Origin of the sequence: Streptomyces sp. DH10 (genome assembly GCF_029813805.1) — a bacterium.
Lineage (GTDB): Bacteria > Actinomycetota > Actinomycetes > Streptomycetales > Streptomycetaceae > Streptomyces > Streptomyces coeruleofuscus.
In genome coordinates this window covers 55,839-113,509 of record NZ_JARVKU010000004.1, presented here as the reverse complement: position 1 = coordinate 113,509, position 57,671 = coordinate 55,839, and the positions used below count along the sequence as shown (strand labels likewise).

35 protein-coding genes and 1 pseudogene (2 of these 36 cut by a window edge) are annotated in these 57,671 nt (G+C 72.4%); 26 read left to right on the top strand and 10 right to left on the bottom strand.

Annotated features, from left to right (window positions below; translation table 11 throughout):
- From QC385_RS09985 to QC385_RS09950, 8 genes are all read left to right on the top strand, one after another.
- Positions 1-1,142, top strand: partial view of a lysine N(6)-hydroxylase/L-ornithine N(5)-oxygenase family protein gene (locus tag QC385_RS09985; protein ID WP_279540901.1) — the 3' portion only. 214 nt of this gene lie to the left of the window's left edge; 1,142 of the gene's 1,356 nt are visible here — the last part of the coding sequence; its start codon lies beyond the left edge, outside the window; its stop codon occupies positions 1,140-1,142.
- 139 nt (positions 1,143-1,281) lie between these two features.
- On the top strand, positions 1,282-2,340 hold the full coding sequence (locus QC385_RS09980; protein WP_279540900.1) for a FecCD family ABC transporter permease: 1,059 nt from the start codon (positions 1,282-1,284) through the stop codon (positions 2,338-2,340).
- A 23-nt stretch (positions 2,341-2,363) separates the two neighbouring features.
- Positions 2,364-3,425: a FecCD family ABC transporter permease gene (locus QC385_RS09975; protein ID WP_279540899.1), complete on the top strand. Its 1,062-nt coding sequence runs from the start codon at positions 2,364-2,366 to the stop codon at positions 3,423-3,425.
- A 38-nt stretch (positions 3,426-3,463) separates the two neighbouring features.
- Positions 3,464-4,303: an ABC transporter ATP-binding protein gene (locus QC385_RS09970; RefSeq protein WP_279540898.1), complete on the top strand. Its 840-nt coding sequence runs from the start codon at positions 3,464-3,466 to the stop codon at positions 4,301-4,303.
- 114 nt (positions 4,304-4,417) lie between these two features.
- The gene (locus tag QC385_RS09965) at positions 4,418-5,476 is read left to right on the top strand and encodes an iron-siderophore ABC transporter substrate-binding protein (protein WP_279540897.1); all 1,059 of its coding nucleotides are present in this window, start codon (positions 4,418-4,420) and stop codon (positions 5,474-5,476) included.
- Between the two features lie 46 nt (positions 5,477-5,522).
- Positions 5,523-7,310 (top strand): ABC transporter ATP-binding protein, encoded by a 1,788-nt coding sequence (locus QC385_RS09960; RefSeq protein ID WP_279540896.1) that lies wholly within the window; start codon positions 5,523-5,525, stop codon positions 7,308-7,310.
- A 58-nt stretch (positions 7,311-7,368) separates the two neighbouring features.
- Entirely contained in the window at positions 7,369-18,288 is a 10,920-nt protein-coding gene (locus QC385_RS09955; protein ID WP_279540895.1) for a non-ribosomal peptide synthetase, read from the top strand.
- On the top strand, positions 18,275-19,975 hold the full coding sequence (locus QC385_RS09950; RefSeq protein ID WP_279540894.1) for an ABC transporter ATP-binding protein: 1,701 nt from the start codon (positions 18,275-18,277) through the stop codon (positions 19,973-19,975). The genes QC385_RS09955 and QC385_RS09950 overlap by 14 nt, the downstream gene beginning before the upstream one ends.
- A gap of 60 nt (positions 19,976-20,035) precedes the next feature.
- Here the strand turns inward: QC385_RS09950 and QC385_RS09945 are convergent, their stop codons facing one another.
- Entirely contained in the window at positions 20,036-21,133 is a 1,098-nt protein-coding gene (locus tag QC385_RS09945) for an alpha/beta hydrolase-fold protein (RefSeq protein ID WP_279540893.1), read from the bottom strand.
- A 91-nt stretch (positions 21,134-21,224) separates the two neighbouring features.
- Between QC385_RS09945 and QC385_RS09940 the strand changes: the two genes are divergently transcribed.
- Genes QC385_RS09940 through QC385_RS09930 form a run of 3 tightly spaced genes read left to right on the top strand, consistent with a single transcriptional unit; the run spans position 21,225 to position 23,563 of the window.
- On the top strand, positions 21,225-21,437 hold the full coding sequence (locus QC385_RS09940) for an MbtH family protein (protein WP_279540892.1): 213 nt from the start codon (positions 21,225-21,227) through the stop codon (positions 21,435-21,437).
- A 6-nt stretch (positions 21,438-21,443) separates the two neighbouring features.
- Entirely contained in the window at positions 21,444-23,042 is a 1,599-nt protein-coding gene (locus QC385_RS09935) for an amidohydrolase (protein ID WP_279540891.1), read from the top strand.
- Positions 23,039-23,563, top strand: coding sequence for a GNAT family N-acetyltransferase (locus tag QC385_RS09930; RefSeq protein ID WP_443032872.1), 525 nt, complete (start codon positions 23,039-23,041; stop codon positions 23,561-23,563). Before QC385_RS09935 ends, QC385_RS09930 begins: the two co-directional genes overlap by 4 nt.
- A 13-nt stretch (positions 23,564-23,576) precedes the next feature.
- Here QC385_RS09930 and argB read toward each other — a convergent pair whose 3' ends face one another.
- Together argB and QC385_RS09920 are read right to left on the bottom strand one after the other, a co-directional pair.
- Positions 23,577-24,485, bottom strand: coding sequence for an acetylglutamate kinase (gene argB, locus QC385_RS09925; RefSeq protein ID WP_443032879.1), 909 nt, complete (start codon positions 24,483-24,485; stop codon positions 23,577-23,579).
- Positions 24,486-24,548: 63 nt separating this feature from the next.
- Positions 24,549-25,205 (bottom strand): isochorismatase family protein, encoded by a 657-nt coding sequence (locus QC385_RS09920; RefSeq protein WP_336621281.1) that lies wholly within the window; start codon positions 25,203-25,205, stop codon positions 24,549-24,551.
- A gap of 163 nt (positions 25,206-25,368) precedes the next feature.
- On the opposite strand from QC385_RS09920, the gene QC385_RS09915 reads away from it, so the two are divergent.
- From QC385_RS09915 to QC385_RS09905, 3 genes are read left to right on the top strand one after another with little or no spacing between them, the layout of a single operon-like run.
- Positions 25,369-29,112: a CHAT domain-containing protein gene (locus tag QC385_RS09915; protein ID WP_279540890.1), complete on the top strand. Its 3,744-nt coding sequence runs from the start codon at positions 25,369-25,371 to the stop codon at positions 29,110-29,112.
- A gap of 33 nt (positions 29,113-29,145) precedes the next feature.
- Positions 29,146-29,523 carry a CATRA system-associated protein gene (locus tag QC385_RS09910; protein ID WP_279540889.1) on the top strand — a complete coding sequence of 126 codons (378 nt, stop codon included), beginning with the start codon at positions 29,146-29,148 and terminating at the stop codon, positions 29,521-29,523.
- Positions 29,524-29,528: 5 nt separating this feature from the next.
- Positions 29,529-30,245 (top strand): hypothetical protein, encoded by a 717-nt coding sequence (locus tag QC385_RS09905; RefSeq protein WP_279540888.1) that lies wholly within the window; start codon positions 29,529-29,531, stop codon positions 30,243-30,245.
- Positions 30,246-30,347: 102 nt separating this feature from the next.
- Here the strand turns inward: QC385_RS09905 and QC385_RS09900 are convergent, their stop codons facing one another.
- Genes QC385_RS09900 through QC385_RS09890 form a run of 3 tightly spaced genes read right to left on the bottom strand, consistent with a single transcriptional unit; the run spans position 30,348 to position 31,686 of the window.
- Positions 30,348-30,734, bottom strand: a complete 387-nt coding sequence (locus tag QC385_RS09900; RefSeq protein WP_279540887.1) for a hypothetical protein — start codon at positions 30,732-30,734, stop codon at positions 30,348-30,350.
- Positions 30,735-30,764: 30 nt separating this feature from the next.
- Entirely contained in the window at positions 30,765-30,938 is a 174-nt protein-coding gene (locus QC385_RS09895) for a hypothetical protein (protein WP_279540886.1), read from the bottom strand.
- 28 nt (positions 30,939-30,966) lie between these two features.
- Entirely contained in the window at positions 30,967-31,686 is a 720-nt protein-coding gene (locus tag QC385_RS09890) for a hypothetical protein (RefSeq protein WP_279540885.1), read from the bottom strand.
- A gap of 240 nt (positions 31,687-31,926) precedes the next feature.
- On the opposite strand from QC385_RS09890, the gene QC385_RS09885 reads away from it, so the two are divergent.
- Positions 31,927-32,880: a helix-turn-helix domain-containing protein gene (locus QC385_RS09885; protein ID WP_279540884.1), complete on the top strand. Its 954-nt coding sequence runs from the start codon at positions 31,927-31,929 to the stop codon at positions 32,878-32,880.
- On the opposite strand, the gene QC385_RS09880 is transcribed toward QC385_RS09885, so the two are convergent.
- Together QC385_RS09880 and QC385_RS09875 are read right to left on the bottom strand one after the other, a co-directional pair.
- Positions 32,841-35,234 (bottom strand): ATP-binding protein, encoded by a 2,394-nt coding sequence (locus QC385_RS09880; RefSeq protein ID WP_279540883.1) that lies wholly within the window; start codon positions 35,232-35,234, stop codon positions 32,841-32,843. The two genes, QC385_RS09885 and QC385_RS09880, sit on opposite strands and share 40 nt — an antisense overlap.
- Before the next feature lie 339 nt (positions 35,235-35,573).
- Positions 35,574-37,736, bottom strand: coding sequence for a CATRA conflict system CASPASE/TPR repeat-associated protein (locus QC385_RS09875; RefSeq protein WP_279540882.1), 2,163 nt, complete (start codon positions 37,734-37,736; stop codon positions 35,574-35,576).
- 59 nt (positions 37,737-37,795) lie between these two features.
- Between QC385_RS09875 and QC385_RS09870 the strand changes: the two genes are divergently transcribed.
- The 4 genes from QC385_RS09870 to QC385_RS09855 all read left to right on the top strand — a co-directional run bounded on the left by QC385_RS09870 (position 37,796) and on the right by QC385_RS09855 (position 43,072).
- Complete coding sequence (locus tag QC385_RS09870) at positions 37,796-38,152, top strand: CATRA system-associated protein (RefSeq protein ID WP_279540881.1); 357 nt, start codon at positions 37,796-37,798, stop codon at positions 38,150-38,152.
- Complete coding sequence (locus QC385_RS09865; RefSeq protein ID WP_279540880.1) at positions 38,133-42,131, top strand: CHAT domain-containing protein; 3,999 nt, start codon at positions 38,133-38,135, stop codon at positions 42,129-42,131. The genes QC385_RS09870 and QC385_RS09865 overlap by 20 nt, the downstream gene beginning before the upstream one ends.
- Before the next feature lie 148 nt (positions 42,132-42,279).
- Positions 42,280-42,699: an aspartate 1-decarboxylase gene (panD, locus tag QC385_RS09860; protein WP_279540879.1), complete on the top strand. Its 420-nt coding sequence runs from the start codon at positions 42,280-42,282 to the stop codon at positions 42,697-42,699.
- 28 nt (positions 42,700-42,727) lie between these two features.
- A complete protein-coding gene (locus QC385_RS09855) occupies positions 42,728-43,072 on the top strand; it encodes a GNAT family N-acetyltransferase (RefSeq protein ID WP_279540878.1) in 345 nt (114 codons plus the stop codon).
- Between the two features lie 627 nt (positions 43,073-43,699).
- On the opposite strand, the gene gndA is transcribed toward QC385_RS09855, so the two are convergent.
- A complete protein-coding gene (gndA, locus tag QC385_RS09850; RefSeq protein WP_279540877.1) occupies positions 43,700-45,139 on the bottom strand; it encodes an NADP-dependent phosphogluconate dehydrogenase in 1,440 nt (479 codons plus the stop codon).
- A gap of 361 nt (positions 45,140-45,500) precedes the next feature.
- On the opposite strand from gndA, the gene QC385_RS09845 reads away from it, so the two are divergent.
- Positions 45,501-46,757, top strand: a complete 1,257-nt coding sequence (locus QC385_RS09845) for a peptidoglycan DD-metalloendopeptidase family protein (protein WP_279540876.1) — start codon at positions 45,501-45,503, stop codon at positions 46,755-46,757.
- An 886-nt stretch (positions 46,758-47,643) separates the two neighbouring features.
- On the opposite strand, the pseudogene QC385_RS43985 reads toward QC385_RS09845, so the two are convergent.
- A pseudogene (locus tag QC385_RS43985) lies at positions 47,644-48,468 on the bottom strand (DMT family transporter); the annotation flags it as partial.
- A 225-nt stretch (positions 48,469-48,693) separates the two neighbouring features.
- Here QC385_RS43985 and QC385_RS09835 point away from each other — a divergent pair.
- The 6 genes from QC385_RS09835 to QC385_RS09810 form a co-directional block, all read left to right on the top strand.
- Positions 48,694-49,431: a (2Fe-2S)-binding protein gene (locus tag QC385_RS09835; RefSeq protein ID WP_279540874.1), complete on the top strand. Its 738-nt coding sequence runs from the start codon at positions 48,694-48,696 to the stop codon at positions 49,429-49,431.
- 39 nt (positions 49,432-49,470) lie between these two features.
- A complete protein-coding gene (gene glgA / locus QC385_RS09830; RefSeq protein ID WP_279540873.1) occupies positions 49,471-50,622 on the top strand; it encodes a glycogen synthase in 1,152 nt (383 codons plus the stop codon).
- A gap of 51 nt (positions 50,623-50,673) precedes the next feature.
- A complete protein-coding gene (gene glgC / locus QC385_RS09825; RefSeq protein ID WP_279540872.1) occupies positions 50,674-51,894 on the top strand; it encodes a glucose-1-phosphate adenylyltransferase in 1,221 nt (406 codons plus the stop codon).
- A 103-nt stretch (positions 51,895-51,997) separates the two neighbouring features.
- Complete coding sequence (locus QC385_RS09820) at positions 51,998-54,616, top strand: PA14 domain-containing protein (RefSeq protein ID WP_279540871.1); 2,619 nt, start codon at positions 51,998-52,000, stop codon at positions 54,614-54,616.
- Between the two features lie 144 nt (positions 54,617-54,760).
- Positions 54,761-56,104, top strand: coding sequence for a wax ester/triacylglycerol synthase family O-acyltransferase (locus QC385_RS09815; RefSeq protein WP_279540870.1), 1,344 nt, complete (start codon positions 54,761-54,763; stop codon positions 56,102-56,104).
- 105 nt (positions 56,105-56,209) lie between these two features.
- A protein-coding gene (locus QC385_RS09810; protein WP_150484383.1) for an SDR family NAD(P)-dependent oxidoreductase crosses the window boundary here: on the top strand, positions 56,210-57,671 show its 5' portion. The gene runs 41 nt beyond the window's last position; only the first 1,462 of its 1,503 coding nucleotides appear in the window; the start codon lies at positions 56,210-56,212; the stop codon falls past the right edge of the window.

Here is a 57,671-nt window from a genome sequence, read left to right as displayed (position 1 = left end):
TCCTCAAGGACCTGGTGACGCTCCGGAACCCCGCCAGCGAGTACAGCTTCCTGTGCTACCTCAAGAGCAAGGGACGGCTGATCGACTTCATCAACCACAAGAACCTCTTCCCGCTGCGGGTGGAGTTCCACGACTACTTCGAGTGGGCCGCGGGGCAGGTCGACGACATGGTCTCCTACGGCCACGAGGTCGTCGGCGTCATGCCCGTCGTGCGCGACGGCGCCGTGGAGTACCTGGACGTGACGGTCCGTTCGGGGGAAGGCCTCGAAGTGCACCGGGCGCGCAACCTCGTCCTCGGCACCGGCCTGCGCCCCCTCATGCCGGAGGGCGTGGAGCGCAGCGACCGCGTCTGGCACAACTCCGAACTGCTGGGCCGGGTCGACGCGTTGGAGGGCACCTCGCCCTCCCGGTTCGTCGTCGTGGGCGCCGGGCAGAGCGCCGCCGAGAACGTCGCCTACCTGCACCGCCGCTTCCCCGGGGCCGAGGTCTGCGCCGTCTTCTCCCGCTACGGCTACAGCCCCGCCGACGACAGCGCCTTCGCCAACCGCATCTTCGACCCCGAGGCCGTCGACGAGTTCTTCGCGGCGCCGAAGGACGTCAAACGCCGGCTGATGGACTACCACGGCAACACCAACTACTCCGTGGTGGACATCGACCTGATCGACGACCTGTACCGGCAGATGTACCAGGAGAAGGTCCTCGGCGCCGAGCGCCTGCGTTTCCTCAACGTCTCCCGGCTCACCGGTGTCACGGAGACGCCGGACAAGGTCACGGCCGCCGTCACGTCCCTCGTCACCGGCGAGGAGACCCTCCTGGACGCCGACGTCGTGGTGTTCGCCACCGGCTACAGCCCCGCGGACCCCGTCGGTCTGCTCGGCGAGGTGGCCGACCACTGCCTCCGCGACGACGAGGGCCGCGTCCGTGTCGAACGGGACTACCGCATCGCGACGGAGCCCGAGTTGCACTGCGGCATCTACCTCCAGGGCGGCACCGAGCACACGCACGGCATCACCTCGTCCCTGCTGTCCAACACCGCCATCAGGGTCGGCGAGATCCTCGACTCGCTCCTCGACCGGGGCCGCAAGTCCGCCTCGGACGAGGCCCGGACGGTCGCCGACGGAACCGGCAGCCCCGCGCGTTAGCTCCGCTGGTGAGGCCGTATTCCGGCCGCGGGCCGAGTGCGGCTGGTCGCGCCCGCGCGGCGGAGCCGCATATCGAGACGGCCCGCGCTCCTTTGGGGCGCTGCCGTCCCCGTAGATCAAAGGGATAACGTACGTCGTCATGGGCACGATCGCAGTGGAGCGCCCCGCGTCCAAGGTCACAACTCAGGCCCGTCGGCGCCGAGTTGTCGGACTTGGCGTGCTGGTGCTGATCCTCGTCGCAGCGGGGGCCGTGTCGTTGGCCGTCGGGGCGCGCGCGTTGAGCCCCGGCGAGGTGTGGCACGGGCTGTTCGCGGCACCGGAGTCCGACCAGCGGCTCACCGAGATCAGGCTCATCGTCGAGACCGTGCGGGTGCCCCGGACGGTGCTCGCGATCGTGGCGGGCGTCGCCCTCGGGGTCGGCGGGGCGCTGATCCAGGGGTACACGCGCAACCCGATCGCCGACACCGGCCTGCTCGGCGTGAACACCGGCGCCTCGTTCGCCGTGGTGACGGTGATCGCCGTGTTCGGGCTCTCCGACCCGTTCCAGTACATCTGGTTCGCCTTCCTGGGGGCGGCGGTCGCCGGTGTCGTGGTGTTCGGCCTTGCGAGCATCGGCCGGGGCGCCGGGAACCCGCTGACGCTCGCCCTGGCCGGGCAGGGAGTCACGGTGTTCCTCGCGGCGATGACCACGGCGATCGCGCTGTCGGACCAGAAGTCGCTGAACGCGCTGCGGTTCTGGAACGCGGGCTCCGTGGCCGGTGTCGGATTCGGCGTCATCTGGCCGGTGACCGCGTTCATCGCGGCCGGACTTGTACTGGCCCTGATCACGCTGCCGGCCCTCAACCTGCTCAACCTGGGGGACGACGTGGCGCGCGGGCTCGGGGTGAACATCGCACTGAGCCGGACCATCGGCATCACTGCCATCACCCTGCTGGCGGGCGCCGCGACGGCCGCCTGCGGACCCATCGCGTTCCTCGGGCTCATGGTGGCCCACGTGGCCCGGTACCTGACCGGACCCGACTACCGCTGGCTGGTGCCGTACGCGGGACTGCTCGGCGCCATCGTGCTCCTGGTCTGCGACATCGCGGGCCGCCTGGTGGTGCGGCCGAGCGAGCTGGACGCGGGTGTCGTCGTCGCACTGCTGGGCGCCCCGTTCTTCGCGGCTCTGGTGTGGCGCGGAAAGTTCAAGAGCGCATGAACAGGACAGGCGTGAAGCCGCGCATGAACAGGACAGACGTGAAGCCGTCGGTGACGCCGGGCGTACGGCTCGGCCGGGTGTCGTTCGTGTGGCGGCCGTGGATCGTGTGCGTCTCGCTGCTGCTCGCGGCGGCGACGTTCCTGGTGTTCTGCCTGTCCATCGGCGTCGGGGACTTCCCGATCGGGCTGCCCCAGGTGATCGCCACGATCTTCGGCCGGGGTGAGCAGGTCGACGAGTTCGTGATCATGGATCTGCGGATGCCGCGCGCCCTGGCCGGGGTGGTCGTCGGCATCGCGCTGGGGGTGTCCGGGGCGCTCACGCAGTCCATCGCCCGCAATCCGCTGGCCAGTCCGGACGTCCTGGGGATCACGCACGGCGCCGGCGCGGTCGCGGTGTTCCTGGTGACGGTGTCGGGCGGGACGGCGACGGCGATCGTCAGCTCCGTTGGCCTGTCGGCGGCGGCCCTCATGGGCGGTCTCGGCACGGGCCTGCTGGTGTACTTCCTCGCCTGGCGGCGCGGCATCGACGGCCTGCGGCTCATCCTCATCGGCATCTCGGTGAGCGCCGTGATGGAGGCCCTCACGACCTGGCTGCTGGTCACGGCCGACATCAGGGACGTCGCCCAGGCCCAGGCATGGCTGGTGGGCTCGCTGGACGACCGGTCGTGGGACGAGGTCCAAGTGGCCGTCTGGGGCACGCTCGTCCTGCTGGTCGTCGTGGCGGGCGCCGCCTTCCAGTTCAAGCCGATGCACCTCGGTGACGACGTCGCCGCGGGCCTGGGCGTCCGGTACTCGGTTGTGCGGGCGGTCCTCCTGCTGTGCGCGGTGCTGCTGGCCGGCGTGGCGGTGAGCGCGGCGGGCCCGGTCCCGTTCGTGGCGCTGGTGGCCCCGCAGGTGGCGATGCGCCTGGCGCGGTGCCCGACGCCGCCCGTGGTGGCCTCCGCGCTCGTCGGCGCGCTGCTGCTGACCGGCTCGGACCTGATCGCCCGTACGGCACTGCCCGTCAGTCTCCCGGTCGGCGTGGTCACCGCGGCGATCGGCGGCCCCTTCCTCGTCTATCTGCTGGTACGGGCGAACCGCAGATAGCTGGTACAAAGTCAGGCGAGCCTAAGTAAGGGGGCCTTGTGGTCACTCAGTCCGTCACCGGGGTCGAGCCGAAGTCCGATCACGCCTCACGGCTGGCAGCCAGGGGCGTCACGGTCGGCTACGGCGCCCGGACCGTCATCGACGATCTCGACGTGGCGATACCCCCCGGGGTGATCACCACCATCATCGGCCCCAACGGCTGCGGTAAATCGACCCTGTTGCGGACCCTGTCCCGGCTGCTCAAGCCGTCCAAGGGGACGGTCGTGCTGGACGGTGACGACATCGCCCGGCTCAGGACCAGGGACGTGGCGCGGAAACTCGGCCTGCTGCCGCAGGCGCCGGTCGCGCCCGAAGGGCTGACGGTGGCCGACCTGGTCGCCAGGGGCCGCCATCCGCACCAGAGCTGGCTGCGGCAGTGGTCCTCGGACGACGCCGACGTGGTGGAACGCGCGCTGGCCATGACCGGGGTGTCCGACCTGGCCGACCGCCCGGTCGACGCGCTGTCCGGCGGACAGCGCCAGCGCGTCTGGATCTCGATGACCCTGGCCCAGGGCACCGATCTGCTGCTGCTGGACGAGCCGACCACCTACCTCGACCTGGCGCACGCGATGGACGTGCTCGATCTGGTCGACGATCTGCACGAGTCGGGATGCACCGTGGTGATGGTGCTGCACGACCTCAATCTGGCCGCGCGCTACAGCGACAACCTCATCGTGATGCGGGAGGGGTCGATCCTGGCGCAGGGTCATCCCCGTGACGTGCTGACCGCCGAGCTGCTGCACGAGGCGTTCGGACTGCGTGCCAAGGTCATCGACGACCCGGTGGGCGACCGGCCGCTCATCGTCCCGATCGGTCGCACGCATGTCCAACTCGACTAGTTCGCCATAAAGTTACATAAGTAAGGCTAGGCTTACCTTACTGCCTTGCGATACGGTTTGCCTGCCCTTACCCGGGGGCGCAGTGGACAGTGCGAACAGCAAGGGGATTGACGGATGCTCCTCCACAGAACGACGCGCAGGACGCCATGGCGGCGGGCCGCGGCACTCCTCTCCGCCGCGGCGCTCGGCGTCGGCCTCCTCGCGGGGTGCGGTTCCGAATCGGACTCGGCGGACAAGGGCAGCGACAACACCTCGACCGCCGCGGCCGGCGCCTTCCCGGTCACCGTGGAGCACGCGTTCGGCACCACGAAGGTCACCGAGGCCCCGAAGCGGGTCGTCACGGTCGGCTACACCGACGACCAGAGCGTCCTGGCGTTCGGCATCAAGCCGGTCGGCATGACCGACCAGTACCCGAACCCGGCGGGCAAGAGCCCCGACATCAACACCCAGTGGCCCTGGGTGAAGGACAAGTGGGGCGACAGCAAGCCCGAGGTCATCATGAAGAACGGTGACACCGGCCCCAACTACGAGAAGATCGCCGCCCTGCGCCCCGACCTGATCATCGCGGTCTACTCCGAGATCGACCAGGCCGGCTACGACAAGCTCTCCAAGATCGCGCCGACGGTGGCCCGCACCAAGGCCGAGAAGGAGCCGTTCAGCGCCCCCTGGCAGGACAACGCCCTGCACATCGCCAAGGCGCTCGGCAAGGCCGAGGAGGGCGAGAAGATGGTGCAGGACATCCAGGGCAAGCTCGACGCGGCCAAGAAGGCGAACCCCGAGCTCGCGAAGCAGAAGGCCGTCGTACTGTCCTGGTACGAGAACTCGGTGGCGCCCTTCACCTCCACCGACGTGCGCGGCCGGCTCGTGACGGGCATCGGCTTCGAGTACCAGACCGAGATCGACAAGGTCGCGGACGGCAGCTTCTACACCAAGCTCTCGCCCGAGCGCGTCGACCTGGTCGACGTCGACCGCATCTTCGTCATCAACGACAAGGCCGACACTGCGGCCCTGAAGAAGTTCAAGCTGTTCGCCAACCTGGACGCCGTGAAGAAGGGCAACGTGTCCTACCTGCTGGACAGCGAGGGCCCGGCGGTCGGCGCGGCCATCTCCCAGGGCACCCTGCTGTCCATGCCGTACGCCATCGACGAACTCGTGAAGTCGGTGGCCGAGTAGCGATGCCGGTCACCGACTCCTGTCCCCCTCCCACCCGGGTCGCGGTGTGAGCGCGACCGTCACCCGCCCCGCCCCGGCGACGCTGCACACGGCGACCGGGCGCGAGGCCACCCGATGGGTCGCGGCGCACTGCCGTGAGGTGCCCTGGCTGTCGGCGGCCACCGTGCTCACCACGGTGGCCGGCGCCGCGCTCCAAGTGCTCCCGGTCCTGCTGCTCGGCCGGGTGGTCGACGGCGTGGTCGAGGGCGAGTCGCGCTCGGTCCTGGTCACCATCGGGGTGCTGATCGGGGCCGCCGCGCTGCTCGGCGCGGCGGCCACCGCGGTGTCGACCTACCTGATCGGCCGGCTGGGCGCCGACCTGCTCGCGCGGCTGCGGGAAGGAGCCGTCCGGGCGGTGCTGGGGATGCCGAGCGCCCGCATCGAACAGGTCGGCCGGGGAGACGTGCTCTCCAGGGTCGGCGACGACGTGGCCGTCATCTCCAAGGGCATCCGTACGGCCATCCCCACGGTGTTCTCGGCCGGGGTGCTGGTCACCATCGCCACGTTCGGCATGTTCGGGCTGGACTGGCGGCTCGGACTGGCGGGCGCCGGCGCGCTGCCCGCCTACGCGCTCGCCCTGCGTTGGTACCTCCCCCGCTCGGCGCCGCTCTACCGGAAGCAGCGGGTGGCCCAGGCCGACCGCGCGCAGGCGTTGATCAGCGGTCTGAACGGGATCGACACGGTCCGCGCGTACCGGCTGGAGGGCGCCTTCCGCGAGAAGGTCACCAGCGAGTCCTGGCGGGTGCGCGATCTCGGTATCGAGGTGTTCCGGTTCTTCGGCCGGTTCGTCGGCCGGGAGAACCGCGCCGAGTTCATCGGGCTGGTCCTGATCATCGTGGTGGGATACGCCCTGCTGGAGGCCGACGCCGCCAGCCTGGGCGAGGTGTCGGCGGCCCCGCTGCTGTTCCACCGGCTGTTCGGTCCGCTGGGCCTCATCATGTTCACCTTCGACGAGGCGCAGAAGTCGGGCGCGAGCCTGACCCGGCTGGTCGGCGTGCTGGGGGAGGCGGGGGAGGGCCGGCTGGTGGGTGACCCGGCCGTCGCGCCGGCGGACCCCGAACCATTGCCGGTGACGGTGCGGGGGCTGACGTTCCGTTACCCCGGCGCCGAGGAACCGGTGCTGAGGGACGTCGATCTGACGATCCCGGCCGGGGGTTCGCTCGCCCTGGTGGGTGCGACGGGTGCGGGCAAGACGACCCTGGCCGCGCTGATCGCGGGCATCGGGACTCCCGAGGCCGGGACGGTGCGCATCGGCGCGACCGACCTGGCAGGTCTGGACGAGGCCGGGGCGCGGGCCCTGGTGAGCATCCTGACGCAGGAGACGCACGTGTTCTCCGGCCCGCTCGCCGACGACCTGCGGCTGTCCGCGCCGGGAGCGACCGACGTCGAACTGACGGACGCACTGCGCACGGTCGGTGCCGACGCCTGGGTCCAGGCGCTGCCCGACGGGCTGAACACCACGGTCGGCGAGGGCGGCGAGCGCCTGGACGTCACCAAGGTCGCCCAGATCGCCCTGGCCCGGCTGGTGCTGGCCCGCTCGCCCGTGGTGGTGCTCGACGAGTCCACCGCCGAGGCCGGCAGCGAGGGCGCCGCCGGGCTGGAACGCGCGGTCGTGGCCGCCTGCGCGGGCCGGACCACCCTGTTCGTGGCGCACCGGCTGACCCAGGCGATGGCGGCGGACCGGATCGCCGTACTGGACGCGGGCCGCGTCGTCGAGCAGGGCACGCACGACGAGTTGGTGGCGCTGGGCGGCCGGTACGCGCGACTGTGGCAGGCATGGCGCGAGGGTAGTTAGGCAAGCCTAAGTTAGGCTGGGCTTACTTTGGTTTCCTTGAAAGGGTGCTGAGTCTTCGATGATGGAACCGAGCGCTCGTCTCGTACGGCTTTCTCCCGCACGCCTGGCCGACGTACGCCGGCGGACCGGCGACTACTCCGACAGGACCATCACCGAAGCGTGCGCCATCGGGCTGTCGTACTGGACGACGGGCCGGAGCCCCGACGGCATCGATCTCACCCCCGCCACCCTGTTCGCCGACGTCCTCGGATGGGTCGACAACGGCGGGGCCGGGCCCGGTGACTGGGAGGTCGGCGCGGACGGCCGCAGCATCACCGTCCCCGACGGTGTCGCGCCGGCCGACGCGCAACTCGCGCTGGACGACCTGGCCGACTTCCCGGACCGGCCCCTCGGCACCATCGGCCCGTCCGGCGTGGCAGCGAGACTCGACGTCCTGGCCCGCTGGAACGACACCGAAGCCGACCGGATCCGCCCGACCATCGTCGAGATGTTCCGCGAGCAGGCACGGACCAGGCCGGACGCCGTCGCCATCGTCGACGAGCACCGGTCACTGACCTACCGTCAGGCGGCCGAGCGCTCCAGCCAGTTGGCCCACCACCTGATCGAACGCGGCCTCGGCCGCGAACAGGTCGTCGGCATCTCGCTGGGCCGCTCCGCGGACATGGTCATCGGACTGCTCGCCGTGCTCCAGGCGGGGTGCGCGTTCGTGCCGCTCGATCCGCAGTGGCCCGCCGCGCGCCGGGCCGTCGTCATCGAGGACGCCCGGGTCGTCGTACAGCTCAACGCCTCGGGTGAGCACGACCCGGCCGAACCTCCGGCCGTGGCCGTCGACCTCGACGACTGGCGCTACGGTTCCCACCCCACCGACGGGACCGGTGTCACCGTCCAGGGCGACGCCCTCGCCTACGTGATCTTCACGTCCGGCTCCACCGGACGGCCCAAGGGCGCCATGATCCGGCACGAGGCCATCAGCGAGCGCCTGCTGTGGCAGGTGAACGAGATCCTGGGCTTCGGCCACGACGACGCCTCGCTGTTCAAGGCGCCGTTGTCCTTCGACATCTCCATCAACGAGATATTCCTGCCGCTGGTGTCCGGCGCCCGTCTGGTGGTGCTGCGGCCCGGCGGCGAACGCGACCCGCACCACCTGCTGAGTGTCATCGCCGAACAGCGCGTCACCTTCACGTATCTGGTGTCGTCGATGCTGGACGTGCTGCTGGAGATCGCCGGCGACTCCGGGCGGCTGGACAGCCTCAGGCACGTGTGGTGCGGCGGCGAGGTGCTGACCCCGGAGCTGTACGAGCGGTTCCGCACCAAGCTCGACATCCCCATGTACCACGGCTACGGCCCGGCCGAGACGACCATCGGCGTCTCGCACGTCATCTACCGGGGAGCGGCGGAACGCCTGTCGACCTCCATCGGCAAGGCCAACCCCAACACCCAGCTCTACGTCCTGGACGAGGAACTGCGCCCGGTCCCCGTCGGCGTCGGCGGCGAACTGTACGTGGGCGGGTTCCTTCTGGGGCGCGGCTACGTCAACGCGCCCGGTCTGACGGCCTCCCGGTTCGTCGCCAACCCCTTCGCGAACGACGGCTCCCGCCTCTACCGCACCGGTGACCTCGCCCGGTTCGCCCCGGACGGATCGCTGGACTTCCTCGGCCGCGCCGACAACCAGATCAAGATCCGCGGCATGCGGCTGGAGATCGAGGACGTCGAGGTCGGCCTCGCCGAGCACCCCGGTGTGCGGCACACCTGCGTCGTCGCGCGGAAGAACGCGGCGGGCGGCACCTACCTGGTGGGCTACGTCATCCCGGCCGCCGGCAGCGAGGACCTGCGGGCGGACGAGGTCAAGGCGTGGGCCACCGAGCACATGGTCGAGTACATGGTGCCCGCCCACATCGTCGTCATGACGGAGTTCCCGCTCACCGCCAACGGCAAGCTCGACCGCAACGCCCTGCCGGAGCCCACGATCGGCACGGGCACGCTTCTGCGGCCCACCACCGACGACGAGCGCGCGGTCTGCGCGGCGGTCGCGGCGGTGCTGCGGCTCGAAGAGGTCAGCGTCGACCAGGACTTCTTCCAGCTCGGCGGCGACAGCATCCTGGCGATCTCGCTGCTGACCGCCCTGCGCGACGCGGGCCTCTACGTCACGGCACGGCAGATCTTCACCCACAGCACCGTGGGGGCCCTGGCCGCGGTCGCGAGCCGGGAGGACGTCTCCACCGTCGACCACCGAGACGTCGCGACCGGGTCCGTCGTGGGATCGCCCATCGTGCAGTGGCTCGGCGAGACCACCGACGCGATCGACGGCTTCGTGCAGTCCGTCGTGCTGAACACCCCGCCGGACCTGACCGCCGACGCCCTCGACGAGATCCTCACCGCAGTGGTCCGCCGGCACGACATGCTGCGCGCCAGGCTGGTGCGCGCGGACCGCTGGAGCTTCGACATCCCGGAACCGGACCAGGCCGTCGCCGGGTGGCAGGAGAGCGACCGGCCGCTCGACGCGTGCGTCGCACTCGCCACCGGCGCCCTGGACCCCGGCAACGGGGTGATGCTGCGAGCCGTCTGGCGCCGCGCGGCGAGGCAGCTCGTCCTGGTCGCCCATCACGTGGTGATCGACGGCGTGTCCTGGCGGATCCTGATGGACGACCTGGCCACGGCCTGGCGGCAGTTCACCGCGGGTACCCCCGTCGAGCTGCCCCCGGTGGGCACGTCCTTCCGGCGCTGGACGCAGCTGCTGGAGCGCGCGGCCTTCGACGCGGACAGTTCCTACTACTGGCGCCCCCTGCCGGGAGAGGACCGGCCCGTGGGCAGGCGGGCACTGTCCGACGCCGACACCGTCGCCACGGAGCGACTGCGGACCGTCTCGGCCGGCCCGGAGATCACCTCCGCGCTGCTGGGCGACATCCCCGCGAAGTTCCACGCGGGCGTCAACGACGTCCTGCTGACCGGGCTCGCCGTCGCGCTCGCCCGATGGCGCCGCGACTTGGGGCAGGACCAGACCTTCGCGCACATCGAACTGGAAGGCCACGGCCGCGAAGGACAGTTCGTGGCGCTCTCCGCCGGCTTCGAGCCCGAACTGTCGCGGACCGTCGGCTGGTTCACCACCCTCTTCCCGGTCACCGTCGACCCCGGCACGACGGCCGACTTCACCGCACCCGCATACCTGACCGCCGCCCTCAAGGCGGTCAAGGAAGACCTCGCCCGGGTGCCCGGCAACGGCGTCTCCTACGGTGCCCTGCGGTACCTGACCGACACCGAGTTCGACGCGCCCGCACCGCAGGTGCTCTTCAACTACCTGGGCCGCTTCGCCGCCGGTGAGCCCGGCGACTGGCAACTCGCCAAGACGACCGGACAGTTGGGCGAGAAGCGCGATCCGCGGATGCGGCTGCCGCGCGCCCTGGAGTTCAACGCGATCGCCGAACCGGCCCCGACCGGCGACTACGACCTGGTCACCACCATCTCCTGGCCCGACGGCATGTTCACCGACGAGGACATCACCACCATCGGCGGCTACTTCCGGGACGCCCTGGCCGGACTGGCCGCACTCGACCCGCGAGGCGGCCACTCGCCCAGCGACTTCGGCCTGGTGACGCTGACGCAGGCCGACGTCGACGCCCTGGACGGCCCGGCGCTGCGGGACATCCTGCCGCTGACGCCCTTGCAGGAGGGCCTGTACTTCCACTCCGTCTTCGACGACGACTCGGCCGGCGCCTACGTCGAACAGCAACTGCTCACCCTGGACGGCGAGGTGGACGCCGACCGGCTCGCGGCGGCGGCCACCCGGCTGCTCACGCTGTACCCGAACCTGGCCGCGCGGTTCGTGTCCCTCGCCGACGGCCGCGTGGTCTCCGTACTGGAGAGCGGCGTCGAGGCGCCCTTCACCACCCTGGACCGCCCCGGCATCACCGACGCCGAGCTGCGCGACCTGGCCGAACGGGACCGCCGCGCCGGATTCGACCTGGCGACCGGACCGTTGATGCGCTACACCCTCGTCCGCGGCGGACCGGGCCGCAACGTCCTCGTACAGACCGTGCACCACATCATCGCCGACGGCTGGTCGGTGCCGCCGATGCTCCGCGCGCTGCTCGCCGAGTACCACGCCCCGGGGACCGTCTACCCGATCGGCGGCTTCGCCGACTACGTGTCCTGGCTCGCCGGGCGCGACGCCGACGAGAGCGACCGGGTGTGGCGCGAGCAGCTCGCGGAGCTGCCCGGCCCGTCGCTGGTTGCCGAGGAGCACACCCCGTCCGACCGGTTCGCCGACACCGCCGTGCGCCCGGACCAGGACATCGACGCGGCCGCCCGGTCGGCGGGCGTGCCGCTGAGCGTGGCCGTGCACAGCGCCTGGGCGGTCACGCTGGGCGGCATCCTGCACGGACAGGACGTGGTGTTCGGCTCAACGGTGTCCGGCCGCGACGCGGAGGTGCCCGGCATCGAGGACATGGTGGGCCTGTTCATCAACACGATCCCCGTCCGCGCCCGTTGGACCGCCACCACCACCGCCCGGGACCTGCTCGCCTCGGTCCGGGAACACCAGGGCGCGGTCCTGCCGCACCAGCACGTATCCCTGGCCAGGATCGGCCGCCAGACCGAAGCGGGCTCCCTGTTCGACACCCTCGTGGTGTTCGACGTAGCGACCGACGTGGACGCGCTCCGCCGGCCCGGTGACACCCTGGTCGTCACCGGCCTCGTCAACGAGGGCGCACCCCACTACCCGTTGACCCTGGTCGTGGAACGCGCACTCGACGGACGCCCGCGCTTCAACCTGATCTACGACGGCGAGCTGCTGCGGGAGACCACCGCCCAGGCGATCCTGCGCATGTTCACCTCCACCCTCACCGCCCTGCTCACCCGACCGGACACCCTGGTCGACGACGTGGCGTCCGAAGGCGACCGGCGCCCCGCGCACATCACGCCGACGACCCTGGGCGGCCTCTTCGACGCCGCCGCACGGCGCGACCCGGCCGCCACCGCCGTCACCCAGTGCGGCCTCGACGGCGGCACCCGGTCCAAGACGTACGGCGAACTGGCGGTCGCCAAGAACGAGTTGGCCTCGGCTCTGCGCGCGGCCGGAGTCGGTCCCGGCCGGCGGGTCGCCGTCGCCGTCCCGCGGTCCGTCGAGCAGGTCGTCGCCCTGGTCGCCATCGTCACCGCGGGCGGCGCGTACGTACCGCTGGACCTCGCCTACCCGGACGAACGGCTGGAGTACATCCTCGCCGACGCCGCCCCGCAGGTCGTCCTCGTGGACCGCGAGCAGCGCGACCGCTTCACGGAACTCCTGGCCAGGACGGGCGTACAGGCCCGGGTACTCGTCCAGGGCGACGAACTTCCGCAGGCCACGACCGAGCCGGGCCCCGGGGCCGGTTGGCACGACCCCGCGTACGTGATCTACACGTCCGGATCGACCGGCCGGCCCAAGGGCGTCGTCGTCCCGCACTCCAGCGTGGTGACCCTGCTCGCCAACACCCAGCCCGACATGCACTTCGGCCCGCACGACGTCTGGGTCCAGTTCCACTCCTTCTCCTTCGACTTCGCGGTCTGGGAGCTGTGGGGAGCGCTCGCGTACGGCGGTGAGCTGCTGGTGCCGGAGTACGGGCTGACCCGCTCCCCGGTCGACTTCCACCGGCTGGTCCGCGAGCGCGGCGTGACCGTGCTCAACCAGACGCCGTCCGCCTTCTACCAGTTCGTCGAGGCCGACCGGCACGCGGGCGAGCCCCTGCCCGCCCTGCGCCGCATCATCTTCGGCGGCGAGGCACTGGACCTCGGGCGGCTGCGCGGCTGGGTCGAGCGGCACGGCACCGGCTCGCCCGAGCTGGTCAACATGTACGGCATCACCGAGACGACGGTCCACGTCACCCACCGCGTGCTGACGGAGGAGGACTTCGCCCCCGGCGACGACATCAGCCCGATCGGCGGCCCCATACCCGGCCTGATCACCTACCTCCTCGACGACCGGCTCCGCCCGGTGCCGCCCGGCCGGGTGGGCGCCATCTACGTCGCCGGCGACCAGGTGTCGCTCGGCTACCTGGGCAGGCCCGGGCTCACCGCGGGCCGCTTCGTGGCGAACCCCTTCGCGGGGGACGGCTCCCGCATGTACCACACAGGCGACCTCGCCCGCCGCACCCTCGACGGCGAGCTGGAGTTCATCGGCCGCGCCGACGACCAGGTCCAGCTCAAGGGCTTCCGCATCGAGCTGGGCGAGGTCGCGACCGCGATCCGGGAACTCGACGGCGTGGTCGACGTGGCCGTGACCGTGGCGGACAGCGGGGATCACCTGGTGGCGCACGTGGTGGGCCGGGTGCCGGGGGACTTCGCCGAGCGACTGGCCGCGAAGCTGCCCGTGCACATGGTGCCGGGCCGGGTGCTCACGATCGACGCCCTGCCGCTGACGGTCAACGGCAAGCTGGACCGAAAGGCCTTGGAACAGCGGACCCTTCCTGGGGGCGCGGGGAACTGCGCGCCGAGCCACGACGCACCCGCGGACGAGAACTCAGCTGTAGCCGCACTCGTCGACATCTTCACCCAGACACTGCCCGGCACGGCCGTGGACGCCGACACCGACTTCTTCCACGCCGGAGGCGACAGCATCATCGCCATCACGGTCGTGAACAGGGCCAGGGCGCTGGCCCTGCCGATCACCCCCCGGGACGTGTTCCTGCACAAGACCCCCCGCGCGCTCGCCGCACACCTGGCAACGCACACACCACAAGCCACCACCCCCGCCCACCGCGAGGACGGCCCCCTTCCCCCGACGCCGATCATCCTGCGCCAACGCGAACTGGGCGGCCCGCTCGCCCGGTTCGCCCAGGCCAGGACTCTCCAGGCCCCCGAAGGAACCGGCTTCACGGACGCCCAGCGCGCGGCCGACGCCATAGTCGCCGCACACCCGACCCTGCGACTGAGGCTCGGTACCGAACACGGAGTGTGGACCCTCCGCACCGAACCCGCCCGCGACATCACCGTCGTACGCCCGGAGACCACCGACGCCACGACCGCCGCGAACGAGGCCGCAGGACGGCTCGACCCCGAGTCGGGCGAGGTCGTCGCCTTCTCGTGGCTGGAGGCGAGCGGGACCCTGGTCGTCACCGTGCACCACCTCGCCGTCGACTCGGTGTCCTGGCTGATCCTCCTGGACGACCTGGCCGCCGCCCTGCGCGGGGAGGCCCTGGCCACACCGACGACGTCGTACGCCGAGTACGCCGAAGCCCTGGCCCTCCGGTCCGCCCACGTGACCGACGACCTCGGGCACTGGCTCACCACGCTCCAGGCGCCCCCGCTGCTCCCCGCCGTCGAGGGACCGCGGGAGACGACCGTCGTCCTCCCGCCCGAAGCGAGCGACCGCGTGACGCGCACCGCGCCCGCCGCACTCGGCGTCGGACTCACGGAACTGCTGTGCGGAGCCCTGCGCACCGCGCTGACCCACATCCAGCCCTCGCCCACCGACCTCGCGATAGAGCTGGAGCGGCACGGTCGCGTCCCGGCGCTGGAACACCACGACTACACCCGTACCGTCGGCTGGTTCACCTCCATCGCGCCCGTACGGCTCACCGCGCACACCGACCCCGTCGCAGCCGCGCGCGAAGTCGCCGAACGCCAGCCGGACGAGCGGGCCCACGTCGCCTACGGACAGCTCAGGTATCTCAACCCGCAGACGGCACCACTGCTCAACACCGATCACCCGCAAGTGCTGTTCAACTACCTCGGCCGGGGCAGCGAATCCCAGGCGGTGCACCTCACCGGCGGCGACCAGGGCAGCCCGTACGCCGTCGAGGTCAACGCCTGGCTCGACGAGACCACCGGCAGCCTGCACGCGGAGTTCACCCTCGCCGAGGGCATCCCCGACGAGATCACCGAGCACTGGCACCGCGCCCTCCAACGCATCGCGGACGCCGCCACGACAGCCGAGCGCACCGCACCGGTCACCCCGCTCCAGCGGGGCCTGTTCTTCCAGGCCCAGATGGCGGGCTCGGCCGGGCACTACGTGGCGCAGAGCTGGTTCACGTTCGACCGGCGCCTGGACACGGGTGCGCTGGCCGAGGCGATGGCGTACGTGATCGCCCGGCACCCGGTCGTGGGCGCGGGCTTCACGACCGACCCCGACGGCAACCCGGTCCAGGTCCTCAAGGCCGGCCGGCGGGTCGACGTCCGCACGGTCGAGCTGACCTCGGACGCCGAGGTCGACGCCCTGCGGGCCCGGGACCGCGACCAGGGATTCGACCCGGGCGAGCCACCGCTGATCCGGCTGACCGTGGTGCGTCTGCCCGGCGACCGCGACGGCCTGCTGCTCAGCTACCACCTGCTGCTGTGGGACGGCTGGTCCCGCGAGATCGTGCTGCGGGACCTGTTCGACGCCTACGAGGCCGCCGTCGCGGGCGAACCCCTCGACGCGGTTCCGGCCACGCCGGGCTTCGAGGACTACGCCCGGGCGCTCGACGCCAAGGACTCCGCCGTCTCGGAGCGCTTCTGGGCGGAGCACCTTGCCGGTCTCCCCGGCCCCACACTGCTCGCCGGGCCGGCGCCGTCCCTCTCGGACGACCTGCCGCGCGCGCTCGTGCACACGCTGTCCGCCGAGCAGTCCGACCTGCTGCGGGAAGCGGCCAGGACGCACGGCGTCACCCTGAACTCCGTGCTGACCGGAGCGTTCGGCCTCCTCCTCGGCGCCCACACGGGCCGCAGCGACGCCGTGTTCGGCGTGACGGTCTCCGGCCGGGAGGGCGAGGGACTGTCCGACATCGTCGGCGTGCTCCTCAACACCGTGCCCATGTGGACGCGGCCCCGGCCGGACGACACGGTCCGCGACTACCTCTCGGCCGTGCAGACGGCCAGGGTCGAGGCGATGGAGCACGAGCACCTGGGGCTCGGCGAGATCCAGCGGGCCAGTGGGCACGACACCCTGTTCGACAACCTGTTCGTGCTCCAGAACTTCCTCGACATGGACGCCTTCGCCGAGATGAACGCCCGGCACGGCATCACCTCGGTGAAGGCCGACGACTCCACCCACTATCCGTTCACCTGGGTCGTCACGCCCGGCGACCGGCTCACCGTCAAGCTGGAGTACCGCGACCAGGACACCGGGAACGCCCGCCGTCTCCTCGACGACTACCTGCGCGTGCTTCAGGACCTGGCCCGCTCGACCGGCCCGGTGGGCTCGCTGCGGGGCCTGGGGCCGGAGCCCTCGCGGGGCGAGCGCACGGACGTCGGCACGGACACCGTCGTCGACCGGTTCGACCAGGCGGCGGACCGCGCGCCGGAGCGGATCGCGCTCGTCGCCCACGGTTCGACGATGACATTCGCCGAACTCCGGGACCGCAGCCGCGCGGTGGCCGGAGTGCTGGCCCGGCGGGGCATCGGCCCCGAGACGAACGTGGGGCTCGCGATCCCGCGCTCCCTCGACTCGATCGTGGCGCTGTTCGCCGTGCTGCGGGTCGGCGCCGCGTACGTGCCGCTGGAGCTGGACCACCCGGACGAGCGGATCGCCGCGATCGTCGAGGACGCCCGCCCGGAGGTGATCCTCACCGTGAGCGCCGTGTCGCCCCGGCTGACCTCGCTGAACGGCGACCTGATCGAGCTGGACCGCCCGCTGCCCGAGGCCGAGCCGTATGTGACGTTCGCACCGGACGACCCGGACCGCCTGCGGCACCCCGCGTACACGATCTACACCTCGGGATCGACCGGCAAGCCCAAGGGCGTGGTGACCGAGTACGCCGGACTCACCAACATGCTGATCAACCATCAGCGCCGGATCTTCGAACCGGTGCTGGCGGAACACGGCCACCGGATCTTCCGCATCGCGCACACCGTGTCGTTCGCGTTCGACATGTCCTGGGAGGAGCTGCTGTGGCTCGCCGACGGGCATGAAGTGCACGTCTGCGACGAGGAGTTGCGCCGCGACGCGCCCCGGCTGGTCGAGTACTGCCTGGAGCACGGGATCGACGTCGTCAACGTGACCCCGACCTACGCACAGCAGCTCGTGGCCGAGGGCCTGCTCGACAATCCGGAACGCCGGCCGCCGCTGGTGCTGCTCGGCGGCGAGGCCGTCACCCCGACGCTGTGGCAGCGGCTCGCCGAGACCGGGGGAACGGTCGGCTACAACCTCTACGGACCCACCGAATACACCATCAACACCCTCGGCGTCGGCACCTTCGAGTGCCAGGATCCGGTCGTGGGCGTCGCGATCGACAACACCGACGTGTACGTCCTCGACCCCTGGCTGCGCCCCCTGCCGGACGGCGTCCCCGGCGAGCTGTACGTGTCCGGCATCGGCATCGCGCGCGGCTACCTCGGGCAGCCCGCCCAGACCGCGCACCGCTTCGTCGCCTGCCCCTTCGGGGAACCCGGCGAGCGCATGTACCGCACCGGGGACCTGGTGGTCCGCCGGCCCGACGGCAACCTGATGTACCTGGGCCGCACCGACCAGCAGGTCAAGATCCGCGGACACCGTGTCGAACTCGGCGAGGTGGAGGCCGCGTTCGCCGCGCACCCGGCGGTGCGGTTCGTCGCCGCGGTCGCCCAGCCCGACCCGCAGGTCGACGGCTCGTACCGGCTGGCCGCCTACCTGGTGCTGGACAGGGCGGAGTTGGCGACGGTGGCGGCCGACGTCGGCGCCGGGTTGCCGGACTTCCTGCGCCCCACGCACTACGCCCAGGTCGACAGCATCCCGCTGACGGTGAACGGGAAGGCTGACACCAAGGCGCTGCCGGAGGCCAAGCCGCTGGGCGCGCTGACCACGGTGGCGGAGCGGGGGCCCGAGACCGAGACCGAGACCGTGGTGTGCGAGTACTTCGCCGAGGCACTGGACCTGGACGACGACGAGGTGAGCGCGGTGAGCGACTTCGTGTCCCTCGGCGGACACTCCATGCTGGCGGTGCGGCTGATCGGGTTGCTCCGCCGCGAGTACGGTCCAGTGATCACGATCCGTGATCTGTTCACCCTGCGCACCCCGGAAGCGATTGCCCGCCACCTCGATGACAACTCCTGACACGCAGCGGCCCCGCTCAGGGTCCGACATCCTCCGCACCGCCCTGCGCCGCAACGTCGGCGCCATGGCCGGCGGCACCCTCCTCATGGGCCTGTACCAGGCGGGCGAGACAGCCTTCCCCATCGCGCTCGGCCTGATCGTCGAGCACACGATGCGGGACCGCAGCCTCGGCGCGCTCGGCCTCTCGATCGCCGTGCTGGCCGTGATCATCACGACCGTCTCGCTGTCCTGGCGGTTCGGGATGCGCATCCTCCAGAAGGCCAACACGACGGAGGCGCACCGCTGGCGGGTGAAGGTCGCGGCCTGCGGCCTGAAGCCGGTGGCCAGGGACGTCGACCTGAAGTCCGGCGAGGTGCTGACCATCGCCACCGAGGACGCCGATCAGACCGCCGACATCATCGAGGTGGTGCCGCTGCTGATCAGCTCACTGGTCGCGGTGGTGGTCGCGGCGGTCGCGCTGGGCCTGGCCGACATCCGGCTCGGCCTGCTGGTGATCGTGGGAACCGTCGCGATCCTGTCGTGCCTGAGCGTGCTGTCCAAGCGGATCGGCACCAGCACCCAGGAACAGCAGGCCCGGGTGGCGCGGGCGGGCGCCAAGGTCGCCGATCTGATCACCGGCCTGCGCCCGCTGCACGGCTTCGGCGGCAACCACGCGGCGTTCCGGTCCTATCGCGAGGTCAGCACGGAGGCGAAGGTCCAGGCGATCACCGTCGCCAAGGTGAACGGCGCGTACGCGGGCACCGCGCTGGCCCTCAACGCGGTCCTCGCCGGCGCTGTGACGCTGCTGGCCGGCTGGCTGGCGTTCGACGGCCGGATCAGCATCGGCGAACTGGTCATGGCCGTGGGGCTGGCGCAGTTCATCATGGAACCGCTCAAGCTGTTCTCGGAGATGCCGAAGTACGTGATGATGGCGCGCGCCTCGGCCGAGCGCATGGCGCTGGTGCTGACCGCGCCGCCGGTGATGACGCCGGGATCCGAACGCCCGGCGGAGAGCGCGGACGTGGAGATCGACTGCGTCCGGTACGGAACCCTGCGCAAGCTGAAGTTCCAGGTGTCAGCGGGGGAGTTCGTGGCGATCGCCGCCTACCAGCCCCGCGCGGCCGCCGACCTCGCGTCGATCCTGGCCGTGAACGTCCCGCCCGGCATGTACGAGGGAACGGTGCGGGTCGGCGGGCGGGACCTCGCGGACCTGTCGGTCGAGGCGGTCCGTGAGCACGTGCTGGTGAACCCCTACGACGGGGAGATCTTCGCGGGGACGCTCCGCTCGAACATCGACCCGTCGGGCACCAGCCGCATGGTCCCCGAGGCCGTCGAGGCGTCCATGCTGACCGATGTCGTGGCCCTCCACCGCGAAGGCCTCGACTACGGCGTCCGCGACCGCGGCGCCAACCTCTCCGGGGGACAGCGCCAACGGCTCTCCCTGGCCCGCGCCCTGGCCGCCGACAGCGACGTGCTCGTGCTGCACGATCCGACGACGGCCGTCGACGCGGTCACGGAACAGCTCATCGCACGCAACGTCGCGAAGCTGCGCCGGGGCCGCACCACCATCGTCCTCACCAGCAGCCCGGCCCTCCTGGACGCCGCCGACCGGGTCCTGGTCGTGGACGACGGGGTCGTCACGGCCGAGGACACCCACCGGAACCTGCTGGCTACGGACGAGGCCTACTGCTCTGCGGTGGCGCGGTGAAGCGCCCCCGAAAGGGGCGCGGGGAACTGCGCGATCAACCTTCAGCGGCCCGCAGGCGAATCACGGTGCCCCCAACGCCCAACCGACATCCCTGACCAGTGCATGTCTCCACCCCACCCGATCATGGCCGGAGGCCGACCGCGAAACCCGCACGGTCGCCCCGGCCCGCCCGGCCAACGCCTCCACCGCCTCGCAATGCGGCAGCATCCGCGTCTCGTGCTCCCCCACATCGAACGCGACCCGCAGCCCCGACAGATCAGCACCCTCCCGCAGCCGCGCCGCGATCGCCCCACCCACCGGCCCCCCCAACGGATCCGCCGCACCCATCGCACCCGGCGTCCACCAGAACGACCCCGACTGACAGGCCACCCGCGACACCAACTCCGGAAACTCCAGCGCCGCGTACACCGCACTCAACCCGCCGAGGCTCTGCCCGGCGACGACCAACCGGTCAAGGTCGGCGGAAACCCCTGACTCCGCCACCAGCGGCAGCAGTTCGTCCCGGACCGCCTCCCACAGCTCGGCCCGGCACGTGAACTCGGCCTCCCTGTCCTTGGCCGGCAGGAAGACGAGCGTGACCGGCGGCATCTCCCCACTGGCGACCGCCGAGTCGAACGCGGTCATGGCCGGGTGCAGATACAGCCAGTCGTCCCCGTCGAGCAGCAGCACCACCGGCCCGCCGCCGCCCGCGGGATGCACGCGCACGGTCCGCCGCCCGCCCAGCCGTTCACTTGCCCAGCGGATCCGGGTGCGGGGGAGGGGCAGCACTCCGTCGGCGCCGACAGCGGGCCAGTGCGGCTGGGCCGGCGCGTCCGGCGTCGCGGCGATGGACCGGTCCCCGCCCGCCCCGACCGGGTTGAACGGATCGGCGTACGCCTCCTCGCCCACGCGGAACTGGTACGTCACCCGCAGCCGCGCGGGCATGCGCACCTCGGCGTACCAGCAGTCCGTGTCGCCGAACCGGCGCAGGGGCACCGGATCGGACCAGCTCTCGAAGCCGATGCTCGCCGCAGCGGACCCACGCCACAGGAAGAGGGTCGTCCAGCCGTCGCCGTCGGGTATCGACGCGGGTGTCCGCGCGGCCGCCCAGAACTCGTCGGTGCCGGGTGTGCCGGGCAGTCCGAACGCGGCGAACGTGTCTTCCCCAACCAACCTCATGGCACGTCTCCTTGTGGAGCGGAAAGCGAGAAGGCTAAGCTCACTTGCGATTAGGCGAGCCTAACCTAATTTTCACAGGAGGCACCGGCACATGAGCACCAACCCCTTCGACGACGCCGACGGCCGTTTCCTCGTCCTCGTGAACGACGAGGGCCAGCACTCGCTCTGGCCGTCCTTCGTGGACGTGCCCGGGGGCTGGACCATCGCCTTCGGGGAGAACACCCGGGAGGCCTGCCTGGAGTACGTCGAGGCCAACTGGACCGATCTGCGCCCCCGTTCCCTCGCCGAGTCCATGGACGTCTGACGTCCGATGCTCTGCACCAGACTGACGAACGCCCGTTTCGTCACCATGGACCCGGCCCGCCCCGTCGCCCACGACCTGGGCATCTGCAAGGGCCGGATCGTCGGCCTGGACGAGGCCGTGACCTCGCTGCCCGCACGGGAGGTGATCGACCTTCAGGGCGCCACCGTGCTACCCGGGTTCATCGACGCCCATGTGCACCTGGCCTGGACCGGCTTCAAGCAGAACACGCCGAGCATCGCGGGCCGCACGCGGATCGACGACGTGCTGACCGTCGTCGAGGAGGCCGTCCTCCGGAAGGGCTCGCCCGGCGCCTGGGTGAGCATCGCCGGCTACGACCAGCGGGCCCTGGGCCGTCATCTGACCGCGGCCGAACTGGACCGGGTGAGCCACGGACGCAAGGTGTTCGTGCTGCACGACTCCGGACACGGCTGCGTCGTCAACACCGCCGTCCTGGACCTGCTCCCCGCCGGCGTCCCCCACGAGGACGGTTTCCTCGCCGAGGGCGCCATGGGCGCCGCCCGCGCACTGCGCCTGCCGTACTCCCAGGAGGAACTCGCCGAGGCGATCGGACGAGCCGCCCGGACCTGCGTCGCCGAAGGCGTCACCGCCTGCGCCGAGGCGGGCATCGGCGGCGCCCTCTTCGGGCACAGCCCGGTCGAACTCGGCGCCTACCAACTCGCCCGCGAAAAGGGCCTGTTGCCGCTACGGGTGCAGCTCATGGTCGCCGCGGACCGGCTGCGGCCCGTCGCCGCGCACGAGGCCGACGGCATTCCCCGGGCCCTGGACCTCGGCCTGCGCACGGGCTTCGGTGACGACTGGCTCTCCGTCGGCGCGCTGAAGATCTACACCGACGGCGGCATGATGGCCCGCACCGCCGCGCTGAGCAGCCCGTACGAAGGGCTGGGCCACACGGGCCAGTTGCAGGACGACCCGGAGACGCTCACCGAGACGATCGTGGCCGGCCACCTCGCCGGCTGGCAGCTCGCCGTGCACGCCATCGGCGACCGCGCGGCCGACGTCGCCCTCGACGCCCTGGAACGGGCCCAGCGCCTGCGCCCGCGCCACGGCGTGCGGCACCGCGTCGAACACGCGGGCCTGATCCGCCCCGACCAGCTCTCCCGCTTCGCGCGGCTCGGCGTGAGCGCGGTCGTCCAGCCCAACTTCCTGCGCTGCTTCGGCGACGACTACGCGGCGATCATGGGCGCGGAGCGGGCACCGTGGCTGTACCGGGGCAAGGCGTTCCTGGACCACGGCATCACCCTCGTCGGCAGCTCCGACCGCCCGGTCACCGACGGGTCCCCGCTGCGCGCCGTGCAGTTCATGGTCGAGCGCGCCTCCGAGTCCGGTCAGGTGATCGGCCCGGACGAGGGCATCACCGTGGAGGAGGCGCTGCGCGCCTACACCGTCGCCGGGGCCTATGCCTGCCACTGGGAGGACAGCGTCGGCAGCCTCTCCCCGGGCAAGCGCGCCGACCTGGTCGTGCTCGGCGACGACCCGCGGCGCGTCGACACCTCCCGCATCGGCGACATCGAGGTGGTCGCGACGTACGTCGACGGTCGCGATCGACGCGACGGCGGACCCGGAAGCGGGGAAGGGAAGCCTTGAACACGGCTGCGCACCGCACGGCACCGCCGCTGCCGCGTGCTCCTCTCACAGCGACCTCCGTCGTACGCCCCGCCCGCCCCGAGGACGCCGCCGCACTCGCCGCCTTGTCCCAGCCCTTCGTGCGTTCGGGCGCGTTACGCCGACGACCGGCCTCGCTCTACGCCGCCCACGCGGCCGACTTCGTCGTGGCAGAGGGATCCGACGGCGCCCTGGAAGGCTGTCTGGCCCTGCGCGTGCACGCGGCCGACGCGGAGGGGGGTCACGGTCCCGCGGGCGTTCTCTACAACTTCTGCGTGGCCCGGCACCGGCAGGGCAGCGGACTGGGAGGCCGGCTGCTGCGTGCCGTGGTGGCCAGGGCGCGCGCCCAGTCGGTGGGCTCCTTGTTCACCGCGACGGTCGGCAGCGGCGGTCTCTTCCTGCGGCACGGGTTCGCCCCGGCCGGTGTGCGCCTCGCGCCTCCGGCCTGGGCGGCCTCCCTGGACCCGCGCCGCAACGCGCGCATCCTCGCGCGACCCCTGTGACGGCGGCGGATCCTCAGGCGGAACTCGCCCCGGAGCACGGGACGTCGGAGCCGCGCTCGGGCAGAACCATGGTGCCGGGGCCGCTGCGGCCCAGTACGCCCCGCAGCAGTGCGTGCGGGACACGGCCGTCGAGCACGTGCGCCCTGGGCACGCCGCCGCGGACGGCCCGCAGGCAGCCCTCCATCTTCGGCAGCATCCCGGCCGCCAACCCCGGCAGCAGCGCTGCCAGTTCATCGGCCGTCAGCCGCTCGATCACCTCGGTGCTGTGCGGCCAGTCGGCGTACAGTCCCGCCACGTCGGTGAGCACCACCAGGCGGTCGGCGCCGAGGGCCACGGCCAGGGCCGACGCCGCCAGATCGGCGTTCACGTTGTAGACCTGCGCGTCCTCGCCGCGGGCCACGGGGGAGACCACGGGGATGTGCCCCTCCTCCAGGAGTGTGCGCACCGTGCGCGGGTTCACGTCGACGACGTCGCCGACCAGGCCGATGTCCACCGCCCGGCCGTCCACCCAGGCCGCCCGCCGTACGGCCGTCATGGTGTGCGCGTCCTCGCCCGTCATCCCCACGGCGAGGGGGCCGTGAGTGTTGATGTGACCGACCAGTTCCCGCTGGACCCGGCCGGTCAGCACCATGCGCACCACGTCCATGGTCTCCGGGGTGGTGACCCTGAGGCCCGCCTCGAAACGGGTCTCCAGGCCGAGGCGGTCGAGCATCGCGCTGATCTGCGGTCCGCCGCCGTGCACGACGACCGGGCGCAGACCCGCGCGCCACAGTTCCACGACGTCGTGGGCGAACGCCTCCTGGAGGCCGGGGTCCACCATGGCGTGGCCGCCGTACTTGACGACGACCGTGCTGCCCCTGAGCTCCTCCGGCGGGTGGAGTTCTTCGGGGGAGCAGGTCGCGATCTGGTCGGCTTGGGTCACGCTCACGGAGCCACTCCATTCATGGGCAGGCCAGGACTTCGGACGGGCAAGGGGGGAGCGTCGTCACGCGTTCCGCCGCTCCTTGTGGAGGAGCAGCCCGCGCAGCAGCGAGTCCGTCGTGCAGACCACGCCGCTGCGCGCGGCCCATCGAAGGGCCAGGGAGTGTTCCTCGGCGGAGATGTCGGCCACCGCGTCGGCGACGACGAACGGCTGGATGTCGTTCATGAAGGCGTCCGCCGCCGTCAGCAGGACGCCGAGATGTGCGTGCACCCCGCAGATGATCAGCTGGTCGCGGCCCTTGGAGCGCAGCAGTCTGCCGAGATGACTGCGCAGGAAGGCGTTGTGCCGCACATTGGCCAGCAGATGCTCGCCGGGGCGGGGCCTCAGGGGCGCGATGATCGCGGCGGCATCCGGCTCGTCCCCGATGCCCGGCCCCCACATGTCGGCGACCAGACCCCGGGTGCCCGGCGGCTGTCCGGCCGGCTCCGCGCTGAAGACGACCGGCAGGCCAAGGGCGTCGGCGAGTTCGCGCAGCGCCACGATGTTGTCGACGAGTTCCACCACGGGGGAGCGCCCCGCCGGGAACGCCCCGACGAAGTGGTTCTGCATGTCGTGCACCAGCAGCGCCGCACGGGCCGGATCGATCCTCCAGGAGACGTGCGCGCGGGGAAGGCAGGAACGATCCGGCATCGGATACGAGTCGATGGTCGGCAAGCCCACGGCGGTTCCCTCCCCTGATGACGCACCGCACGGATCCGAACTCACGAGTATCGCTTAGCTTAGCCTAACCTAATTTAAGATCTCGGATGGCTCGTCCGGGAGTTGTTTGTCGGAGATTTCCGGATGGTGACCGAAGCGGGCCGCGGTGGGGAAGACTGGCGGCGTGTCAGAGATACGAACGGCCGTGGACCGCATGCTGGTGCGCTGCGAGGCGGCGTGGACACCGGCCGTCGAACGGCACATGGCCGGTATCGGTGAGGACTCGGAGAGCTGGCTGCCGTCGGCGGCCGGGCTGCTGCGCGCCTCCTGGAGCGAGGGCGGCCGGAACTGCGCGGTGGCCGCGGCTGCCGTCCTGGAGTACGCGCTCGACGTAGGGGAGACGCGGCATCCGCAGCGGCTCCGCTGGGTGCTGCACCTGTGGCTGGCGGAGCGCACGCTGGCGCTGCGGTTCGAGGACCACCGGTTGTCGGACGACGTCCACCACTATCTCGCCGCCCAGACCCAGGGCCGGCCGGCGGACGATCCGGTGGCGGTCGCGGCGACCTTCCCGGAGGAGCCTCCGCCCCGCCACTTCGAGCCGCTCCGGCCGTCACATCCGCACGCCGTGCAACTCGCCGAACGACTCCCGGCCGACGACCTGGTCCGGCCCTGTCTGCTGGCCCGGCTGGCGCAGTCCGCCTTCTTCCGCGTGGAGTCGGGCGACATGTCCGCGCTGGAGGACGCCGGACGGTGGGCCGACGCGGCGTTCGCCGGCATCACCGCCGACCATCTGGAGGCGGGCCTCGTCAGCTGTACCGCCGTCCACGCGGCGCTGGCGCTGTTCCGCGACCGGCCGAGCGACGCACGGGGCGTACAGCTGGCGCTGAAGGCCGGCCGGTCGGCGCTGCGGGCGGTCGAGCACTCCCGGCGCCACGGCACCCGTCCGGTCGACGGCGAGGCCGCCTCGGCCCATCTCATGTTCTCCCTCGCCCTCACCGCGTCCCTGCCGCACCATCTGGACGAGGAGGTGGTCGACGAAGCCATCGCCCAGCTGGAAGCGTTCCGGGCCTGCGCGCCGCCCGACGACAACGGGATCTACGCCGGGAACATGCCGGCGCTGCTGGGGGCGCGGGCCGTCCTCACCGGATCGGACGCCGACCTGCGGCGCTCGGACGAACTGTGGGCCGCGCTCCAGCGGGACCTGCCGCCGGACCACCCCCTGCTGCCGCACATCGCGGCCAAGCGCGCCGCGTGCGCCAAGCTGGCGCAGATACTCAAGCGGCTGCCGATCAAGGGTGCCTCACTGTTCAAGCTCGCGGGCCCGATGGCGGGACAGTTACTGAGAGGGGTGCAGCTGCCGCCCATCCGCATGTACGTCCCGCCGGGCCGCCCCGGCGTGCGCTCGCCCGGCCCCGGCCCGGAGGACTTCGCACCCTTCATCGGCGTTCCCCGGCCCACCTCGGCGGACGCCGGCCCCGGTCACACCGGGGCCCCCTCCGTCGTATGGCCGCCCGGGCCGCCTGCGGACGCCGGGCCTGCCGAGCCGGCCTCCGCGGCGGACCTCGACGTGCTGCCGCCGGACGCCGCGGCCGTGCGCGGCGCCTTGCTGGGTGCGGGGGTCAGCGATCCGCGCCGACTGGCCCTGGCCGTGGACCAGTTGAAGGCCGTGCTGGCCGGGCCCCTGTCCGACGGACGGCGGGGCTTCGCCGCCGCCGTCCTCGTGCAGCTGATGGCAGCGCAGTTCACCTTCAGCGAGGACCCTGGCGACCTGGAACGTCTCGTGCGGTGCGGCGACGAGCAGCTGGCCCTGTTGCCGCCCACGAGTCCGCGGTACGTCGAGCTGCTGTGCGCGGTGGAGATGCACCGGCACGCTCACGGGACACTGCACCAGGACGAGGCGACGATCGCCCGGGCGTGCGACGCGCTGGCCTGGGCCGTCGGCCGGATGCCGGAGACGTCGGCGAGCTGGCTCGGCTGTGTCATCCCCTATGCGCACGCCCTGGCCGCCGTCTCCTGGTTGCGTCGGGACGTGACCGGCACCCAGGAGGCGCTGCGGCTCGTCGAACTGGCGGCGCGGAGCCTCGAAGCCCTGCCGGGCAAGCCCGAGTACTCGCCCGAACTGGCCGCACTGCGCGAGCAGCTCCGCCCCGCCCTGGCCACCGTCACCGACCTGGTGCGCCGCGCCCACGACGAGGTCACCTTGCACCGTTACTGCGACGAGGAGCCCGTCTCCTGGGACCCGGCCGCCGAACGGGTGCTGCCGCCCCGGGCCCGATTCGAGAACGCGCGGACCGCGCTCGGCGAGGCGGTGCAGCGCCGGGACTGGATCCTGGCGACGGACGCCGCCGAGGCCGCGCTGGAAGCGCTGCCTCTGATGGTGTCCCAGGCGCTGCACCGCGACGACCGCCAGGCCGTTCTGCGCACCGCGCTGCTCGGCCGCCGCTATCCGGCCCCGGCCGGCACCGACCGCACCGCCGACATCCCGGACCGGCTCGCCGGGACGAGCCTGGCCCGCACCGCGTGCGCGGTGGCGCTCGCCGCGGGGCGCACGGAGCAGGCGGCGGCGCTGCTCGAGCAGGGGCGGGCGGTGCTGATGGGGCAGGACATCCAGGCCCGCAGCGATGTCTCCGACCTGGGCGCGGTCCATCCGCGGGTGGCCCGCGAGTTCACGGCCCTCGCCCGCCGGCTGCGGGAGACGGAGTCGGCGGGCATCTCGGACGGGCCCGGCGAAGCCGCGCGGATCCAGGAGCAGCACGCGGTGGCCGAGGAGTGGCAGCGGCTGCTGGCCCGGATCCGGGGGCTCGACGGGTTCGAGAACTTCCTGCTGCCGCCGAGCGCCGAGCAGATGCGGCGCGAGGCTGAGCAGGGGCCGATCGTCCTGATCAACATCGATCGGCTGCGCTCCGATGCCCTCGTCGTCACGACCAAGGGCATCGAGCTCGTGGAACTGGATGTCACCGAGGGCCGGCTCGCGCACACCGCGCGGCGGTTCCTCACGGCGGTCTCCGTGGGGGGCGGCGAGTCGCGCGCCCGGCGCAGGGAGGCCGCCGACATCGTGTTCGACATCCTCGAATGGCTCTGGGACACCATCGCGGAGCCGGTGCTGGAGGCGGCGGGCCTGACCCGGCCGATCCCCGAGAGCACCCCGCGCGGTGCGGTGCCGAGGCTGTGGTGGTCGGCGTCCGGACCGCTGGCCCATCTGCCGCTGCACGCCGTCGGCCGTCATCGGGCGGCCGCGCTCGGCGACGGGTGTTCGGTGCTGGACCGGGTCGCCTCCTCGTACACGCCGAGCATCAGGGCGCTGCGGCACGCCCGCCAGGCCCCGGCGGCAGGCGGCGGCGCCGCGCCCTACCTGGCGGTGCGCCGGCCCACCGGTGCCGACGGCCGGCAGGGCGCGTCGGTGGCGGAGGTGGCGGCGATGGCCCGCACCCTGGGCGGACTGCGCACCGTACAGGGCGCCGACGCGACGGTCGAACGGGTGCTGACCGAGCTCTCCTCGGCGGCCACCGTGCACTTCGCGTGTCATGGCTTCAGCGATGCCGAGGACCCGTCCAGAAGCCATCTGGAACTCGCCGACGGACGGCTCGGGGTGCTGGACGTCGCCCGCAGACATCTGCCGCACGCCCAGCTCGCCGTCCTGCTGGCCTGCCACACCACCCGCACCGACCGCTTGCCCGACGAGGCCATCCACCTGACCTCGGCGTTCCAGACGGCCGGGTATCCACAGGTGGTGGGGGCGCTGTGGGAGGCGACGGATCTGGTGTCGGTGCGGCTGACGGAACGTCTCTACCGCGCCCTGCGGACGTACGGCGGTGGCCTGGACGTCACCGACACCGCGCGAGCCGTGCACGGGATCGTACGGGACCTGCGGGCGCGGCACGCCGAGTCGCCGCGCGTATGGGCGCCGTACGTCCACACCGGGCGCTGACAGGTGACGACGAGTGAGCGAAAGGACGACGGCGTGAGCACATCGGACAGGGCGGTCGTGATCGACCGGGAGACGGCCGGCGCGGCGCGTTTGGCGCTGGGGCTGATGCTGAAGGAATGGCGGCTGCCGCCCCAGGGGTGGGAGGAGATCGCCGAGCTGCTCGACGAGTTGTTGGCGGCCGTCGCCGCGGGGGATGCGGCGGCGCTGGACGCGCTGACCGGCGAGCTGGAGGAGCTGTCGGGCAGCCGTGTCGGCCGGATCGACAATGCCCAGGACGGGACGTCGCCGGAGGGAGACGGGAACGTGCCGCTGCCCGAGTCGTACCGGGAGCGCGTCGTCGCCCTCGTGCACGCGCTGGACTTGGACTCGGCGCCCGGCGGGCCGCGGCCCGCGCCCCCCGAGCGGACCTGACGGCCGTGCTGTCGGTACTCGCCAACGTCGTGATAGGCCTGCTGACCAGCCTCGTCGGTGTCGGCCTGGGGTCGCTGTGGGAGCGGGGACGGCGGACCAGGGCGCTGTACCGCAAGGCCGCCTTCTTCGGCACCCGGCCCGGCGAGCACTGTGTGATCGTCGTCGGCACCAAGCACGGGCAGCCAGGCACGACCCAGCAGCGGGATCTGCGGGCGGTCGTCGAACTGACCGTACTGCTGAGCGAACTGGGCTGCCGGGTGAGCGTGGAGTCCGGCGATCTGCGCGGCAGCAACGGCGACCGTACCGAGTTCTGTGTCGGCGGGCCGATCGGCGGGTCCAATCCGCGGACCGGCGGACATCTGACGGCACATCTGCCCGGGGTGACCATCACTCCGTTCAGCGACCGCCCCGACTCGGTGGCGATCGTGGTCGGCGGGGAGCGCTACTACTTCGACCGGGGGCACCAGGAGTACGCGGTGGTCGCCAAGTTCACGCCGGCGGAGTCGAGCCGGCCGGTCGTGCTGGTGTGCGGACAGAGCTCGGTGGCGAACCAGGCGGCGGTCCACTTCCTGCGGCGCGAATACGCGCAGGTGGCCCGTTCGGTGACATCGGTGGACCGGTACTGCCTGCTGGTGAAGGTCTCCCACATCGACGTCTACTCGTTCCACCGCTCGGTGCTCGAACGGGACGTGTCTGCGGAGGCGTTCGCGGCGGCCGGCTGAGCACACGGACGGAACACGGTCCACGTACGGCGGCGAGCACCCGGTCCCCCGCACCGGGTGCTCGCCAGGCCCTCGGGGCCGAGGGCCGGTCTACGGGGCCGTTCAGATCCCCGAATACTTCATGGACGGATCGAGGTCCGTCAGCGCGTCGACGTACCGTCGGATCTTGCGGTTGGCCTTGATGCCGAAGGCACCGAGGTTGCGGCCGACGCCGAGCATGATCTCGCGGTGCGCGCCCCGGTCCCACATGTACATGTGCACCGCGGACTTCTGGATCTCCGCTCCCCGGCCGCCGAGCAGCGCCACCACGGCGAAGTCGGGCCGGTCCTCGGCCACTGTGTCGAAGACCGAGCCTCTGGGCTCCTCGAAGGTGGTGCCCGCGCCGGTGATGTTCTCGTTCCACCAGCTCACCCGCATCGCCCCGCGAAAGACGTCGGCGGCCTCCGCCATCGACAGTTGGGTCGTTATCTCCACCGGTGACTTGGCCATGCCATGCCCTCCCTACTCGTTCGGCTAGCTCTACTTGTCCTCGAACACCTTTTCGCTGAACCGGTAGCGCTGACCGCTGTTGATCCAGTTCTTGCAGGCGGGGTTGCGGCACTCGTAGACGATCCACGAGCCCATCGGCTGCCGTTGTTCGCTCTTGACGCTCATGCGCTGCCGGCACACCTGGCAGCTGCGGCCCTTGGCCATGTTCTTCTCTCCTCGGGAGTCGGTTGCCTCAGAATCGGGACGGAGGCAGGGGAATGAACGGGAGCAGTTCGTCCGCGACCCAGTGGACGGGTGTCTGGAACGTCTCGCCGATCCGGGTGTAGAGGTCGTGCAGGGTGTCCGCCGACATCCAGTCGAAGCGGCCCCGGGTGGGGTCGATGTCGCTGGTCGGCGCATCGACGACGGCCTTGAAACGGCCGTCGTGCGTGGCGGCGGCGTAGACGACGTTGGAGTCCGGCGCCTCGGTGAGCTGCGCGATCCGGCGCAGCTTCCCCGGCGTGAGGGCGGCGATCCGAGCCTCCTCGGATGTCGGCCGGGGCCGGCCCACGAGCCAGGGCTCGGAGCGGTTTTGCTGCCAGAACCTCCAGTCGTCGGCGGACAGCCGGTTGCTCGGCACCCCGTTGGCGCGGAAGAACTCCAGCGCGGCCATCCGTACGGCGTCGTAGGCGGGGCTGCTGAAGTCGGAGCCGACCAGGTTCCACACCGTGCGCGCGGCGCCGAACAGGGCGAAGCCGCCGGCCGGCAGTACGGCGTCCGCGAGCGCGCGGACGAAGCCCTCCGGGTCCGACTGCGCGAACGGCAGCAACGGCGCCTGGAGTTCGCCCCACACGTCCGAGGCGTCGATGCCGGTGCCGACGGGGTCGAACTCGAAGCGGCCGAACCGCTCCATCCGCGACACCACGTCGCCCGGCAGCCGTGTGGCGCGGGGTGTCCGGGGGAACAAAGACATGGATTTCTCCTGGCACAAGAGCAGGAACCGGCCGATGCGGACGCACCGGAGCCGGGCGCCACCTGTGTAACAAGGGCCGGAGCTCGCACTCAACGGTTCTCCGGCGAACCGGACGATCTCCGGAAAACCGGGACGGCCGGTGGCCAGGCCCACGAGACCCGGACGACTCGCCCGGGCGTGTGCGAGACTCGGCGTCGACATCGGCGGCAACGCTGGTGCCGAGGGGAGGAGTTGAGCAGGATGGGGCGTCCGCAGAAGGAGATCGTCCAGGACGGGTCGCCGGCCCGGCTCTTCGCCTACTGGCTCCGGGACCTGCGCGGATCGGCCGGACTCACACTGGATCAGCTGGCCCGCCGTACCGGGTACGGCAGGACGACCGTCAGCGACGCCATGCGGGGCGAAAACCATCCCACCCGTCCGGTCACCCTGGCGATCGTCGGCGCCTGCGGGGGCGATGTGCGGCGGTGGGGCGAATACTGGGCGCAGGTGCGCCGGGCCCTGGACCCCGACTGCCCGGACGGCCCGGCCGGGATCACCCCGCCGCCCTGGGACGGCCCGGCGGACCGCACGACCGGGGTGCACGCCGAGCAGTGCCCGGCGGACTGCGTGCGCACCGAGCCGCACGGCTGGTACACCGAGTCCGTGTCGACCAGGCTAAGGCTGGACACCCCGACCCCCGAAGCGCTGGAGCGCCGGATCGTGGTCGCGACCTGTGACGGTCTGGCCCGGATACCGGTCGGGGTCAGCGTGCCCCGGCGTGCAGGTGACGTGACGCCCGGGCACGGACTGGAGATCTCCGTCGTCCAGGGGGGACGGCTCGAGGAGGGGCAGCCGCGGTACGAGAGTTACTTCGAGCGGTACCTGGTGCTGCCCGCGCCGATCAAAGCCGGGACGCGACACGTGTACGAACTGCGGCTGCGGATCCCGTCGGGCCAGCCGATGGCACCGCACTTCGTGCATGTGCCGCTGACCCGCAGTGAGCACTTCCGGTTGCGGGTCCGCTTCGACCGGGCGAGGCCGCCGCACACGGTGTGGCGGCTGGCCGGGGTGCCCACCGCCGTGATCTACCAGCGGAACCCGGGCACCCCGGCGCTGCGCCCGGACGCACAGGGGATGGTGGACGTCGAGTTCGGGTCGATGAAGGTGGGCTTCGGTTACGGGCTGTGCTGGCGGGAGGCGGGCACCGGAGAGTAGTCCGCCGCCGGCGCGGGCAGTTTGGCGCGGACCGGCTCGGCGTCGGGGTGGTGCAGGTCCTCGAAGAGCGCGAGCGCCTCCGCCCACAGGGCGCGGGCGTCCTCGCCCCGGCCGAGTGCGGCGTGGGCGTCACCGAGGTGCTCCAGGGCGTGGGCCTCGCGGTAGCGGTCACCCAGGGCCCGGTCGAGATCCAGGGAGACCTCGTAGTGGCCGATCGCGGCGGCGGGCCGGCCGAGGCCCTGTTCGGCGCGGCCCATGCCGAGCAGGATGCCCGCCTGTCCGTCGAGGTGGCCGAGCCGGATGTAGAGATCCAGCGCCCGGCGTGCGTGATCGAGGGCGACGGCGTGCTCTCCCAGCCGTTCCCACTGCTGGGCCACGGAGGTAAGGCCGTCGGCGAGCGCGAGAGGGTCTCCGGTGCGCTCCGCCATGGCGAGAGCGATCCGGGCGTGCGGCAGCGCCCTGCGGGGGGCGCCGCAGGAGCCGTACACCCGGACCAGGGAGAGCCGTACCTCCCTTACGCCCTCCTCGTCACCCAGGTCGCGGCAGGTGCGCAAGGTCTCGTACAGCAGATCGAGCGCCTCCCCGGCGCGGTTCAGGCGGGAGAGGGCGTCGGCGAGCCGGCGGGTGGCGGTGGCGTGGGCGGCACGGTCTCCGGCCCGGTCGGCGGCGTCGCGGGCCAAGGCGTGCACGGCGGCCCGCTGGGCACGGCGGCCGGAGCGGCGCAGATGGACGGCGCAGGCGTCGGCCAGCCGCCAGGCGTACGGCTCCATGCCCGGGGTGGCGGCGGCCTGGGAGATGACGGCCTGCAACGCGGACAGTTCCGCCTCGAACCAGCCGGTCGCCGCGGCGTGGTCGCCGATCGGCGGCTGCGCGGCGGTGGGCCTCGGCGCCCCACCGGGTGCCGGGCGCCAGGGTTCGAGGTGGTGGTCGGCCAGGCGTGCGGTGTCCAGGTAGTGCCGCAGCAGCCGTATGGTGCCCTCCCGGCGCTCCTGCGGAGGGCCGCCGTCGAGGAGTTCCGCGGCGTAGAGCCGCAGCAGATCGTGCAGGGCGTAGCGGCCGGGGACGTGCTGGCGGACGAGGTGGGCGGCGGTGAGGGTGGCGAGGAGAGCGGTGGGCGGGTCCGCGGTGCCGGCGAGGGCCGCGCAGACCGTGGCGTCGAACTCGGGGCCGGGATGGCAGCCGAGGAGCCGGAAGAGACGGGCGGCGGGCGCGGGCAGCAGCACGTATGAACCGTGGAAGACGGTACGCAGGTCGACATCGGCGTCCTGAAGCCCGAAGAGATCCAACGGCGCCCTGGCGCGCCGCAGTTCGCGCACCATGGCGCCGACCGACCCGGCGGGGGCGGTGGCCGTGCGGGCGGCGACGACGCTCAGCGCGAGCGGCAACCGGCCGCACAGATCGACCAGTTCGTCGGCCTCGCGCGGTTCCAGGGCGAGCCGCTCGGCGCCCATCTGCCGCTCCAGGAGGGTGCGGGCGGCGTAGCGGGGAAGCACGTCGAGGGCTATGCGCAGGGCGCCTTCGCGTATGACCAGGCCGTCGAGGCGGTTGCGGCTGGTGACGACGGCGACGGAACCGGGGTCGCTGGGCAGCAGCGGCCGTACCTGGCCGGTGGAGCGGGCGTTGTCCAGGACGAGCAGCATCCGGCGGCCGGCCAGCAGGGTGCGCAGCATTCCGGAGGCCACGGCCGTGTCCGCCGGGACGGCTTCCGCAGTTACGCCGAGAGCCTGGAGGAAACCGTGAAGGGCCTCGCCGGGGTCCATGACCGCCTCGTCGCCGAAGCCCCGCAGATCGACGTAGAGCTGGCCGTCCGGGAAGCGGGCCTGTGTCCGGTGCGCCCAGTGCAGTGCGAGCGCTGTCTTGCCGACGCCCGCGGTGCCCTCGACGACGGCGACGGCTGCTCTGCCCGTGGCGGGCTCGCCGGTCGGGCCCTGTAACGCGTCCAGCCGGGCGAGTTCGGCGTCCCGGCCGACGAATACGGGGTTGACCAGAGGGAGGTGGCGGGGGGTGGTGAGAGCGACGGAGAACTGGCGTGCGGGCGGGCGGGTGACGGCGGGGCGCAGCCGCCGGGCGGCGTCGGCCTCGTCCCGCAGGTCGGCGAGCCGGCCGGCCTCGGGTCCGGGGACGCCCAGTGCGGCGAGGAGCGCGTCGAAGACTCCGGTGCCGGGCAGGGTGGTGCCGTTGAGGTAGGCGTACAGGCTGCTGGTGGAGACGTTGAGGCGCCTGGCGAGTTCTCGACGGTCAAGTGTTCTGCCGAGCCGTTTCTCGGCCCGGACCACGGCGCGGGCCAGTTCGACCGCCAGCCGCCGTCCCGGATCCTTTCCGTCTTGTCCGGACGGCCAGGGGACTTCGTTCACGACCGTTCCTCCGCGGGAAGTTCATGGCTCCGCACCGCGCGGATCCAGACGTTTCCAGTGTGTTCCAGGACCGCGGGCGGCCGGACGGATCCGCGTGTTTGCCTGCCGATTCCACGCCGAGGGGATACGGGCCCTCGGCCGGCCGCAGGAGGACGACAGCCGTGCAGACCCACTGAACGCCGCGCCGCACTCGGACCCGGCCCCTCCACGTCCACCGGCGGGACGTGGAGGGGCCGGTCGTGGGTCGGGGCAGGGAGCGGGGCGGGCGGTTCGGGGGCGGAGGCGGGCCGGCGGTTCCCGGTGCCGGACGGGAGCCGGCGCTCTCGCGGCGCGGTCGGGTCAGGCGGTTCCGTGGCGGCGGAGGCAGTCGAGCACGGTGGTGGCGGCCGTGGCCCAGGTGTATCGGGCGGCCATTTCCTCGCGGAGTTCGGCGGCGTCGCGAAAGGCGGCCTCAGGGTTGCGCACGACGGCGTGGATGGCCTGCGTCCAGGTCTGGATGTCGGCCTTGCGGCTGCCCCGCGTGGCCTCCACGTCCACAACGGCCCGAGTTGCGACCGGCGATTGCTGAGCGCGCAGCAGCATTCCCAGCCCGCTGCGGCCGCTGACCAGGACGGGCACCCCGGCGGCGATCGCCTCCGCGGCGGCCAGACCGAACGCCTCCGCGCGGGAGGGCATCAGGACCAGACTGGCCCGGGCGAGGTCGTTCTTGATCCGCCGGGGATCGGCGGAGTAGCGGCGGGGAATGACGTCCACGGCCGAGTTGCCGACCCACTTCTCCACCTGAGCCGCCAACGCCGCGGACTCGTCGTCGGGCACCCCCCGTACGAGCAGATGCCACGCACCGGGCCCCGCCGTTTTCGGGCCGGCCTTTCCCACCGCCCGCGCCGCGATGTCCAGCCCCTTCAGATCGGCGTCCTCCAGCCGGCCCAGCAGCAGGATCTGCGGGATCTCCCCAGGCCGAGGCGGCGTTGCCGGTGTCCCGCCGTCGAAACCCGGGTCGATGCGTACCGGTGCGGCCAAGTCCTTGTATTCGGGCGTGCGCAGATGGGGCCACAGGGCCCGCTCCAGCCGGGGACCGACCGGCATCGGGTGCAGCGCGCCCCGGCACAGTCGCAGTTCCAGATCCGTGCGGTCCTCGGCGCGAGCCGCCAAGTCCCCTTCGGCGTGCGGTTTGTGGGCTTCGGCCTGGTCCGGTTCGACGTGCAGAAAGTGCAGTCGCCCGGCGTTCTTGAAGTAGCGCTCGACCAGCATCTTGGCCGGCGGTCCTGTGACCCTGCCGTGTCCGAGGACGAGGTCGGGCACGAACCCGTCGGCGAACTCCGGCGGCACCGACAGCGCCGCGTCCCTGCTGAGCCCCGGCTGAGCGACGTCGATCAACCGCACCTCGTCCTTCGCCGCGTCCGCGCGCTCCTCCGGGGTCGCGGACCAGACCATGACACGGACGTCCGCCTTCATCCGGGCGAGGGCGACGCACAACTTGCTGTTGAACGCGCTCAGGCCACCATGCGCGGGGAACCACTCGTCGGCGACGACCAGCACCCGCACCGGCCGGCCCGGCTCCCACCGGGGGCCCGGCAGGGGATCGCCGACCCCGGACCGCTTCAGCAGGGCGAGAACATCATTCAGCCACCAGAGGAACGACGAGGCGAACCGCCGGTCGTCCTCCGCCACGGTTCCGCCGTCGAGGCCCGACGCCTCCAGGGCCCGCTGGGCGTTCTCCCAGGTGCCGTCCACCGAGTCCCGGATGAAATGGACTTCGGCTGTCGAGGGCAGCTCCCGGTTCCGGTGGCCGTCGGGCCGCCTCACCACGGCCAGCGGTCCCGTGGTTCCCGCGGCCCTGGCCTCCGCCAGCCAGCGATACGTTCTCTGCTGGTGACGGATCGCCGTCATGTGCATCAGATACCGGACGAAGTGCGGCATCTCCGGGTGACCGCCGTCGGACCACGCCCACGCGCCGAGCCGCCTGTCCCCGCCGGCCCGACCCAGCAGCCGTAACAGCCGCTGCTGGTCCGCCATGTCGCCCCGCTCCGGTTCCAGGAGGTCCGCGTCTCCCGGCGCCTGAGCCGACGTCTTGCCCAACTCCAGTGTCACCGCGCCCAGATGACATGCCCCCAGCGGCCCTACGATCGACTCCAGCCGCTTGCGCAGCCCGGACCACTCCCGGTCCGGGCCGGCGCCGAGCAGGACCGACAGATTGAGGGTGTCCCGGTGCCGGCGCAGGATCGCCTGGTCGAGCCGGTCGGCCGACTGCACTCCCGCCACGGCGAGGGAGCCGTGCGGGGGAGGGGCGGGCAGGGTGTCCGGAACCCGGACCGGCAGTGCGGCGTACAACTCCCTGTCGGCACCCTGCATGTCACGAAAGCGTCCCCACATCGCCCGCAGGGAGGACACTCCCTCCTCGGCGCGTGTGCCGTCCAGCGGGACGAAGACGTGGACCGCGACCTCCTGCTCCGCGACCTGACGCCCCGCCACCTCGTACTCCGCCACTCCTTCTTCAGGCACGTGCCGGCACACCCCCGCCTCGCGTCGCCGCTCCCGGCGTACTCGCTACAGTTGAGTCCATGCAGTCTAGGGCGGATTCACCCAGTACAGGCACGGACGCGGCGTTGCTCGCCCGGGCCCGCGAGTTGCTCGACGACGTCCCCACCTGGCGGCTTCCGCCGGCCGCCTGGTCGCGCCCCGCCGCCGCGGTCGAGGCGCTCGCGGCGGCATACGACGCCGGGGACGGCGTTGCTCTCGGAGCCGCCGTCGCCCGGCTCGAAGTGCTCAGCCCGAACCGGGTGGAGCGCATCGCGGACCCGGCCGACGTCCCGCCCTCGGAGCCCCTGCGCGAGCGGGTGACCGCCCTGGTGCACACCATCGCCGAGCCGGGCGAGGACACGGCGGGAAATGCCGCCGGTGACGACGACCGGCGCTGAGGCGGAGCCGCCGGCTCGTGTGAAGCCGTCGCCGTACCGCCGTCTGCGTCTCGCCCTGGCGCTGCGGCGCGCCCGCCGGGCGACCGTGAACGGCCGCTTCCCGCGCCGAACGGACCGAGCCGTCGGTTTCCTGGAGGCCGCCCTCGGGTGCGCCGGGCGGGAGGATCGGGTGGCGCTGCTGGAGGGGATCGCCGCCCTGCACACCGAGTCGGCCCGGCGCGGCGGGGGTGCGGCCGCGGGGGTGCGGTCGGTGGAGGCGCTGCGCCGGGCCCTGGCCGACGCGGGACCCGACGAGGCGGTCGTCCTCGCACAACTCGCCGAAGCCCAGGCCGCGTTGCATGCGATGACGGGCGACACCGAACTGCTGCGGGAGGCCGTCGCCACCGCGCGCCGGGCGGTGGAGCAGGCCCCGGACGACCCGCTGTCCCGGATCATGGTCCTGTCGTCGGTGGCCGGACTGCTGCTGCGGGCGGGGTCGGACCTCGCCGATCCCGAGCTGTTCGAGGAAGCCGTCGTAGTGGTCGGCGCATCGCTCGCCGCGGGCGGCGGTTCGCTGCTGCACCTGGCCCAGGCCCACCGGCTGCGGTACGAGCACGACGGCGAGGCCGAGACGCTCGCGCGCGCCGAGACGGCGGCCCGGGAGGCCGTGGCCCAGTGCGAGGAGCACGGGTTCGACGCGGCCGACGAATACGCCGAACTCGCCCAGGTCCTGCGCTACCGCTCCGGCCGCACGGGCGATCCACGCCTCGCCCGAGAGGCCGCGGCCGCGGCCCGCGAGGCGCTGGACCGCACGGCCGAGGGCGACGACGAACACTCCAAGCGGGCATGCCTGCTGGCGGGCGCCCTGACCGAGTGCCACTACGCCGGGGACCCGGAGGCACTGGCGGAGGCGGTCGCGGTCGTGCGCGCGGCCACGACCGCCGAAGCGGCGGGAGCAGAGGCGGCGGGCGGCCACCGGGCCACCGCCGTCGGGACGGCGGGCCACTCGGCCGCGCGCGGGACCGATGCCGCCGGCAAGACAACCCACTCGGCCATACCCTCCTCCCACCCCGCCCCGACGGCCGCTCGCTCCGACGTCTGGCAGATCGCCGCCGCAGTGCTGTGCGCATGGGCCGACCAGCACGAGGACATCGACGTGGCGGAGGAGGCAGAGCAGGTGGCGCGGACCGCGCTGGTCCTGGCCGGGGACGACGAGCAGCGGCGGGCTGACGCGCTGGACACCCTCGCCGACGTCCTGCGCTGCGGCTATCTGCTGAGCGACGAGTCCGGGTTGCTGGACGAGGCGATCGCGTACGGCGGCCAGGCCGCCCAGCTCGGGGCCGGCCCGCCCGGCGACCGGGCCGGGCGCATCGGCAACCTCGGAGTCCTGCTGGTCCTGCGGTATGAGGAGACCGGCGCTCCCGACGACCTCGACGCGGCGATCGACCGGTACGGCCAGGCCCTCGCCCTGCTCGGCGACGATCACCCCGACGCCGGGCTCCACTTCAACAACCTGGGCTCCGCCCTCGCCGCCCGCACCCGGCTGCACGGCGCCGACGCCGAGCTGGACGAGGCGATCGCCGTCGGCCGGGCCGCCGTACGCAGTGACGGTCCCGCCCACCAGCGGGTGCTGCGGCTGAGCAACCTGGGTGGGGCACTGTACGCGCGCTACACCCGTCACGGTGCCGTCGCCGACCTGGACGAGGACATCGACCTCCAGCGCGAGGCCCTGCGCCTCGTCCCGCCGGACCACCCCGAGCGCCCCGGTCTGCTCAGCAACCTGGCCACCGCCCTCACCGAACGCCACGAGACGCTGGGCATCCGGGACGACCTGTCCGAGGCGCTCGAGCTCCTGGAGGAGGCGATGGCGCTCGGCCCGGCGTCCCGGCGGCGGGCGACAGTCGCGGGCGCCCACGGTCTGGCGCTGCACGCGCTCCACCGCGTCACCGGCGACCAGGACGCGCTGGAGCGGGCTCTCGTCAGCCTGCGCACGGCCGTGGAGGCCACCGCGCCCACCGATCCGCATCTGCCGCTCCAACTCGCCAATGTGGTGGCCGCGTTGCAAGCGGCGTCGGTGCATCGCGCGGCGGCGGCCGCGGAGGCCGTCGACGCGGCGCGCGGTGCCCTGGCCTCGCTCGACGAGGGCCGGTCGGCCACCGCCGTCCGCGGCAGTCTGCTCCTCGCCCTGGCCGCCCGGTCCGGCGACGGGGACCTCGACGAGGCGGTGACGCTGGCCCGCCGGGTGGCCGCGGACACTCCGCCGGACGATCCCGATCTGAGCCGCTCGCTGGCCAACCTCGCCTATGTGCTGAACCTGCGGCACGGGTCCACCGGCAGGGCAGCCGACCTGGCAGATGCGCTCGACGCCCTGCGGGCCGCCGCCCTGACCGGGACCGGACCGGCCGACGTCCGGCTGCACGCGGCCCGCGACTGGGGCCGGATCGCGGCACTGACGGGCGATGCGCGGGCCGCGGCGGATGCGTTCGCGCTCGGTGTGGAGCTGCTGCCGACCGCCACGCCCCGCCGGCTGGAGCGGCCCGACGCCCAGCGCAAGCTCGCCGAGGCCGCCGGGCTGGCGAGTGACGCGGCCGCGATGTGTCTGGCCTGCGGGGATCCCGAACGGGCGCTGAGCCTGCTGGAATTTGGCCGCGGAGTGCTCCTCAACCGCCGGTCGGGGATCCGCGCCGACCTCGCCGACCTCCACGAAGCCGACGCCGGGCTCGCCCGGCGCTTCGAGGAACTGCGCGACGAGCTGGACCGGCTGGACCACCCCCCGCTGCCGCTGCCGGTCCCGCCGCCGGAGACGCGGACGACGGGCCGGGAGCGGGAACGCCGCCGGGATCTGGAGGCCGAACTCGACGTCGTCGTACGCAGGATCAGGGCGCTGCCCGGGCAGGCCGGGTTTCAGCGGCCGCCGTCGGTGGCCTCGCTGCTCGCCGAGGCCGCGCACGGTCCGGTCGTCGTGGTGAACGTCAGCGAGTACCGCTGCGACGCCTTGCTGCTCACCGCCGAGGGGCTGCGGCACGTGCCGCTGGACGGCCTGGACGCGGACGAGCTGGAGCGGACGGCGGAGGCGTTCCACGCGGACGTCGTCACCGCGCTGGATCCCCGGGCAGCCCAGGACGAGGTCGATGCGGCCAACGAGCGGGTCACCGCCGTGCTCGACCTGCTGTGGCGGGAGATGGCCGCCCCGGTCCTCGCGGAACTGAGGGTGACGGACCCGGACACCCGGGTCTGGTGGGTGCCCACTCAGGCGCTGTGCAGGCTGCCGCTGCACGCCGCGACGGCGGCCCCACACGCCTCGGAGCCGTCGGCGGACCGCACGGTGCCTCCGGAGTCAGTGGTGGACCGTACGGTGTCCTCGTACACGCCCACCGTCACCACCCTGCACCACGCGCGGGCCCGCGGCGCGGCGCCGGACCGCATGGTGGCGGCCGTCGTGCACGCCGACGTGCGCCGACCGGGACTGCCGGAGCTGCCCGCCGCGCGCCGCGAGGCCCGGGCGGCGGCGGACCGCCTCGGCGTCGAAGTGCTGGACCTCGCCGAGTGCGAGCGGTCCGTTCTCATCGACGCGCTGATCACCTGCACCCATCTGCATCTGGCGCTGCACGCGGTGGCGGACCCCGACGACCCGGGTACCAGCCGCTTCCTGCTGCCGGACCTCGATCTGACGTTCGCCGAGATCGCCGCGCGCCGAGGCGGCTGGGGCCGTCTCGCGTATCTCTCGGCGTGCGAGACGACGCACACCTCCCGCGACCTCGCGGACGAGGCGATTCACCTCACCTCCGCTTTCCTGCTCGTCGGGTTCTCCGGAGTGATCGGCACCTTGTGGCGGGTACCGGACGCCGTCGCCGAGGCGACGGCCCGTGTGTTCTACGGCGCCCTGGACACCGCCCGGGACGAACCGGCCGTCGCGCTGGCCCGTACGGCGCGGCTGGTCCGCGTCCACTACGGTGACGCCCCGGCGGCATGGGCAGCCCACCACCACGTCGGCGTCTGAGACCCACGGCCACTCCGTTCGCGCACGGACCGGTGTGAGTCCTGAAACACCTGGCGCCGGCTGACTGAGCATGCGGATGGTTGTACGCTGCGGGCACCGCCCTTGACCTGCGAAGCAGGCAGGGAGCAGACGAATCGGGAGTTTGACCATGTTGCGTACCATGTTCAAGTCCAAGATCCACCGAGCCACCGTCACCCAGGCCGACCTGCACTACGTGGGATCGGTGACCATCGACGCCGACCTGCTGGACGCCGCCGACCTGCTGCCCGGCGAGCTGGTGCACATCGTGGACATCACCAACGGCGCCCGGCTGGAGACGTACGTCATCGAGGGCGAGCGCGGATCCGGTGTCGTCGGGATCAACGGGGCCGCCGCCCATCTCGTCCACCCCGGCGATCTGGTGATCATCATCAGCTACGCCCAGGTGACGGACGCCGAGGCGCGGGCACTCACCCCCCGGGTCGTACACGTGGACCACGACAACCGGATCGTGGACCTCGGCGCCGACCCGTCCGAGCCGGTACCGGGCTCGGACCAGCAGCGCAGCCCGCAGGCCGTCCGGGCCTGACCGACGTACAGGGGACAGGAGCGTGTCCATGAGGGACCTGGAGATCCGCGACGACCGCGAGGCGGGCCGCCTGGAGGCGGTGTCCGGTGGTGAAGTCGTCGGCCGCATCGAGTACTTCGTCCTCGACAGCCCCGAACGCGCGCTCGTGCCCGTGCACACGATCGTCGAACCGGCCCACGAGGGCCAGGGCATCGCGGGTGCGCTGGCGCGAGAGCTCTACGGCATCGCCGGCCGCGAACACAGCGCCGTCGCCCCGCTCTGCCCCTACGTCGCCAAGTGGTCCGAACGCCACCCCGACGAGGCCCCGCCGGCTGACCAGGCCCTGCTGACAGCCGCGAAGGGCTGGCTGACCGAACACCCTGGCCGCTTCTGACTCCCGAGCCGGGACGTACGGTGTGCGAGCCCGGCCCCGTTACCCCCACCTGGCCCCTCCCCGTCCCGCGCGGGGGTGACTGGGGAAGCGGTCGACGGGTAGGCGGGGGAGTAGTCCAGAGCCGGAGTCGAGCGACTGGCTGGAGGACCTCATGACGAATCCGTATCCCGACCCCGTGCCGCCGGGGCCGACGCCGGGCCCCGAGCCCCAGCCCCCGGAGCCGCACCCCGATCCGGTGCCGAACCCGCAGCCGCCGCCGGGCCCGGAGCCGACCCCGCCGCCTCCGGCCCCGATCCCACCCCCGGGTCCGACACCCCCGGGTCCGACACCCCCGGGGCCGACTCCACCGGGTCCGACCCCGCCGGCACCCCCGGGCCCCGACCCGGTGCCGGGACCCGACCCGTCCCCGATCCCGCCGGGACCGGAACCCGTACCGAACCCGGAGCCGGGCCCGCCGCTGTCCTGAACGGCGGCAGAAGAACCGGCAGAAGAACCGGCAGAAGAACCGCCAGAAGAACCGGCAGAAGAACCGGCAGAACCGTCAAGAGATCCGGCATGAGAACGGGGCCGGTGGACAGCCGATGCGGCCGCACCGGCCCCGTACCGTTTTCCGTCAGCGCGGAGCGCCTACGCGGAGACCTCCGACCGGTCCCCACCCCACAGCGTGTGGAACGACCCGTCCCGGTCCACCCTCCGGTAGGTGTGCGCACCGAAGTAGTCCCGCTGCCCCTGCGTCAGCGCGGCCGGCAGCCGCTCCGCGCGCAGGGCGTCGTAGTAGGCGAGCGCCGCGGCGAAACCGGGCGTCGGCACGCCCTGGCGGGTCGCGGCGACCAGCACCTCGCGCCAGTCGTCCTGGGCGTCCGCGATCTCCTGCGCGAACGTCGCGTCCGACAGCAGGCTCGGCAGATCCGGCCGGGCGTCGTAGGCCGCGCGGATCCGGTCCAGGAAGGCCGCGCGGATGATGCAGCCGCCACGCCACAGCGCGGACACCGCGCCGAGGTCGATGTCCCAGCCGTACTCGTCGCGCGCCGCGTCGATCTCGTGGAAGCCCTGCGTGTACGACACGATCTTCGACGCGTACAGCGCCTGCTCCACCCGGTCGGCGAAGGCCTGGGCCTCCGCCTCGCTGAGCGGCTTCGCCTTCGGGCCGGCCAGTCCGCGCGAGGCCTCCCGCAGCGCCGCGTGCCCGGACAGCGAGCGCGCGAAGACCGCCTCGGCGATACCGGACACCGGCACGCCCAGGTCCAGCGCGATCTGCACCGTCCAGCGGCCGGTGCCCTTCTGCTCGGCCTGGTCCACCACCACGTCCACGAACGGCTCGCCCGTCTGAGCGTCCACGTGCGAGAGCACCTCGGCCGTGATCTCGATCAGGTACGAGTCGAGGCGGCCCTGGTTCCAGGTGCGGAAGATCTCCGCGATCTGGGCGGGGGAGTACCCGGCGACGTCGCGCAGCAGTTGGTACGCCTCGCCGATGAGCTGCATGTCCGCGTACTCGATGCCGTTGTGCACCATCTTCACGAAGTGCCCGGCACCGTCCGGACCGACGTGCGAGACACACGGCGAGCCGTCGGCCGCCTTGGCCGAGATCTTCTCCAGCATCGGGCCCAGCGAGTCGTACGACTCCTTCGGGCCACCCGGCATGATGCTCGGCCCGTTGAGCGCGCCCTCCTCGCCGCCGGACACGCCCATGCCGACGAAGTGGATGCCCTGCTCGCGCAGGTCGCGCTCCCGGCGCCGGGTGTCCGCGAAGTGCGCGTTGCCGCCGTCGATGATCATGTCGCCGGGCTCCAGCAGCGGCGCGAACTCCTGGATCACAGCGTCCGTCGGCTCACCGGCCTTCACCATCACGACCAGCCGCCGCGGCCGCTCCAGCGCGGCCACGAACTCCTTGGCCGTCTCGCACGCGACGAACTCCCCCTCGCCGCCGAACTCGTCGACCAGGGCGCGCGTGCGCGCGGGGGTCCGGTTGTGCACCGCCACCGCGTAGCCGTTGCGGGCGAAGTTGCGGGCGAGGTTGCGGCCCATGACCGCGAGACCCGTGACGCCGATCTGCGCTGTAATGCTCATTCGGTTGGCTCCTAAAGACCTCGGTATAGGTGCTGCGGCCGGTGCCCACCAGCGTGTCCACCAGCATGCCCCCGTCGCCCATCCTGACGTGCCGCTCCTTCGTCCGCACGCGCGGGTTGCACGACGTCGCGCACGCAGATACGCACAAGAGCCCCCGTCGCACTCACCCGACGTACGCGTCCCCGCGTACGCCGCACCCGCGCACCGGGTGACGTACGCGGTGCACCGCCGAGGCGCACGACGCGCAACAGGGGCCTCATCCCGGCCATTTGGGCAACCGGGCGGCCGATAGCCGCCTTGTCCTGGCCGGTTCGCAGCGCTTACTTTTGCCCCTCCTGACGCATGTCTAGGGGGGCTCTCGATGGCCGTACGCGGCCGGCATCGCCGGTATCAGCCGAACAGGATCAACCGCGCCTCACTCACCGTCACGGCGGGCGGCGCGGGCATGGCGCTCCCGTTCATGGGCGCCGGCACCGCCCAGGCGGCGGACGTGGACACCTGGAACAAGGTCGCCGCCTGCGAGTCGAGCAACGACTGGAACATCAACACCGGCAACGGCTTCTACGGCGGACTCCAGTTCACCCAGTCCACCTGGGAGGCGTACGGCGGCCGGGCCTATGCGGCGCGCGCGGACCTGGCCGGCAAGGACCAGCAGATCGCGGTCGCCGAGAAGGTGCTCGACGGGCAGGGCCCGGGCGCCTGGCCGGTGTGCTCCGTACGGGCCGGACTGACCCGGGGCGGAGCCGAGCCCGACATCCGGCCGGCCTCCGAGAGCACGAGGAAGGGCGAGAAGGCAGACCGGAAGCAGAGGCCGAAGACCTCCATCGAGGACGTGCGGCCGCAGTCCACGCCGCAGTCCCGGGCGGGCAGCGCCGAGATGTACACGGTGGTGCGGGGCGACACGCTCTCCGGCATCGCGGAGGAGCGGAAGGTGCGGGGCGGCTGGCGGGGTCTGTACGCCGCCAACCGCTCGGCCATAGGGAGCGATCCCGATCTGATAGTGCCGGGCCAGCGGCTCGCGCTGAGCGGAGAGGGCGCCACGAAGACGCGTCCCGCGCCCGAGCGGACCCCGTCGGCCAAGCCGTCGACGAAGAAACCGCCGTCGCAGAAACCGTCGTCGAAGAAGCCGTCCCCGGACCGCGCCGAGGAACGTGCCAAGGATCGGTCCAAGGACGAGAGCAAGGAGCGCGCCGCACGGTCCACGGCCACCCGGCAGGGGCTGGTCGCCCCCGTCAGCGCCTCCCTGGGGACGCCCTACCGCAAGGCGGGTTCGTCCTGGTCGAAGGGCTACCACACCGGGGTCGACTTCCCCGTGCCCACTGGCACGTCCGTCAAGTCGGTCGCCTCGGGCAGCGTCGTCAGCGCGGGATGGGGTGGCTCGTACGGCTACCAGGTCGTGATCCGGCACGGCGACGGCCGCTACAGCCAGTACGCCCACCTCTCGGCGATCTCCGTGCGCGACGGGCAGACGGTGAGCGCGGGCCAGCGCATCGGCCGCTCCGGCTCCACCGGAAACAGCTCGGGCCCGCATCTGCACTTCGAGGTGCGGACGGGGCCCGGGTTCGGCTCGGACGTCGACCCCATCGCGTACCTCAGGGCCGGCGGCGTCAGGATCTGATGCGCCTGCGGTGCCGGACCACCGTGGGCATCGCCACGTACGGGATGCCGTAGAAGGCGACGTAGGAGAGCGGGCGTTCCGCGGAGGACACCGGCGGTTCCCCGCTCTCGTACGTGCCGTCCGGGCCGTCCGGGCCGACGTCGGGTTCGCCGGCGACGGCAACAGCGGGCACGGGCACCGGCTCGTCCCCCGACGGCCCCCGACCGGCTCCGCCGAGGTCACCGGCCCCGACGCCCAGCGCCACGGTCTGGGGCAGCGCGTCGACGCCGGTCGGCGAGCCCAGGGACCCGGCCTCCGCACCCACCGTCTCCAGCAGACCCTGCACGCTCCCGGCCGGTTCGCCGACCGGTCCGGGCAGGCCGCCGATGGTCCCGGCCAGGTCACCAACGTGCCCGGCCTTCACACCCACGGCCCCGCTCAGGCCGCCGCGCGCGGCCTCCGCACTCACAGTCTCCAGCAGATCCCGCCCGCTCCCGGCCGGTTCGCCGACCGGTCCGGGCAGGCCGCCGATGGTCCCGGCCAGGTCACCAACGTGCCCGGCCCTCACACCCACGGCCCCGCTCAGGCCGCCCCCGCGCCGGGCCTCCGCGCCCACCGTCTCCAGCAGATCCCGCCCGCTCCCGGCCGGTTCACCGACCGGTCCGGGCAGGCCGCCGATGGTCCCGGCCAGGTCGCCCGCGCGCCCGGCCTTCACACCCACGGCCCCGCTCAGGCCGCCCCCGCGCGCGGCCTCCGCACTCACCGTCTCCAGCACACCCCGTCCGCTCCCGGCCGGTTCCCCGGCGGGTCCGGGCAGCATCCCCGTCGCCCCGAGGCCCGTGTCCACGGGAACCAGCCCGGTGCCGGCGACCTCCAGCTCCGTCCCCTCGCTCTCCGGGTGGGCGTGGGTGAGCCGCTCCGTCGTCAGGAGGATCAGGCCGCCCGCCGCCACCACGCCGCAGCTCAGGGCGAGCGCCGTGCCCGTCGTGCCGTAGCGGAAGGTTTCGCCGAACATCGTGATGCCGACCGCGGCCGCCACCACCGGGTTCACGACCGTCAGCGTGGCCAGCGGCGCGGCGAGGCCGGCACCCCGGTAGGAGGCCTGCGACAGCAGCATGCCCGCCGTGGCGAGAACGCCGATCACGGCGAGCGACGGCACGTCCGCCGCCGACACACCACCGGTCCAGTCGACCGCCACGGTCTTGGTGAACACCGAGGACATGCCGAACGCGATACCCGAGGCCGTCGCCAGCAGCATGCTGCGGACCGCCGGGTGCCGGTGCGCGGCCCGGCCGGCGATCATCAGCGCCACGACCACACCCGCGGTGACCAGGGCCACGGCCACCCGCTCCGCCGCGTCCAGCGACTGCGCGTCGGACGCCGCGACCAGGGACAGCAGACCCGCGAGCCCCACCGTCGCCATGATCGCGCCCCGCCACGCCGTGGCGCCCGCCTTGCGGCCGACGAACAGCGCCGCCATCGGCAGGGCCACCACGATGGTCAGCGCGCCGAGCGGCTGCACCAGGCTGAGCGGACCGTACGCCAGCGCCACCACGTGCAGCAGACCGCCGAGGCCGTTCAGCGCGACCGCCGCCCACCAGCCCGGCCGGCGCAGCGGCGCGTACTGCTCGTCCGGCGACGACGCCGCGACCCGCTCCTGCACGATCGCCCCGCCCGCGTAGGCGAACGCGGAGACGAGCGACAGCAGGACGGACAACGCGAGGGCGCTCATCGGCTGCTCCTCTGCGTCAGGCGGGGGCGATCAGCCCGGCGCGGCGAAAGGTCGGCTTTCATGACCAACACCCTGCCGTGTCCAGGTCTTCCCGTCGTCGTCCCTGAGCACTCATTGGGTCCTACTGCCGATGGAGTACGAGGGGACCACCCTCATCCCCAGGGTGGGCGCCCCGGTCGGGGGTCACCGGGGCGCATCCCTTAGGGGCCTTGGTACTACTGCTTCGTGGACCTCGACCCCGACCTTGCCGCGCTCCGCCCGCTCGGCGGCTACTTCGTGCTGCGCACGGGAGAGGCGGCGGCCCGGCCTCTTCCCACTCTCGCACAGGCCTATGCCGCCGCGGCACCGGATGTATACGGAAATCCCCTGATTTACCGTGTCGGCAAAGTCGCGACCGCCCTGCGCGTTCCGGAGCCTCGCGTCGCGGCGTCCGTGGCCCACCTGGGACTCGCGGCCCGCCTCTGGTCCGTGGCGCTCGGCTGTGCCGCGCTCTACGGCCGTGTCCCCGACCTCGACGCCCGGCTGCTGCACTGGGACGCCGACGCCGGCGCCCCCGACGATCTGTGGCTCTCGGAGGTACGGCCGCTCCCCGGGGACGCCCCGACCCTCGCGGACGTCGTCCTGCGCGGCCACCTCGACCCCCTCTCGGCGGCCCTGCGCGCCCACCACCGCCTCGCCCCGGGCCTGCTGCGGGGCAACGCCGCCTCCGCGCTGGCGGGCGCCGCCCGGGAACTCGACCGCTGGGCACGGCGCCACGGCCGTACGGACACCGCCGCCCGGGCCCGTTCCCTGGCCGCGGAACTCCTCGCGCACCCCCTGCTGGCCGGCTCGGGAACCCTCACCGGGACCGCCTTCCGGCGCCGCAGCTGCTGTCTGTACTACCGCGTGCCCGGCGGGGGTGTTTGTGGTGACTGTTGCTTCACACGGCCGCCCCGCTCTTCCCCACAGGCCTCATCTGGGTGACCATGAAAGGGAACGGCCGCTGAGAGCAGGGAGTTGCGGGTGCGAGTGGGACTGCTGACCCGGGAGTACCCGCCGGATGTGTACGGCGGTGCGGGTGTCCACGTGGAGTTCCTGGCCCGGGAACTCCGGCCTCTGGTCGACCTGGACGTGCACTGCTGGGGCGAGGGCCGCGCCGACGGCGTGCGCCGCCACCGGCCCTGGTCCACGCTCGACGGCGCCAACGACGCGCTGCGCACCTTCTCCGTCGACCTGGCCATGGCTGCCGCCCTGGAGGGCCGCGAGCTGGTCCACTCCCACACCTGGTACGCCAACCTCGGCGGCCACCTCGCCAAGATGCTCTACGGCATCCCGCACGTGATGACCGCGCACTCCCTGGAGCCGCTGCGCCCCTGGAAGGCCGAGCAGCTCGGCGGCGGCTACGAGCTGTCGAGCTGGGCCGAGCGCACCGCGATCGAGGCCGCCGACGCGGTGGTCGCCGTGTCGGGCGCCATGCGCGAGGACATCCTCGGCTGCTACCCGGCACTGGACCCGGACCGGGTCCACGTCGTGCACAACGGCATCGACACGAGCCTGTACCGGCCCGACCACGGCACGGACGCCCTGGACCGCGTCGGCCTCGACCGCTCCCGTCCGTACGTGCTGTTCGTCGGCCGCATCACCCGCCAGAAGGGCGTGCCCCACCTGCTGCGCGCGGTGCGGGACATCGACCCGGCCGCGCAGGTCGTGCTGTGCGCGGGCGCGCCGGACACGCCGGAGATCGACCAGGAGTTCCGCGAGCTGTTCGGGGAGCTGAGCCGGGTCCGCGACGGCGTGTTCTGGATTCCGAAGATGCTGCCGCGCCCGGAGGTGATCCAGCTCCTGACGCACGCCGCCCTGTTCGTCTGCCCCTCGGTGTACGAGCCGCTCGGCATCGTGAACCTGGAGGCGATGGCCTGCGGCACGCCCGTGGTGGCGTCGGCGGTCGGCGGGATCCCCGAGGTCGTGGACGACGGCAGGACGGGCCTGCTGGTCCCGGCCGGCGGCGGCTTCGAGGCGGGACTCGCCCGGGCCATGGACTCCGTCCTGGGCGACCCGGAGGCCGCCCGGCGGATGGGCGAGGCCGGGCGGGAACGCGCGGTCGGCGAGTTCGGCTGGGACGCGGTGGCCCGCCGCACGGTCCGGCTCTACGAGGAGATCCTGAAACAGGCTTAGTACGAGCTGCTCAGGGGCAGGCATCGGGAAATCTGCGTGAGGGGAGCGGCCATGCGTCGTGGTGGTCCTTCGGTCCTGGGAATCGTGCTGGCGGGCGGAGAGGGCAAGCGTCTGATGCCCCTGACCGCGGACCGGGCGAAACCCGCGGTGACCTTCGGCGGTACGTACCGCCTGGTCGACTTCGTCCTGTCCAACCTGGTGAACGCCGACGTGCTGCGCATCTGCGTCCTGACGCAGTACAAGTCGCACTCGCTGGACCGGCACATCACCACCACCTGGCGGATGTCCAGCCTGCTCGGCAACTACGTCACACCCGTGCCCGCCCAGCAGCGCCTCGGCCCCCGCTGGTACCTGGGCAGCGCCGACGCGATCCTCCAGTCGCTGAACCTGATCTACGACGAGCGCCCCGAGTACGTCGCCGTCTTCGGCGCCGACCACGTCTACCGCATGGACCCCCGCCAGATGCTCACCCAGCACATCGACAGCGGAGCGGGCGTCACGGTGGCCGGGATCCGGGTGCCGCGCACCGAGTCCTCCGCGTTCGGCGTGATCACGCCGGGCTCGGACGGCCAGACGGTGGAGCGCTTCCTGGAGAAGCCGACGGACCCGCCCGGCCTGGCAGACGACCCCGAGATGGTCTTCGCCTCCATGGGCAACTACATCTTCACCACGAAGGCCCTCATCGAGGCGCTCCAGCGGGACTCGGAGGACGAGCGCTCCGTGCACGACATGGGCGGCTCGATCCTGCCCCAGCTCACCGACCGGGGCGAGGCAGCGCTGTACGACTTCAGCGCCAACCACGTGCCCGGCGAGACCACCCGCGACCAGGGCTACTGGCGGGACGTCGGCACGCTGGACGCCTACTACGACGCCCACATGGACCTGATCGCCGAGCGCCCGGCCTTCAACCTGTTCAACCGCAGCTGGCCCATCTACACGCACTCGTACCAGCTCTCGCCGGCCCGCTTCAACGCCGGGGGCATCGCCAGCGAGTCCATCATCAGCGCCGGCTGCCTGATCCGCGGGCAGGTCACGCGGTCCGTGCTGTCGCCGGGTGTGGTGGTCGACCCGGGGGCCGTCGTGCAGGGGTCGGTGCTGCACGACAACGTGCACATCGGCCGGGGCGCGGTGGTGCGCGGCGCCGTGCTCGACAAGAACGTCGAGGTGCCGCCGGGCGCGACGATCGGCGTCAACCCGGAGCGCGACGCGGAGCTGTACACGGTGTCCAAGGGCGGCGTCATCGCCCTCGGGAAGGGGCAGCTGGTCACCTGACGAGGAGCGGCCGGGGGACTTTGTCCTGGCTCTGGACGAAGAGCGGAATCCGTGATGTTGTCATGCCAACTCCTGGCCATGACAACGTTGTTATGGAGGTTCCGTGCGTACCAGACGCCTCAGAACCCGACTCGCGTTACTTCTCGCCGCGCTCCTCGCCCTCACCGGCCTGACCGCGGCACCCGCCCTCGCGGACGACCCGGCCGAGATCCACGGCCTCAAGGGCGAGTACTACACGCACTCCGCCCCCGGCGCCTTCGACTTCCACACCCTGAAGGCGACCACGTTCGACCAGGACCTGGACTTCGACAACCTGGAACCGCGCCTGAACTTCACCACCGGACGGTCCGACGACGTCAGCGTCCGCTGGACCGGCATGCTCGTCCCCGAGAAGACCGGCCCCCACACCTTCTCGGTCATCGGAGACAACGGCTTCCGCCTCTGGATCGACGGCAGGCTCGTCATCGACCACTGGGTCGACGACTGGGACCGCGAGCAGACCGCGCAGCCCGTCGACCTGACCGCGGGCACGTCCTACGACCTCAAAGTCGAGTACTTCGAGCACTACGGCGGCTCCAACCTCCACCTCCGCTGGACGCCGCCCGGCGGCGGCAAGGAGCCCGTCCCGCAGTCGGCGTTCCGCCTCCCCGACGGCTTCGACTACGACGGGGCCCTCGCGGCCACGGTCCAGTCCACCGGCCGCACCCTCAAGCTCGACTTCGCCCAGCCCCTCGCCGCACCCCCCGCGAGCTTCACCGACCACCTCAAGGCGGTGATCGGCGGCGCCGCATGGCCCCTGGGCGCGGCACGGCCGGACCCGTCCGACCCCACGTCCCTCCTGGTCACCCTCGACGAACCGGTCGTCGGCAACAAGACCGGCACGGCCCGCGGCACCGCCGACGTCCGCTACGACGGCCGGGGCGGCCTCGCCGACACCGACGGCAACGTTGTCAAGGAATTCTGGAGCAGCGGCCCCAACCGCTCGACGTACCAGCTGCGCACCCGCTGGGCCGACGAGGTCGGACCGGGCAACGCCCTCCCGGAGTACCCGCGCCCGCAGCTGACCAGGGACGCCTGGCAGGGCCTCAATGGCCGCTGGCAGTTCGCCGCCGCCGAGCCGGGCGAGCAGCCGCCCGTGGGCAGGACGCTGAAGGAGCGCATCCTCGTCCCGTACCCGGTGGAGTCCCAGCTCTCCGGTATCGAACGGCACGAGGACCGCATGTGGTACCGCCGCACCTTCACCGTCCCCGCCGACTGGCGGATCGGCTCCGGCAAGCGGCTCAAGCTCAACTTCGGCGCCGTCGACTGGCGCTCCGAGGTGTATGTCAACGGCACCAAGGTCGCCGAACACGAGGGCGGCTACGACAAGTTCAGCGCCGACATCACCGACGCGCTGAAGCCCGGCCGCACCCAGGAGCTGATCGTCGGCGTCTACGACCCCACCGACGCGGCCTCCGGTGAGAACCCGCCGCTCGGCAAGCAGCGCCTGGACCCCAGCGGCATCTGGTACACGCCGTCCTCCGGCATCTGGCAGACGGTCTGGATGGAGCCGGTGGCCCGCGACCACGTCGACTCCCTGAAGCTCGTCCCCGACGTGGCCGGCGAGAAGCTGACCGTTCAGGCCCGCGGCGTGCGGGACGGCGTACCGATCACGGCGACGGCGTACGACGGCCGGCGCGAGGTGGCCACGGCGAGCGGCCGCACCGGCAGCCCGCTGACACTCACCGTCCGCGACCCGCACCTGTGGTCGCCCGACGACCCGTTCCTCTACGGCCTGAAGGTGAAGGTCGGCGCCGACCGGGTCGGCAGCTACTTCGGGATGCGCTCCATCGCCGTCGAGAAGGTCAACGGCGTCCCGCGCACGGTCCTCAACGGCGAGCCGGTCTTCATGATGGCCACCCTCGACCAGGGCTTCTGGCCGGACGGCCTGCACACCGCGCCCACCGACGAGGCCCTCGCCTACGACCTGAAGGCGCACAAGCGGCTCGGCTTCAACTCGGTCCGCAAGCACATCAAGGTCGAACCGGACCGCTGGTTCCACTGGGCCGACCGGCTCGGCCTGCTGGTGTGGCAGGACATGCCCGCCATGACGGCCGGGGTGAACCCGAGCCCCTCCTCCCGCGCCCGCTACGAGCGCGAGCTGAAGGAGATGATCGACGAACACGTCAGCAGCCCGTCGGTCGTCATGTGGGTGACCTTCAACGAGGGCTGGGGCCAGTACGACGTCGGCCGGGTCGCCGAGCAGGCCAAGGCCTGGGACCCCACCCGCCTCGTCAACGGCCAGTCCGGGCTGAACCTCGGCGCCGACGGCGGCACCGGCGACATCATGGACGAGCACGGCTACCCGAGCCCGGCCCTGCCGCCCCGCCCCGACGGCGAGCGCGCCCTGGTCAGCGGCGAGTACGGCGGCCTCGGTCTCGCGGTGCCCGGCCACGCCTGGTCGGTGCAGCAGTCGTACGTCGACGTCGACCCGGCCACCTACACGGACGACTACCTGGCGAAACTGGACGAGGTCCGGGCGCTGGTCTGCCGGGGCGGCAACGGGGCCGTCTACACCCAGATCGCCGACGTCGAGGGCGAGCTGAACGGCTTCCTCACGTACGACCGGTCCGTGCTCAAACCTGACACGGCCCGGCTGAAAACCGCCCACCAGGCGCTGATCCGTGACGCCTCCCGGGTGACTCCTACGGGGTGCCCGGCGCCGCGTGCTGTGCTGAACTGACCTCACATGCACCATAAGTCCCGCCCCTTTCATCGGGGCGGGACTTAATCTGCTGTTAACTGTACGTAGCGTGATCGTACTTGACCGTAATCGGCTGGGGGCGATTGACTGCTGGCCCACCCGTCGTCGACGCGAGGCAAGCCCTTGACTGCTGACCTGCTCGCTCCTCTCGACCTGGCGTTCTGGAACATCGAGTCCGCGGACAACCCGATGCACCTCGGCGCGCTCGGGATCTTCTCGGCTCACTCGCCCGCCGCGGGCGCCCACGCGGCCGACCTGCTCGCGGCCCGCGCCGCCGGCGTGCCCGGACTGCGGATGCGGATCCGCAGCGTGTGGCAGCCGCTGCCCGCCGCGCTGCGCCGGCCCCTCGCCTTCGGCGGCGCCGCCCGCGAACCCGACCCGGACTTCGACGCCCTGAACCATGTGCGGCTGCACGCCCCGACCGCCGACTTCCACACGGTCGCGGGCCGGCTCATGGGACGTCCGCTGGAGCGTGGCCGGCCGCCGTGGGAGGCCCATGTGCTGCCCGCTGAGGACGGGATCTCCTTCGCGGTGCTGTTCAAGTTCCACCACGCCCTGGCCGACGGCCTGCGGGCGCTGACCCTCGCCGCGGGCGTGATGGACCCGATGGACATGCCCGCGCCCCGGCCCCGCCCGGCCGAGCCCCCGCGCGGCCTGCTGCCGGACGTGCGCCGGCTGCCGGAGATGGTGCGCGGCGCCCTGTCCGACGCGGGCCGGGCCCTGGACATCGGCGCCTCCGTCGCCCTGTCCTCCCTCGACGTGCGCTCCACCCCCGCGCTGACCTGCGAGCCGAGCGGCACCCGCCGCACCGCCGGAGTGCTGCTCGACATCGACGACGTGCACCGCGTCCGCAAGACCGTCGGCGGCACCGTCAACGATGTCCTGATCGCAGTGGTCGCGGGCGCGCTGCGCCGCTGGCTGGACGAGCGCGGCGACGGCAGCGAGGACATCGCGCCCCGCGCCCTGATCCCCGTCTCCAAGCGCCGCCCGCGCACCGCGTACCCGCAGGGCAACCGGCTCTCCGGGTACCTGATACGGCTTCCGGTGGACGACCCGGACCCGCTGGCCCGCCTCGCCTCGGTCCGCACCGCCATGGACCGCAACAAGGACGCCGGCCCCAACCGGGGCGCGGGCGCCGTCGCCCTGCTCGCCGACCACGTCCCGGCCCTGGCCCACCGGCTGGGCGGACCGCTGGTCGGCCAGGCGGCCCGGCTCTGGTTCGACATCCTGGTCACGAGCGTGCCCCTGCCCAGCCTCGGCCTGAAGCTCGGCGGCAACCCGCTCACCGCCGTCTTCCCGTTCGCCCCGCTGGCCCCCGGCCACTCGGTGGCGGTGGCGGTCTCGACGTACCGCGGGAGCGTCCACTACGGGCTCGTCGCCGACGGCGAAGCCGTGCCGGACCTCGACCGGCTCGCCGCGGCCATCACGGAGGAGGTGCGCACGCTGATCACCGCCTGCCGGTCCTGAATCGGGCGGGTTTGGCGGTGTGGCCCGCCGCTCGCGTAAAATCCGCCCTTCGACAGCGGGCGCGACCGGCGCGCCACCACAGCAGAGCAGGGAACGACAGCGGCGATGACGGTGACAGAGGACGGCCCGCAGGCCATGGACGAGGCGAGCGGGCTCTCGTACGGACCCGGCATCGACCCGGAGCGGCTGGCCGTCTGCCTCAGCGTGCTCGAGGAACTCGACAAGCTGGAGATCGACCACCCGGACGCCGTCGCCGTGCGCCGGGCCACCGCGGGCGTCTACCGCACGGTCAAGCAGCGCCGCCGCCAGGAGCGCCGGGCCGCCAAGACCGCCCACGACAAGGCGGTCACGGAGGCCACGGCGACCGGCTCCGCCCAGCGCATCGACGACGAGACCGAGGGCCTGCTGCCCTCCTCGCGCACCGAGGAGGGCAGGATCGCGGGGATACTCCAGCGCCCGCGCTCCTGCTACACCTGCAAGACCCGGTACGTGGAAGTCGACTACTTCTACCACCAGCTCTGTCCGGACTGCGCCCGCGTGAACCGCGAGAAGCGCGACGTCCGGGCCGACCTCAGCGGCAAGCGCGCCCTGCTCACCGGCGGCCGTGCCAAGATCGGCATGTACATCGCGCTCAGGCTGCTGCGCGACGGCGCGCACACCACGATCACCACGCGCTTCCCCAAGGACGCCATCCGCCGCTTCAAGGCGATGGACGACTCCGCGGACTGGATCCACCGCCTGGAGGTCGTCGGCATCGACCTGCGCGACCCGGCCCAGGCCGTGGCCCTCGCGGAGCAGGTCGCCGAGGCGGGCCCGCTCGACATCCTCGTCAACAACGCGACCCAGACCGTACGCCGCCTGCCCTCCGCCTACGCCGCGCTGGTCGAGGGCGAGAGCGCCCCGCTGCCCGCCGGTGAGCTCCCCGCCCACCACGTCATCGGCGCGTTCAACTCCGGCGCGGTCGACGGTCTGGCCGCGCTGCCCCTGGGCACCAGCGGCCTCGACGCCCAGCAGGTCGCCGACCTCGCCCTGGTCGCGGGCAACGCCAGCGTCGAGCGGCACCTCGACGGCACGGCGATCGACGCGGGCGGGCTGGTCCCCGACGTCGTCGACTCCAACACCTGGGTGCAGACGATCGAGCAGATCTCCCCGGTGGAACTGCTGGAGACCCAGCTGTGCAACTACACGGCGCCGTTCATCCTGATCAGCCGGCTCCGTCCGGTCATGGCCGAGGCCGCGAAGAAGGCGGCGAGCGGACGCGCGTACGTCGTGAACGTCTCGGCGATGGAGGGCGTGTTCGGCCGCGGCTACAAGGGTGCGGGGCACCCGAACACGAACGCCGCCAAGGCCGCCATGAACATGGTGACGCGGACCAGTGCGCAGGAGATGTTCCAGACCGACGGGATTCTGATGACCTCGGTCGACACGGGCTGGATCACGGACGAGCGGCCTCACTACGACAAGCTGCGGCTGGCCGAGGCGGGGTTCCACGCGCCGCTGGACCTGGTCGACGGGGCGGCCCGGGTGTACGACCCGATCGTGCGGGGCGAGGCGGGCGAGGATCTGT

Bases quoted from the DNA above. Each gene is read 5' to 3' on its own strand.
- QC385_RS09945 (WP_279540893.1), bottom strand. From the start codon at position 21,133: ATGAGGTTGGTTGGGGAAGACACGTTCGCCGCGTTCGGACTGCCCGGC.
- QC385_RS09965 (WP_279540897.1), top strand. From the start codon at position 4,418: ATGCTCCTCCACAGAACGACGCGCAGGACGCCATGGCGGCGGGCCGCG.
- QC385_RS09940 (WP_279540892.1), top strand. From the start codon at position 21,225: ATGAGCACCAACCCCTTCGACGACGCCGACGGCCGTTTCCTCGTCCTC.
- QC385_RS09900 (WP_279540887.1), bottom strand. From the start codon at position 30,734: ATGGCCAAGTCACCGGTGGAGATAACGACCCAACTGTCGATGGCGGAG.
- glgC (WP_279540872.1), top strand. From the start codon at position 50,674: ATGCGTCGTGGTGGTCCTTCGGTCCTGGGAATCGTGCTGGCGGGCGGA.
- QC385_RS09885 (WP_279540884.1), top strand. From the start codon at position 31,927: ATGGGGCGTCCGCAGAAGGAGATCGTCCAGGACGGGTCGCCGGCCCGG.
- gndA (WP_279540877.1), bottom strand. From the start codon at position 45,139: ATGAGCATTACAGCGCAGATCGGCGTCACGGGTCTCGCGGTCATGGGC.
- QC385_RS09855 (WP_279540878.1), top strand. From the start codon at position 42,728: ATGAGGGACCTGGAGATCCGCGACGACCGCGAGGCGGGCCGCCTGGAG.
- QC385_RS09870 (WP_279540881.1), top strand. From the start codon at position 37,796: ATGCAGTCTAGGGCGGATTCACCCAGTACAGGCACGGACGCGGCGTTG.
- QC385_RS09935 (WP_279540891.1), top strand. From the start codon at position 21,444: ATGCTCTGCACCAGACTGACGAACGCCCGTTTCGTCACCATGGACCCG.
- panD (WP_279540879.1), top strand. From the start codon at position 42,280: ATGTTGCGTACCATGTTCAAGTCCAAGATCCACCGAGCCACCGTCACC.
- QC385_RS09975 (WP_279540899.1), top strand. From the start codon at position 2,364: ATGAACAGGACAGACGTGAAGCCGTCGGTGACGCCGGGCGTACGGCTC.
- QC385_RS09980 (WP_279540900.1), top strand. From the start codon at position 1,282: ATGGGCACGATCGCAGTGGAGCGCCCCGCGTCCAAGGTCACAACTCAG.
- QC385_RS09950 (WP_279540894.1), top strand. From the start codon at position 18,275: ATGACAACTCCTGACACGCAGCGGCCCCGCTCAGGGTCCGACATCCTC.
- QC385_RS09895 (WP_279540886.1), bottom strand. From the start codon at position 30,938: ATGGCCAAGGGCCGCAGCTGCCAGGTGTGCCGGCAGCGCATGAGCGTC.
- QC385_RS09845 (WP_279540876.1), top strand. From the start codon at position 45,501: ATGGCCGTACGCGGCCGGCATCGCCGGTATCAGCCGAACAGGATCAAC.
- QC385_RS09955 (WP_279540895.1), top strand. From the start codon at position 7,369: ATGATGGAACCGAGCGCTCGTCTCGTACGGCTTTCTCCCGCACGCCTG.
- QC385_RS09890 (WP_279540885.1), bottom strand. From the start codon at position 31,686: ATGTCTTTGTTCCCCCGGACACCCCGCGCCACACGGCTGCCGGGCGAC.